This is a genomic window from Halobacteriovorax sp. XZX-3 (genome assembly GCF_043196495.1).
Lineage (GTDB): Bacteria > Bdellovibrionota > Bacteriovoracia > Bacteriovoracales > Bacteriovoracaceae > Halobacteriovorax_A.
Genome location: NZ_JBEBMO010000001.1, coordinates 519,043 through 566,472 on the forward strand (window position 1 = coordinate 519,043; position 47,430 = coordinate 566,472).

A 47,430-nucleotide genomic window follows, 5' to 3' on the forward strand; every position below is an offset into this window, starting at 1 on the left:
ATTAAGTACTAGAGATAATCTTTATTAATACCATATGCATTAAAAATATGATCATCAGGAGTTACACGATAAAGTTTTAATTTGTTTCTCTCTCGATGTTGTGAAATATATGTTTCATAACAATCTTCTACAGATAGAACTTCACTAGTGAAAACTCCTTGCTGGTCAAAAGCAAAGCGTTCAGCACGATAAGCATGTTGGGCGCGATTTTTCTCTTTTATTTCATAAATTTCATACATCTTAGTCGTTTCATATTCTGAAAGATCCTTCATAGGCTCAAGATCTAGACCGAATAACTTTTGAAAGTCTTTGAATGTATTATAATAAATCATATCGACTTCATACTCTTGTGGTATTAGCTCATCAAGAGCATGTGTTGCTTCATGAACAAAGAAGTGAGCAACAAGTCCTAATTCATCTTCAAGACCGATGAAGATTGTAGGTGTTTCCATTGTAAAGTCAAAAAGAGCTGAAGTTCTCTGTGTTAATCCTCTGCGCTCTCTTTCAAGTTTTGAAAGGTTTCTTATTTTTAATTTACCATCATCTAATAAGGGCCTGATTCTATTAACAACCTCCTGGCCTTTCTCAGTTGTTGATACTAATGAGAAAAGATCATCAATTGAGTAGTTACTTTTATTTAAGTGATAATCTTGCCCAGCTCGATTAATTACACATCTATCAACTTCGGCCCTTTGATCTTGCGTGCGGTGTCGATAAGTTGGGTTATGATCTATATCTGGACCAAAACCACCGAGACCACCTAGGCCGCCAAAAGATGCTAGAATATTTAGTTTTATGAATGTGAGAGCTAGGTATTTTTCCATAATGATCTTCCTTTAAGATGAAGATATCACTTAATAGATGCTACTTGTCATTAATTGAAGATACTTCATATTTGACTATTTTCTATACATATTTCAGCAACTTAACTTAATTAAATAGGCCCAGAACTAGACGATTTATGATGATTTGACTAAAACTATAGGATACTAATTTAACGTAAGAGAGATTTATGGGAAGAAAATCAGCAAAAATTGCGGCCAAAAAAGGCGCAGCAGACAAGGCCCGTGGGCAAGTATTTACGAGAGCTCTTAAAGATGTATTCTTAGCATCGAAAAGTGGTAGTGGAGATCCTGATACTAACTTTCTTTTGAAGGTTGCTATTGATCGTTGTAAGAAGTTTAACGTACCAAAAGACAATATCGACCGTGCGATAAAAAAAGGACAAGGTGGTGATGGTGCAGGTTACGTCGATATCAACTATGAAGGTTACGGACCTGGTGGTGTGGCCGTTTTCGTTGAGGCCTCAACAGATAATAATACAAGAACTGTAGCAAGTGTAAGAAGCTACTTTAATAAAGTTCAAGGATCACTTGGACAAACTGGTTCTCTTGAATTCGTATTTAAAAGAGAGGCAAACTTTCTCGTGAACGAAGAGAATGTTTCTGATAAAGACGAATTTGAACTTGAGATTATTGATGCAGGTGCTGAAGATATTACACTAGAAGACGGTGTTTTTGAAATCATCGCACCAGTTGAATCATTTGGAGATATTCAAAAGAAACTTCAAGAAATTGGGATTACACCTGAAGAAGCGAGACTTGAAAGAGTTCCTTTAAACTATAAAGCAATTAATGATGAAGATACATTGAAGCAATTCGAAAGATTAATCGATCTTCTTGAAGAAGACGACGATGTTGTTACTGTTTATCACAACCTTGAAGAATCAGAGGAGTAATTCATGAAAAAAATCATTATTGCTCTAATCACTCTTATTGCAACAGCTGGCGCTTCAGATTTAAAAGTAGAAAAAGATCTTGCGAAAAATCTATTTCTTTCTCTAGAGTCAACAGTAGAACCAGATTGCAACGGGTCTAAATGTATAATCGAATTAGACCAAATTTTTTGTACACAATTGTTTAAAAAGACAAAATGTACAGTAGGTGCTTTTTCAAATGGTGACATTCTTGTTAAGACAGTAAAGGGTGACGAGGCACAAGATATCTCGGACGCTTTATACGATATTAGCGAAGCGACTTGTTCATCAGACAAAGATGCCTGTGGAATTCATTTCTACAATGTAACTTGTGAAGAAAAATCAAAGTTAGTATTTAAATCATATAAATGCCATTTAAGTGACTTAAGAAAATAGTTTAAATAAAGGGATCCTTAGGATCCCTTTTTTTTTACTAACCAAGCTTACTCATATCAATGACAAAGCGATAACGGACATCGCTTTTAAGTACCCTTTCATAAGCTTCATTAACTTGTTTAGGCTCAATCATTTCTATCTCAGGGGAAATATTATGCTTCCCACAGAAATCTAACATTTCCTGTGTCTCTTTGATTCCTCCAATAACAGAACCTGCATAACTTCTACGTTTCATAATAAGTGGAAATGGATGTATTGCTAAAGGTTCTTCAGGAACTCCAACAGAGACCAATGTTCCATCTAGTTTTAAGAGATTAAAATAGTTTCCCATATCTATTTTATTACTAGAAACAGTATTAATAATAAGGTCAAACTTTTCGGCGTTCTCTTCAAAAACTTTCTCATCTCCCGTATAGAGGAATTTATGCGCTCCTAATTTTGAAGCATCCTCTTGCTTATTCTTTGTATGACTAAGAACTGTAACTTCAGCACCTTTTGCGGCCGCTATCTTAACTCCCATGTGCCCTAGTCCCCCAAGCCCCATAATAGCAACTTTTTTGCCAGGGCCAGCTTTCCAATGAGTTAAAGGAGAATACAGCGTTATACCTGCACACATAAGAGGGCCAGCTTTTTGTAAATCAATATTGTCAGGAATCTTTAAAACGAAGTCTTGGTCAACTACGATAACATCAGAATAGCCACCTTGAGTATGGCCAGTACCATCATCAACTTCCGAACCATATGTCTGTGTTGCCCCTTGCTCACAATATTGTTCAAGATGATTTTCACAAGGAGAACAACTACGACAAGAATCGACAAGACATCCAACTCCAACACGATCCCCTATTTTATATTTTTTTACATTTGCACCAACCTCTCGAACAACACCAGCAATCTCGTGCCCAGGAACAAGAGGAAAAGGTGTACCTAGTCCCCACTCATCTCTTACCATATGAATATCAGAGTGGCAGATACCACAATACTTAATATCGATCACAACATCATTAGGTCTAGCTTCTCTTCTTTCAAAATTATATGGTTCAAGTGGCGCTTTAGGACTCTTTGCCGCGATTCCTTTTGATCTAATCATTACAGTCTCCTTGTTTAAGATGATGGCATTTTACAAGGTAAGTGCTACCTAATAGATTAATAATTTTCTTAAATTTTATTCTTCGGATATAATTTAAACATGGCAAAGCTAAATGTATCAATTGAGGGTGTTAGGTATAATCTGTTTAATGATTTATACTATCGAATGATCAGAACATCCTGGTCTCGTTTTTTTCTAACTGCGAGTTTAATATACTTGATCATTAACTTTCTTTTTGCGTTACTTTACTTTTACTCTCCAGCAGAAATTTCAAATACTAATAGTAACTCGCTTTGGGATGCATTTGTCTTCAGTTTTCAAACAAGCTCAACTATCGGCTATGGTTACTATCTTCCTAAAAATGACCCTGCCCACTTCTTAGTGATAATCGATGCCATGACTGGTATCTTCTACGCTGCAATTATAACAGGTATGGCCTTTGCTAAATTTGCAAAACCTTCAGCTAAGATTATTTTTACAAATAATATTATCATCGCTACGTTTGATTCAGTACCGACTCTAATGTTTAGAATTGCCAATAGTAGGGATACACATATTATCGATGCATCAGTTAAGGTTGGGGCCTTAATTCCCTATGTTTCTAAGGAAGGCCATCAAATAAGACGTACATGTAACTTAAAATTGATGAACACAGAAAACCCGACATTTCTTCTAACATGGACAGTTATGCATCCCATCGATACAGAAAGTCCACTCTATGGCCTAACGTTAGATGAAATAAAAGAGAAAAGAATATCTTTTTCAACGTCATTTACTGGAATAGACAAAGTACTTACTCAAACTGTTCACTCTAACCACATCTACCTTGCAAAAGACTTACTTAAAGCAAAGAAGTTCAAGGACGTCCTCAAGCATGATCAAGAGGACTCCTATCAATTAAATTTAGATAATTTTCATTCGATAGAAGATTAGAATCTAATCCCAGCTCCAATGTAAAAATTGAATCCACTTTGATCAATTTGTTGTGAAACACCACTTTCATGCGCCATTGGTGCAAGCACGTAATCTCTTTGCTCTACACCTACTTGTACAAAGAAATTATCCCAAAAAATGGCCTTCGCCTCTAGCGAGACACCGTAAGAATAGCCACCAATATCGTTAAAATGATTTTCTTCATACTCTTTACCATTGTAGTATGTTTTAGTATCAGATTGGACATGAACTAAACCTGCACTTATACCTGGACTTAACTCAAATCTAAAACGGGGAGTATCAACAAGTCTAATGGCATATTTCATACCAATTTGGATATCATTCAATATCGTAACATTTTTAGCTTCATAGACATCATATTGATCATCCTCTAGAAAGCCTCCTTCAGTTACACCAACATGTCGACCAGACATATTATAGCGACGATACGTATCGGCCAATTCAATACTAAAAGTTTGAGTAACAAGATACTCAATTGTTACTTTATGACCTTCTTTAAATTTTAAATTTTCATCTAATATTCGATCGAATTCTTCATCATATAAATCGTAAAGAGAATCTCCATCATTTGAAACATTATAAGAGGTATCCATATCTGAACGATTTATCTTAGAATATGTTATAACAAATCTTTTTCTAATTCCGTCAAGGAGCGATTCCTCCTCTACTTCGAGCTCCTTTATCGCAATAGGCTCAAAGACAGCTTCGTTATCACCAGTTAATTCATTTAAGTGAGCGTGATTGATATTTAAGTTCTCACCAAAAACCTGAGGAATAAATAATAGAAATGATAAAAATATTTTTTTCATCTAATGCCTTGTTTTGAAATATTAATAGAATTCTGGTAGATCTAACTCTTCCTCAACGTATTCGTCATATTCTTTATCACCTTTTTTTGTATCAACTTCATATGACTTACCAAAGAAGAACTCTTCCATATCAAAACGATATTGATAAGTGAGCATAAACTGTGTTTCATCGAAGCTCTTTTGACCACGACCGAAATTCTCATTGAATTCGTTACGCTTTACTTTTAGACCAAAAGTATGCTTCGACTTTTCACTTGGCCGATATTCAATACCTGCTCCATATTCGTTTCTCTGATAAGAGTAATTAAATTTTTTATCTTCAGTTTCAAAATTTCTTTCATCACCTTGTTTGTAGTAGGCATAAGCTCGGGCATTACCATCACCAATTTTGAAATGGATTTCACCAGTTGCTTCGATATCTAAATTGACCGAGTCTTGATTATAGATTCTCTTATAGGAGCGACCGAGATTACGACTATCTTCTTCATTAAACTGATGAACACTCCAAGTATCACTTGCTTTTGCAACACCTGATAGAATTAATGTCGCACCATCATCTAAGACAAATGCTTTTCTAATTACTAAGTGCGCATATTGAATACTACCGTGCTGCCCGATAGATTCATGGATCTTTTCATATTTTGCACCAAGGGCCCTTAGAGCGATCTCAACACCACCAAATTCTTCTCTTTGATACCTTTTTTCAAATTGCATCCAGTCCAACTCTGCAAGCTCTAAATTACCGTTACTATCGGCCCTAAAAGTGAGTGTAACTGGCCCTTCATCAAGGCTTGAGTCTTTATACCAATTGCCAAGATTAGTCTTAACGCCAGCTTCGGCCCCATATAAATTATTGGCCGCCAAAGACGTTGAACTAGAACAAATTAAGAACGTACTTATAATAGATAAGCTTTTAAGTGATTTAATCATATGATTGATAAAGCAAGTAAAATGCCAATAAATCGCACAATAAATGTAGTATTTTAGCTTAGAATTGATCAAAAAATAGACGGCCGTCTGTTAATCTAAACAAAATAGGAGCAGATGATACGTAATAACTTCGAAAAAATGGCACCTTCTTTGCTGTGTATATGACATATGCATATGAAATATAAAATTCTATTTATCTATACTCTTGGCCTATCATTTTTTGTCAATGCAGATCCATATACAGATATATTGCTTGGTAAGAATGTCGATAGCTACAAGATAAACGAGTATTATAAGAAGCATTATATTGAAGATAAAGAATCTCTTGTCGTGATAGGTTCTCATTATAAAGAGAGTGAAATGCCGATTGCCGGAACAGGTTTCACCATAGAAAGTGATAATAGGAAGTTTATTATCACAAATTCACACCTGATCGACGGTGATAATAAATTCTATGTCTATCGTGGAGAGCTTTTTCCTGTACAAGAAGATAATACACTCTCATGTGCAAACGATGATGTTGCGGTCGTTGAAGTTAATAATAATATAAAAGAGATATTTGGAAGATATGATCGACATAAGAATTCTCTTTATACTCATGGAAAAAATAATTCGCCAAGAGGTCAACAAAAGTCTGAGTTTCATTTTGGAGAAAATAGAGAAATAAATTACAATAATAGACCACTCTTTGAAAATTCACTATCAGGAGAAACTCTCTCTTACGTACAGATCGGTAATATGTATGATCTTTCATGTAACTTCTATCCAAGCTCGCCTGAACACTACAAGGGCAATGCACTCTTTGTTCCTATTTCAGAAGCAATCAAGTCGATAACGACTGAAGCGATCCCATATAAGCAAAATCATCACAATCAAATTGGAATGATGAATTCAATTATGGATCTGGTAACACATAATGAATGTCGAATAAATTTAGATTCAAAAGTAAAAGAGCATGAAAAAAGCCGTCAATCATTTTTAAGTAAAGCAATAATCACTCCCTCAAGCATTGTTCCAGGAATGAGTGGGTCACCACTATTGCAAAATAATAACTTAACTCAAAGTAAGTATCAAATTGCAGGCATTGCCACTTCTTATGATCGAATCATGCAAAAATCGATCTTTACTTCGCATTCTAATATTAAAAGTTGTATTAAAAACTATTTAAATGGAAAAAGAGGACACTTAGATTCGGTAAGATTTAAGTATTCGACAAAGTATCAATCAACTTATCGTCAAAAGAATCAGGATAGACTAATTGAAGAAATCCCAAACACGCATGGTAAGGCCAATGGAGATCTAACTGATACAAAAATAAAAGAACTTTACGACCTATTCCTAGAGAAAAAACAGAAGGATTTAAATATTGATCAAGATAATAGGTCAAATATACAAACAATTGAAATGTTAAAAGAATTTAAAGGTAAATTCAAAGACAATACAATTATAAGAGGTGGTAATGGTTACGGAAATGGTGGCGGGCCACTTGTATACAATTCAATAGAGTTTAGAGAGAGAATAATTATTCCAACGGGATTATCAATTGCAGGAAATTTAGTAATTGGCTTCAGGTGCAAAAATTCACATGAAAAAAGTGATGACAATTATATCTTCGCAAATTGGGAAGGCCTTGCATACAGTGAAATAGCAAAGTGTAAGGAAATCTACAATAATGATAAAGTCGACTTAATAAAAATATTGAGAAAAAAGATTAGGAACTTTAAAAGTAATAAGGATCAAAACACAGAAGAAACCTTCTCAATTAGATCAGTCATTAAGCTTAAGAATGATAAGATAATACTAACGATATCTGGAAAGAATCATAACAAGAACTTTAAAGAATCAGTTGTCATTGATAATGATATTGAAAAATTTGTCCCAAGAATTGAAATCATATTAGATGAAGACAATACAATTATAGCTGATATAAAAGAACTCTTCTTTACGGATATGCTAAACGTCTCTAGGACAAGAAAGAATCAGAGCATTGAAGATGCTCTACTTAGGGATAACAAAGCTAGAGTTTTTTATAGCGTAAAAAAGAAAAACAGCAACAAAGGTAGTATACCTCTAATTAATAGCTGGAACTAATGAGTATAACTATTCACCCCTCACATTTAATCGATGCTGATATAGCACAATTAACGAAACTTTTTTTTGAACTAGAATATAAATCTGAGGATTCTTTATATACTCAAATCATGATGGCCTATTATCTAAACGATAAAACTAAGCTTCAGCGCTTACAAAACGAAGTAAAACCAAATTCTTTTTTACATGTTTTCTGCCTTTGCCGTATCGCTATTTTAGAAAATAAGTCTTATGAAATCGAGAATATTGAAATATATAAAAACTCTCCCTATATCGGTGATCTCTATTTTGCCCTGGCCCTAATAGCAGCTCAACAAGACAATCATATTCAGGTAAAGAACAACTTTCTAAATGCCTATAACTGCTACACAAAAATCGGAGCAAATAAAAAAGCACTAACGGCCCAGATGAATACAATAACAGCAGAAGGTAATATTGATCTAAGAAAAAGATTACTAGCAAATTATATCGAATCAGTTGATAAACTAATTGAACATGAATCCATAACAAGTGCAGCAAATATTTGTGTTAATATCGCTGATGAGTTTCATAAGATTGGTGCCCAACGTTCGGCCTATCGCTACAATGAAAAAGCATTAATGATTTTAACTGATCAAAAGAACACTCTTCAATATGCACAAGCATTAACTCATCTTTGTGAATCGATGTTTTGTCTTGGGCAAAATATTAATGCGAACAAGGTTCTTGATGAGCTACAATGTTACGACTTTATTGAAATCAAAGAAGCAATAAAGGCCATTGAAAATGTATATCTCAACAAGAATAATACAATTAACAAAGCTCAACTCACAATGGCGTGGAGAATCAGACTAGAGAAAAAGACTTCTCCTTACCTACTTGGAGAAATAAGTGACCAGTTAATTCACCTTTTAGCTTACGGCCCATGTGACTTTAAAGAGATTATAGAGGAAATTTATCCGAATACAGATGAGATTGATGCAAGAAATCGCTTAACGACCTTAGTATCTAGAATAAATAAAAAAATAGAAGGACTTATCATTTTCGATCAAAAGAATCAGCTGTTTTCTTTATCAAATAATGAGAAGATCATATTTGCTACACAGGAGTCTTTATCATGATCGATGCACTTCTTAGCAAAATTGATAAAGAAATATTAAATATTATCGATATAAAGTCTCTATCACATAAACAATTAGCTAATCTTCATTCGATAATTCGAAGCAAAGATAATAATTTATTAAACCGTACATTATTTTATCTTTTATCTGCTAAACTACATGGAGAAGATTTTTCAAAAGAAATTGAAGTCGATATAAACTCTTCATCAGATGATCCCAACCATGGACTAATCTCAAGTCTATTATTAAAAAACAAAGTCCCGCATGAAATTGAGATTAATGGAAAATTAAGTAAGAAAGAGAATGTTCTTTTAGACGCTTTAAAAGAAGCTAAGTCCAATAGACAGCAGCTAATAATAAAAATCTATGGACAAGATTGTGATTACCTTAAGGCCGAAACAAGCTTTAAATCATTATTATATCGTTTTAAAAAGAAACTCAATGGCGAGATCATCATATCAATAGATGGAACATACTCGATATCTATATAAGTACACTGAATATATAAAATTAATGTATCATTGTACTTGTAATGTCTTGAGCAATGTATTCATTATTTGTCGTTGCCACCAAAGAAGTCGGAATAATTACCTTAAAAGTAGTACCTTGATCAGAAGAAGTAAAATCAATAGTTCCACTTAAGTAATCAACAGATTTTTTAACAATATACATTCCTATACCAGTACCTATTGACTTATCCTCATTGAAACGAACAAATTGCTCATAGACTTGAGACTTACTTTCACATGGTATTCCAACCCCATTGTCTGCGACAGTGATATAGAGATTATCAATATCATCATGAATTTCAACATTTACAAATGGAACATCTTTTTTAACATCATAATACTTAACTGCATTGATAATGATATTACTTAAAATTTGAAATACTCTAACTCTTTGGGAAGAGTGCCCACGAGATAGGTCGACATCAGTTGAAAAACGAATATTATTCTTCTCTATTAAGTATTCATTTGAAATTACGATATCAGAAATCATTGTCTCAAAATCAAGTTCTTCATTAGGATGTGTTGATACGTCTAGGCGTGCCAGTTCTAAAAGACTTGATATCAACTCGGCCAAATGATTAACACGACTTCTAATCTTTTCAACCTTAAGTTTAACGTCTTTTTCGTTAAACCTGTTAGTTTCAATACTTCTTATAATCAAATCTGACAAAATACTTATTGTTGTCAAAGGTGATCTCAGGTCATGAGATGTACGGTAAGAGAACTGAAGAAGCTCTTCATTTGTTTGAGTAAGTTTCTTATTTGTTCGATCCAGTGCCAATAAATCGAAATAGTACATCGACGCCATTGCAAAAATAAGAAGTACAATCGCAATAACACTAAATCGAGAGATATCCTGTGAAATATTATTAAGCTGAACCTCTTTACTCTCCAATATGCGAATAACTTCCTTGGCCGCTAAATCGGCCTGTGTGTCATCAACACGTACCAGATAATCCCTTTCCTCGGCAGAAAGGTTCTTGTCACTATTTTTTAAAATTTCAAGATTGTTACGATATTCTTGTGCTGTTGAAAATAAATTTTCGAGAGACTCTCTTTCTGTATCGGATAGTTTATAATCTTTTGAACGAAGATAAGCTTCTTCGATTTCATTAAATTTTATGACAGCTTTTTTGTAATATGCTTCATTAGATCGATTTACATAGTTTTTAAAATTATGAATAAGGCCATTATATCCAAAATTGCCGACGACAGAAACGAAGAGGTCAATTCTCTGATTTAACTCAACTACGGCCTTACGGTTTTTACTAGAGAAGTAATAAGCACAGCTAATACCAAGAAGAATAAACATCAGAACTGACGCTAGAAATAACTTCTTTTTAAATATATTAGCGTTAATTAACAAATCCACTACCTTTATAAATTAATCATCTAAATGATAGATTAAGAATCAATCCATGTAAAATAATTCACTTAGATTTGAATCATCAAACAAATGGTTACTGCACAGAATTTTTGTTGCTAATAAAGGCATATTATTTATCGCTCTATCACTTACCTACTTGTGCAGTATTGTATGACTGAGCGCTTAAATGATACAATAGATGGAATCTAGAGTTAGGAATGATTTGAATGAAGAAGTACTTTTCCCTCCAAAATATCGCACTTGTCATTGCTTTGGGAGTGTTTATCGTAAAGCAGGCCCCGATAATTGCGAATAGTTTTAAAATTAAAGAAAGAAAGATCCAAACAAGAACTGTAAGGACAATTGAGCTTAATTCGAAGGCTTTAGAATTTCCTCCACAGAGTAAAGTAGTAGCGTTTTATTGGATGACAACATGTGCTCCATGTAAGCTTGAAATGCTACGATTAAAAAAATCTGTCGAAAATGGTAAAATTGCAAAGGATTCGATCTATGCTATCAACCCATTTGAAAGTACTGAAAAAATAAGAAAATACCTAAAGAAAAGTCCATATCCTTTCACTTTTATTGAAGATAATGATCTAGGTTATGATTTAGGAATACAGGTTACACCAACAACAGTTTTCTTAGATAAAGGAATAGTTAAGTCCTTCTCAACAGGAATAAGCTTTCTTGGAATCTATGAAGCAGAAAAATTTCTAACTAATTAAGCTTCTTTAAAGTGAATTCCTCTCCTTGTGTAAAGATAAGGATCTCTCCATTATCTTTGAATTCAAGTTTGATATGAGCACGCTGAAACTTAAATATCGTATTAGAAAATGCTTCAAAAGGGATCTCATTTTGAGCATCACTTGATGCTTCACCTAGAAGAACTCCATCTTCATTTCTAAAAGTAAGCTTAATTGGAAAATCATTACTTCCGTATGTTCCATTATACTGATCAAGTATTTCTTTCTTAACTAAGATTGACTCTTGAATGACAGGAATATCAAAATCGTCGCCATAAAATCCGGCCAAAAGAGCAAGAGACATATCGTTAAAGTTAAATGCCAGAGCGTTTGTAAGGCTTACTATAGCAATATCATCTTCAATATTATAGGCGGCGATAGATGCATAACCATCGACTCCACCTGTATGTCCAAAGAAGTATTTGTCAGCATATGGAAACTTCATTAAACCTAATCCATACTCTCCCTCGCCGATAAATTCTTTCATTTTCTTAAGAGAGCTTGAATTGATTATTTTTTCTTTAAATAATCCTCTAAGAAATGTTGCAACTTCTAGTGGTGTGGAAGCAATGGCACCAGCACCAAGAGGAACACTCTGATGAGTATTGGTTGCTTCTTCCCAGTTAGCTCTTTTGAAGTAACTAGTGACTTCATTAGATCGACGACTTTTAGCATCATAGACAAAGGTCTCCTGCAAAGAAAGAGGCTTAACAATATAACTAGTTAGTAAGTTTGCATAAGTATCATTTCCTGCCTTTTGAGCAATATAGCTTAAGATGACATAACCAGTATTTGAATACTCATACTTTTCACCAGGCATAAACTCCAACTGATAGCGATAGAAACGCTCCATCATCTGACTTTCAGATTGGGGAGTTTGAGAGTATTCCTTGTAATCAGCAAGATCTGTCATATTTGGAATACCGGTACGATGGCGAAGCAAGTCCTCAATAGTGATCTTATCTGCCTTATCTATCTTTGGATAATAGAGAGCAAGCTTATCTGAAAGCTTTAATTTCCCCTCTTCCTCTAACTTTAGAATAATTGTAGCAGTATATATTTTCGAAACAGAACCTATGCGATAAATAGGATTCTTATTATTTTTATCAAAATTATAATTTTTATTATAAATGGACTTACCATCTTTTACTAATATAGCACTTCCTGAAACTACTTTCTTATTTTCTAAAACAGCAAAAAACTTATCTAATTTTTCAGTAATAATATTAGACTCCTGACCAAATTGACATGATAGACAAAAAATAAAAGTGACAAAAAGAATTACTTTTATGAAGACCTCTATTGAAATTGAAATTGTAATGAAAACACTATATCGGTCTAAAATTATTGATCTTTAAATATAAAATTCTAATCTAAATATATATAATTATATAAAACGAAGATAATAAATAGCTTTCTTTCTCATTTTAAATTTGACAGACTGCTTAGAAATCCGTACTAAATAATTCTCCAAGCAAAACTTTTTTCTTGGAGAACCTAATGAAGAATTCCCTACTTCTACTTATTTCACTTGTATTTACTTCTAACACTTCATTCGCATCTTATGACGGATACGATGATTACTATGGCGAAGACATTAACACAGTTGTCGAAACGATAACTTCTTGTCACGACAGAAATTTCAACAAAAAACTTATCGTTAAAAAAGTGTACTCAGATGTATCTGGAGAATCTCTATTTAACGAAATTTCAATTGATGGTAAAGCACTTGAAAAAATTGACTACAAATTCGAAAGTAAGAACTTTGTCGATCCATTAACTAATCTAACAAAAACAGGATATCTTCTAGAACTAAGACATCAGTCGGTCGACAATTCTTCGACGCTGAGTCTAATTGCTTCAAGCTTAGATGCTCACCTCTACAACCCAACTTGGGAAAACTATGACCTAAGAGGAACGCTAAAAATTGCTTCAGTATACAATAACGAAACAAGCTACGATGTTCGTTGTAGTATTAAATCTGAAGTTCGTTACGGGACACCAGAAGAAATTGACGTACTTTTTGAAAACTTTGATTACGATTCTTACAATGACAGAAGATAGTAGTCACAATGCTTAAATATATCATTCTAACGATATTTATCACATCAATGTCGAGGGCCACGGTCCTCGACAAAGATGCTTTTCTCAACTGGGTCAAATCAAATGACTTTCAAACACTTACACAAGTTATTGAAAGTATCCCGGAGGAAGACTATCAAAATATGACATTGGCCTATAAGTCAGGAGCGCTTCTACCAGCAGCACCAAATAAGCTAAGGCCTGTGATTTGGAATGAGAAAAATTCATTTGTTATTACCTTTTCAACATTTGAAGCAGATCAACACGAAGAAGATTCAATTGAGGCCATCGCTTGGAATCAAGAAGAGCTCCGCTATGAGCTTCTTGTCTTAGACCTTAAAAACAAAAAGTGGCTCATAAATCAAGCCAAGTGCCTTGAGTGCCACGGGCAGCGTCCAAGGCCATTGTGGGGAGAATATCCAACATGGAACGGTTTTGTTGGCCAACGAAATGACTTAATGAATATCAGAGATCGTAAATATCTGAGTAACTTTTTAAAGAGTTCAGAGCCTCGCGGCGAGGCAGTAAGAAGAAAGATAAAGCGTGAAGGTGCACCATTTCCATATAGAGTTGCCACAAAAGAATACTTTGACCACAGAGAACACTCGCAGGCCGATCACAGGCCAAATATGCGCCTTGGACAATTATTTGCAAGGCACCATACTCTATCCATATACAATGATCTAAGAGATGCCTTAACACATACTGAATTGGATGCTCTCTTTAAAATAATTCAATCAAAAAGATACTGGCTCAAAGACAAAAAGCTAGAGTTCTACTTTAATAAAGCAGGCCTTACTCTATCTGATCTGGACATTGCTCAAGTTGCCAATCAAGAAATAAAGACGACATGGGAGCATATCTATTTTGATGGAGATGCAGAGATTCTAGAGTACCTTACATGGCAATATTTAAATGATTCAAAAATGACCCTAGGAAATGAAGTTTCATTAGAGAAAAAATATCCTTTTCACTTCCCAAATAATCTGGATGTAAAAGAGACAATCAGCCTATTCGATACAATTACTAAATGGATACAGCTTGATTTTGAAATGACAGACAGAAACAAGAAGAGAAAGCGCCATCGTGTTGAATGAGTTTATTGTAACAAATGTATTTCTAATAACTTAGCTCTTACCACCACCATTAAGTAAGAAATAAATTCATGATTTTTAAAAACGTCACCTCATGTAAATGAGATAAATTCTGATATCCATTACCTTGCCTCCATAACAAAAAAAATAAAAATGGAGACGAGAAATGAAAAAATTAGCACTTACTTTATCACTACTACTGGCAACTCAAACTTTTGCCTTTAACTGTAAAAATGAACTCGCAAGAGATATTCAAATTAGAACAAAGTCTACAAGCTATCTCCCATCAAAAATACCTGGAGAGATGATTAAAGAGTGCTTCTCAAAGCAGAAGAACTTAAAAGAGAATCTTATTTATTGTGGATTTGCTGCCTATATCCCGGGTTCAATTATTGGTGTAGCAATAGGTGCAGGATTACCAATTCTTGCTCCAATATTTGCGGGAATTGTACTCGTGATGGAAAATGGAAATAAAGATAAGAATGGGATTTCAGGTATTGATCACAAGCGCCAACTTAAATTAAGTAGTCGTCTCTACAGTGTACTTTCAGGTAACACAAGAGATCTATGGTTAATTAAGAATTATCTTCCGGCCTATAAGCATGTTTCAAATGAAGAATTAATGTCTATTCTTACTAAGATGGATGAAGATGGAAGTCTTTGTAATGAGCAAGGCTTTAGAGATAGAGTTCACAAAATATCAGAAGCAGGACTTAGAGAACTTGAAAGAAAAAGTGTCGAAGTAGGAGTTAAGCTTAATTGGATGGATCTTCTAACAATTGATGGTGTTGATTCAGTTTTAACACAAGAATATAAAGAATGGTTTTTATACCGTTACACTTACTTTGATTATACGACTTTTGGACAAGTAATCGATAAGAAGGAGCTCAAAAAAGCACTTAAAGAAGAATATAAGGCCCTAGGTTATCGCCCTAGACACCAAGCTCACTCAAATAGATAATTTCAATATTATATTGGCCCCTTTTAAACTGGGGCCTTTCTTATTTCTTTGCAAGCGAGTAAATATAATTCTCAAGGTCTTTAATTTCTTTTTCAGTTAGAACATTCTTCCAACCTGGCATCTTCTGTTTATAACTAGAAACCAATAAGTAGAAATTAAAGTTAGGGATTTCTTTAGATAATTTTTGAAGATCAACCTTATCAACACCCCTTCCATTTTCACCATGACACTGAGAACACTTATTCATGTAAATACGCCTGCCCCTAAGAACTGATTCGGCACTATAAATACGAGTCACAGGTGTTTTATTTTCACTCTCTGCCACTGGAACAACTCCATGCCTCATGCTCTTATCTTCATAATACTGACGTGATTCAGTGTTAACGCTTGAACATGATGAGTAAGCTAAAAATAGAATAAAAAGTAATATAAAATTCCTCACAATCACCTCTTATTTAACTTCACGTAAAATCATGAGACGACAAGGGGCATGGCCTACCATGTATTCCGCAAACGAGCTGGAAAATAGTGCTGAGATTCCGTGCTTCCCTCTAGTTTCAATGATCATTTCATCAATTTTATTATCTTCAGCATATTCCTTTAGTGCAACCTTTGCAGAACTAGCAAAGAGACATTTACCAAAGACCTTTCCCTTATAATCTTCAGAAACAATTTGATTAGAAAGACCCAGTAAGAGATCTGAAACAGACTTTTCAATATCACCCATCTGTCCTTCAAGCGGATAAGAAGCAAAATAGAAAGTATCTGCATAGACTAGTGTTTCAAAACCGTGCACGAGATGAACTTCATCCCAGCGATTCCAGTCGAAATCCTTTAATTGATTCTTATAGGCATTGATAGACTCATCAGTTATATCAACACAAATCATTAGCTTACTCATGGAACCTCCCTTTGTTCTGATATCGATATTATCTCTTTATACAATAGTACTCGAATATGACATACGTCACATTATAGATAAGAAGATCTTAATCTTTATTAATAAAACATAAACCTGAGTATTTAACTGATATTAATGCCCAAGTATCTTCTCTTCATTAGTAAATGAAGAAAAAATACCTGGACAATTAGATATCTAACATTTGTCTATCGAGATAGTGTATTTAGCACTTCTTTATAGACATAAGGATTAGACTTAAGCTCAGAAATAACTTTCTGTCTAAGATTTAATAGTTCACGACTCTGATTTGACCAGAAGAATTTATTATTAGAGACTTCATCAATTTCTGCAAGAGGTAGACGAATTTCTTGTTTATCTACACTCACGAATACAATTTCTCTTCCATCAATAATAAATGGGAAATCAAAATTTTTGATAAACTTAGACTTACAACTTGTTGGATATTTTTTCTCTTTGAAATCGTAAAGACAACTTTGAAATTCTTCTGAAATATATTCATTATAAACTTGGAGGTTCTCATTCAAAGTTTCACTATAACCAATTTCCTGTGAATCACCTCGCTTATACTTAAGTATTTCATGAAGGATATACACTGAAAGATTCTTAGAGGCATGTCCATTACTTGAAATGAACTTATCTATTGCAAGCCATGTTTCATCATTAGACACGTTATTACCATAAAGATAGTTCTTGATATAAGGGAGTAACTGAGTACCAGATAACAATGCCTGCTGTCTTAAGGCCGTATCAATAACCTCTAAAACATTTAGAAATATTGACTTCACATAATTATTTTCACGCTTCTTACTGCTCGTTAGAAGTTCCATAACCTTTTGCTTAGGATATGGTTTTTCATTGATTTGATCATAAATGTAGTAGTAATAATAAGTCTCTAAAAAGTAAGAGATATACTGATTGAGAGCTTTAGTATGATAGAGATTTAAAAGTTTTTCATTTAAAAAATTTCGACTCTTTGAAAAATCAAACTTTTTGTTTGTATCAAAAATGTTAATTTGTTTTGTTGGTAATGCGTTCTTAGCACCCACATCAGTTACATCTAATGAGTAGTATAGAGAACTAAATGCTCTATCCTCATCTTTTCCGTTCGTTGATGCCGAGCTAAAGAACTTATTATACAGTTGTAACAAAGGAATATACTCACTATTAATTACGGAATCATAAGCAGTTTTAAAGTCATCATTTCTATCAATATTTGTTTTAGAAAGAATGTATTTATTATTTGGAACGAGGATACTTCTTAGCCCAGCTAGACAAGGTGCCAGTTCTTCCTTTGCTCCACCATAGTAGAGGTTTTCAACAATCCCCTCATAACTGTCATAACTACCACCAATTACAACATCAAAGCTACCTACATCATTTGGCTTAAATGCTTCTTCATTTCTTCTAATATCATCAACACAGTTTTGAAGATTACTATGACGGTAGCGAAAATCATCAGCAAGACAAGAGCTTAGCCTTGAATTTAGAAAGTTTTGACATGAGATCATTTTTTGAACTTGAGGATTATTATCCCTAAGAATATCTAACGCTACAGCCTGATTTCCTAAAACCTTATCAAGCTTTGTATCAAAATTTTGATACCAACTCTCATGTTTCTTATAATACTTTGCCAAGTCATCTCGTATAGCAATAACTTGTTTGAATATTTTCTCTTGGTTTTCAATCATTAGTTTTTGGTTTTGAAATACTTTTCCAAATGCTTCCATTATCTCGGCATGTCTTTGAGCATCAGGATCCATTCCTCCCCCACCAAGTAGTCCAGTGATTGCAGCAGTAGCATTCATAATAGACATTGGATCACCTGAGAAGGCAGCAATAACACTAACTGTCGCTTGAGAATATTTTAAAACATTATTTGCTCTTTCGAGATCTTTTCCCTTAAGACCAAGGTTTGTAGCAATTGTTAATGATACCTCAGCATATTGATAAGCCTCTACTGCAATATTTTTCCATTTCTCAACTGACGCCTGATATGAAGATTGAGAAACAACGACAACAGCGCCACTATTATCACCATTAGATGATGACTTAAGATCCTCTTCAACGGAGGCGATTGATCTCGATTTTGTTTTACTTGCTAAATCAGATAGAGACTCAACTAATTCATCAATTTTCTTGTCTCTTTTATGTAGGGCCTTTGCAAAGCTTTTAAGATTACTTTCAATTTTTCCTACACGACCTTCCAAATTAGTGTATTTGTCTTTAAGATCGCCAATATCTGCTGCATTATTATTAATTTCAGAAGCAAGCTCAACTGTATAATCATGTAGCTTAACAATAGCTGGCTGTGCAATTTTTATGAATACTTCAGGCTCTAGATCCTGTTTTAAGGAGCTAAAAAGGTCATCATTTTTAATTAAATTCCAAAGCTCCTTTGTTCTCTTTTCATCATTTTCAATTAGAAAAACTTTACTTAAACGCTCTTCATTAACAACAGCAAGTTTAGATAAAGACAACTCAATTGCTTCAAACATCGTTTCAGAGTCGAGCCCCTTAATATGGTTATTTAATTTTCTAAGTTGGTTTGCACCATCGACAGCAAAACTCAAACCCGTAGCCGCTAAAGACAACGGTACAACTTGAACGAGGCCAAAGAAAGCACCTGCCTTAGATAAACCGCCACTAACTGTCTTAAAACCATTTTCAGCTTTACTATTTACTGAAATCTGATGATTAAATTTACCAATTAGATCTTTGAAAGATACAGTATCTTCACTTGCAACAACCTGCATAAGCTTTTGAGAAGCATGGATCTGTTGAAAGAATAATGCATAAGAAATGATAAATATAAGAGACTTCTTCATTTAGACTCCTCTTATTTGCAATTTTCTACATTATCGAAAGCATTACAACCAATAACTTTTACATAGAAATTAACTGCAATATTCTTAGGTCTAGTTTCAGTAGAAGTTCTTGCCACCAATGATGCATCAAACTTATAGTTTTGTGCTCTACCACCACCTTGTGCATTTCCTCGGTTTCCTTGACCAATATGTTGAAATACACCTGAACCAGAACTACCTACATCTCTACCGTGCGCAATCTGTATTAGAGTACCTGTAATATTTTGAAAAGCATCTTCTTGATATGAGCCAAGAACACGCCCCTCTTGAGCATCAAAAGAGCAAGCTTCATTTTCTTCAGTACACTTTGCTCCGTTATTATGCATTCTTAAAAATTTTCCTCTAGCATCAGGGATTCCATGTCCCAATAATTGATTTAGAGATAATTCCGGAAATGATTCTCTTAATCTTTGAAAGTCTTTTCCGCCGTCCATAAGTACCCATGCTGGCCCATGTATCGATCGGAATTCTTCTGGAGAAAAAATACTTGTTTTAATATCGCCGACAGAAAAAACTTCGACATTATTAGAAACTGAACTTAGAGAACGTCCATTAATAGAACTTCCGTTACATGAGATAAGTAAAGCACACAGACTTGTAATAGTTAACAGCGAATTAAACTTCATTAAGACCTCCTTAGTTTATAGCCACTTATCGACAAGTAACCAATAAACTTTATTAACAATTAAATTAATAGATGAGATAAAATTGATGAGCCTGTTACAATTTCATAGAAAAATAAAATGATCTTAATAAAATACTGAGACTCGATTGATATGCCTCTGAAATCACACTAGAAAGAAAATGGCACATAACTAATAATCTTTACAAAAGTTTTATAGCTGAGTGTTTGAACGAAAAAAATACAACGTTGGACAAGAAGGAAGTTTATTGAATATTTATATAGAATCAACGCGGTAAAATACTCTTCTTTATAAAATTCCTACTCCATCATTTCCTCTCACACATATTGATATAAAGAATCTAGCAATTTCTTTTCATCACAACTATCAATATGGCCCAATGGAAAATCATATTTTCGATTTGTATAAGTTTGAAATACTAAGACTTTATTACCATAAATACTTTTGATAAAAAAAGAGTCTAGATCCTCTAGTAAGAAAGTGTGCTTTTAAAAAAATGTTCCATTAAAAAATGTAATACGAAGATCACCCACTTCGATATAAATTTCTTTTTTTCCATATAAAAAGATATGAAAAGCTATTCCTAGCATTGTAGTTAAAGAAAGAAGCGCTAAGGCAATGACAGCAGTTTGTTGAATTCTACTTAAGCTCTCATCATCTACAATTAGAAAACAAAAGAGTAGCAATGTCATGCACATCGGTAACACAAAGACGAAGTATATGAGCCACTTTAACATTATAGATTTTTTATAATAAATTCTCATATAAATATCTTCCTAAAAAGTCTTCATCTATAGTTTTAAGGTGTCATCCGCACTACCTGTTCTTGCAAAACGAACTTTCAGTTCCAGGTGTCTTTACGCATGACCAATGAAGAAGCACTTGTTATCTTATTTATCTTTTATTTTTAATATGACCTCTTTGAGAATATACTCCCACTTATTTCTAATCATATAATTCTCTCTAAGGTTAACACCTTCATATCGACTCGATGGAAAAAGCCAAAATAACGAAGATGAGATTGCTCCGTAGTTTTCTGTATATTGAATTTTTTTAAAATTGATTTGATCTTTTTTAGAGTAGATTCGAATGTCGTAATCACCTTCATATGTCCAATATGATGGAATAATTCCGAGAGTTAAAGCGCTAAATACAAGACCATACATTCCAGTCCCACTGCCATGGTAATAAAATGGCGAGAGAACCCTGACATCTACATAATAATCTGTATCAAATTCTATAGGATGCTCTCTATCAAATTCCTCTATCGACGTATAGCTTGCAGCTACTTTATCAAAATTTTCCTCTATATCACATTTTACAATATTGAATAAATTGATCTTTTTAACTACATCACATTCGTAACTATTTTTTACAGTACTCTTAATAAACCAGTTCTTATTATCCCAGGAGCTTTGATCACTAACATCATGTAATTTAACAAAACGAAATGTTACTGAACTTTTAACTTGTTCGATGTCTGTTAAATCAACAGACTTATATTCATCACCAGTATAGATAGTCGCACAACTTAAAAGTATTTGAGAAAGTAAAGAGAGAATAATCAAACGCATTATTTAATTATAACGTAGAACTGAACTTGTTCACTAAATTTTTTTTTGACTAAAAGAAATAGGTTTGAGTTAGGTGGTATGCAATGGATTTGCCGCCTCAACAACCGTGCTTCGATGAAAATCAAGGTCGAATCCTCCAATATATCAATAAGTTAAGTATTCAATTAAGCACATCTAAGCACGAACTACGCCGCCATATCGCGTGCATTTTTGAGTTCCCACTTGGCCTGCATAGTAACCCAAAACTCAGCACTAATTCCAAATACTCTCTCAAGATCAAGGGCAAACATTGCGCTCATTCCGCGTTTATTGTTACAAATCTCTGAAATTTTTCTTTCAGCACAACCAATCTCTTGGGCAAGCCACTTTTGAGTAAGGCCACGCTCTTCAAGAATCATAACCTTTAGAAACTCTCCAGCTGAATATCTATGCTTAATTTCAATCATGATAATCTCCTATCTCAACATCGATGAACTCACCATTAGAATATTTAAAAATAATACACCAAGGTTTTTCAATCGTTATTGACCAAAATTCCTTCATGCTCCCCTTAAGCTTATGAAGCTTTAGGGAAGGTGGCTCACAGATCTTCTTTAAGTCCTCTATACCTGTAACATCACTTAAGGCCATTAATAAAAAGATTGCTCTCTTATTAAGTCGTTCAGGAAACTTCTTTGAACTTCCCTTATTAACTATGTCTTTTGTAATCTTACCATTGATAGACTTAATCATACTTTACAAATTACCACATTCTGTAAATATGTCAACATCCTGACAAGAAGGTTATAATAATTACAATAACTTAGTTAAATAGCTTCTTACCCCTTTAATGAATAATCGTTTTGACAAGTCTTATTAATAAAATGCCTTTTCTCAGTCGCCTGCTTAACTTGAGATTTTAATATCTCTTGAAGATCCTCTTTACTAACTGTTCCCTTATAGAGCTCGTTCGGCCTAGCTCCTTCAATTAAGCTTAGAGGCATCTCATTATATGAAAGAATGGAACGATTAATTAGATTGTAGAGTTTTGAAAATTTATATTTCCTATACTTGTTTATATATCTTTGTTTGAGAGTTCTAAAGAATATTTCAATCATTGAATTTGAATAATAAATATCTTTCTTTGCGATTAGAGCATTGATACCTTTTTCAACGAAGACCGATTTAACTTTATTCCCAGTATTTTCTCCTCCGCCATCTGATATTAAATTCTGGGGAGTGATATTCACTCCATCTAGTATCGTTCGCATCGTTAATGCCTCTCCTTTATTACGAGATAGTTTCCAATTGATAATCTTACGTGAGTAGTTATCCATTAGAACTTGAAGATATATCTTTCCACAATCAATACACTTAAACTCCGTTACATCAATATGCCAAACTTCATTGACTTGTTTTGCTCTAAGGCCAACTTTATTAATTCTTTTTCTTCTTTTATTTCCAACATTCGGACGAAACTCATTAGCATACTTTCTCCAGCTTCCGTAGCCGCAAGAAAGGATTCCATTGCGAAAGGCATACATTTGAAGTCCCTTAACACTTAAGTGGCCCAGTGATTTGTCGTGAACAAGGTCATATATCTTTTGTTGTTCAACAAGAGTGAGCTGATTTGGTGAAAGAATTTTACACTTTTTTAGACCGATCCTTATACAACCTTTTGTTTCAACTTTCTGCTGGTAGAAAGTTTTATCTTGAATTGCAAGTAGTCGACACAACTCCGACTTAGAAGTCCAATTTGAAAAATTTAGTACACACTCAACAAAAGCATTTCTATTCTCTTTAGATATTAGAAGTTCTCTAAAACCAGTAATTCTATTAAGTAGTGTTTTTAAAAATAGAACCTTAATCCTTTCCGTTTTCAACTCATCTTCAAGGCGCTTAATTTTACCAAGCAGTGCCTTATCATAATCAACCTGATTTAAGCGCACCTTTTTCTTCGAGCTTCGAATCCAATGCATCGCTGTTGTTCGAGGAATTTTTAAGTGTGGAAATAAGTTAGGGTTACCACTTTTAATAATCATTTCTTTGAGTGAATCATCATACTTTCTATACGTAATTTTAGACATAGGTCCTCCTTTGACGAAAATTCGTCACGCTGGTTAGATAATTCAAAGTATTTAAGGGTTTAAAGCTCTAGAAACGAATGATTTTGTAAAACTGAAGACCATATTTGGCTAATGAAAAGAGAAGATTATTATTTTACATGAGAATATTAAAGATGAAGTAGATCTCTGGTGAACATATCATAAGTTAACATCATCACCACTGAACCCAATCTGGGTTAGTTTCTATGCATAAGATTTGCCCGACTCCTCCCATCCTGGTCGTCGCTGGATAGTTCGGCATTAAATACCATCGTGGTATTTAACGCCTCCCAAACCGGGAGAATACATGTTTAAATCGAGCTTATCTTCAGGTTAAAAAAGAAAACCCAGGACAAGCCTGGGTTTTTCTTTTTGAATTTGGAGGACGAGACCGGATTTGAACCGGTGAAAAACAGTTTTGCAAACTGCCCTATTAGACCACTCTAGCACCCGTCCGCAGAATGATTTTAGATTTCCTATAATATGGATATTTTTTAATAAGTCAATTTAAATGCTTAAAAATATTGACCTGCCGCTGATGCGGCAGGCCTATACTTAAGTATTAAAAAAACAGGATGCGTGGCCGTTAAGCTTCGCGGATAACGTACTTGTCTTTACCCTCATCAACCATTTCTCTTAGCTCTTTACCAACTTTGAAAAATGGAACCTTTTTTGGTGGTACTTTTACTACCTTACCAGTCTTTGGGTTACGACCTTCGTACGCTTTATAATTACGATTGGCGAAAGATCCGAAACCTCTGATTTCGATTCTTTCATCATTGAATAAAGCATTGATCATGTCATCAAAACAAATATTAACAACAGTCTCGGCCTGCTTATGCGTTACATTTGCTTGCTTTTCGATTGCTGCAATTAAATCTGCTTTTGTCATTTTAATCTCCTCTCGATATGAGAACTCTTTCGAGCACAAACTCAATCCTATGATTTTTAGTTACCTCACTTATCGTCCAAGTCGCTAAAAACATTAGGAATATTTATTGTGCCACAAAAACTTTACTATCATTATACACTAGATTTTATTTCCTAACAGTATAACTACCTAAAATTACGTTTATTTTTACAGAATTTCAATGAAATGTAAGAAATTAACCTAAAATTAAAGAAGTCAACGAAAACTGGCGATTAAGTAAGTAGAAAATTAAGGAAATAGGCCAATGAAGGTAATATATTTAATTGTATTCTTATTTATCACATCTTCCTGTGTTCCACAGGTTGCGCGTCCAGATGGATTCTTTGACGACGTCAATAATATCGATACTTGTGAAGATCTATTCTTTCTTTTGAACGAAGGAAATGTATGTGCAAGTTCATGTGGTGAAGGAGAAGTCGTTGCAGACGAAGCGCAATTAGAAGAAATTCTGGCCGATGAGACCCTTGATGACTTTACTCGTGAAAATATTGAGGCCTCTGCAGGTGTTTGTATTACAGCACCAGAAGTGATTGCTCGTCCAAGTGACTCTGTATTCATTGATGACGACTTTTGTATTTGTAAGAATCAAAAAGTTGCCTCGGTAACAAGTGGTGCTTCATGTGCAGCTACTTGCCAGGAAAAGACGGCCACAGTTGCTACCCTATACGGAACAGTGACAGTTGGGCCAAAAATCAAAGACGACTCTAAACTACAAAACCTCTTTGGTTTTTGTAACAACTCAATTGAAAATGGTGCTCAAAATCCACCTTCATGTAAATTAGTTGCAACAGATATTGATGGACGCCGTTACACGGCCGATCTTAAGACTTATCAAGGAACAAATATTTTTGAAGCAAATCTTGAGGCCACAACAGTAAACTTTGGTGAAGCTTATACTTTCCATATTGAAGAAACTGGAAGTGGTGTTGAGAATGCAAAAAGTGATTACGAGCAGTTCAAATTATTTGAGCCAGGTGATGATGACGAATACGAAGGTAATCTTAAGATAAAACTTATCTCACAATACACTTGTATGATTCGTGCGACGGCCACAAGCTCTAACTACGATCCAAGAGATCAGATCTACTTAGATACTGTTAGAAAACACTTCTACATGCCTGTTGACTACCCGACTCCATATCTTCCACCAGGTGTTTCAGATACAATCTTTTGTCACGACTATATTAAGACAGGGCAAAACGATGATGCTCCACAATTTCCACGTTTAGAGCTAGTGCCTGATCACTTTTCTCTGTGGGATATAAATGATGTGCGCTTTATTGCAGATGGTGAAAACCGCAAGGTTGATTTCCTAATTAAAGATCGCATGATTGAAATGGGCGCCAACGTTAGCGGGACTAAATCATACTTTGCACCTCTTGAGACATGTGTGGCACCAAATGTTAGCGTTGAAGACGGAGGCTTCCCTGAAGCCTGTTCAGGAGCTGAGTCAGGGCTAATTCAATCTGGGCTTGCTATGATTCCATTCTTTACTGACAATAGTGGACGCGCAATTTGTCCAGGATATACTGAATACAATTCAACAAATATTGAATTTAAGGCCCTTGGTGAAATTATTGGAACGCCAACAGAAGGCCTCTACTTTGCCAAAGGCCCTCGTGAAGTAATAGATCTTGGTGATGGTAATAAGCAAGAGATTAAGCCAGCTGACGTAATGTTTATTAGAGAAGGACAACTGAAAAAAATCTGGTTTCATTTAACTAATGATGGAATTCACTATAAGCCTACAAGTGATACTCAGTCGCAACCAACTTACTTCTACTGGCCAGCGGATGAAGATGCACCATACGTTCAAAAACGTGGGTACCAGAAGCTTTATCAGGTAATGCACTCAAGTGAGTTAGCAAGTAGTGGTTACACGACATCAATTCCTACGACGATCAAACCACTTGATCGTAAGATGGGCTGTATTCCAGTAACAAGTAGTAATTAGAAACTAGAGAACTCTTTTAATGAATACATCAACACTTGGATCTAAGTAATCTTTATAAATAAAGTAAAGAACACCTGCTTTGAATCCAGTCGAAAAAACAAAGAAGATGAGCGACTTTACATAGCGAAAGACAAAGAATTCATCTTTTTTGATAAAGGCCCTCTTAAGAAAGAAGCTTAGAATGAAAAGAAAGATCACAGCGCCTAAAGCAAGCTTTAGCACATCCTTATCCTGAGTTAACTCAAATAAGTAAAGCAGTGCCTTATCATCTTTTACAAGACCAACAGCAAAGTTTACAAACCTATCGCTATTAGTAAAAAATTGCATCATTTGGTTTTGAGAGGCACTGTCACGAATCATTTGTGCCACTTGTGCATCAGGAACATTCTTAAATTGTGCATTAATCATCTTAATTGCACGTCTCATCATTTCGGGATCGGCCTTTCCATTTTTAAGAGTAAGGCCTTGTGTTGGCATCGAGACAATATTAACCCCTTGCCCGCCATTTTTTTCAATTTCTTGATTAAGAGTCTCAATTGACTCTTGAAGATTTTCGACGTCTTGAGATGAAGATGTTTTATCACGACTATCGTAATCTTCATCTCCATACGCAAAAACCCCATGTGTACTAAGAAGTACACACAGGGCAATTAAGTATTTAATAAAACTAAACTTTGAATTAAGCGTTTGCATCTGCAGTTTTCGCCTGCTCCCCTCTAAATTTATCAAATAGAAGTACAACTGGTGCTGCAACGAAGTTAGATGAGTAAGTACCAACAACAACACCAAGAGTGATTGCCATAAAGAAATCACGAATTGCAAGACCACCTACAAAGAACATCGTTGCCGATACGAAAAGTGTCGTACCAGAAGTAAGGATTGTTCTTGATAGTGTTTCGTTAATTGCATTATTGATGTGTTCTTTAATATCACGTCCAACAAACTTCTGCTCATGCTCACGTACACGGTCATAAACGATAACTGTATCGTTCACCGAGTAACCGATAACCGCAAGGATTGCAGCAACTGTCTGAAGAGTAAACTCTGTTCCAGTTAGAGCAAATACACCTAGAATGATAGTTACGTCGTGGAAAAGAGCAACAATTGCACCTGGTGAGTATTTGAAGTCAAAGCGTAGACCAACGTAGATCATGATTGCAAGAAGTGCCCAAAGCATTGCTAGGAAACCAGATTTTCTAAGTTCAGCACCGGCCTTTGGACCAACGATATCAACTTTTCTGATTTCAACACCATCTTTTTCGTACTTAGTTGTTAGAGTTTGAGAAACTTTTTCAGTAACTTCATTAAGGTTACCTTCGTTTGCACTAACTTTAAGTAGATATTCATTCATTTGAGGCTCACCAATCGTTTGGATTGTAACCCCGTTGAAACCAGCGGCTTTCATTTCACGACGAAGCTCGTCTAGGTTTTCAGTTTTTTGGAACTTAACTTGGATCTCAGCACCACCACGGAAGTCTACCCCGTATTTCATTTTAGTACCGATTAAAACAAGAGAACCAATAACTAGAAGTGCAGAAATAACCCCTGCAACTCCGAATTTATTAACAAAATTGAATTTTGTATTACTTTTTATAATTTCAAACATCTTAAACTCCAATCCTTAAATGCTTAAGTCCTGACCTTCAACTTTATTCATATAGAATTCAAAGAAAAGCTTTGAAACAAAGTAAGAAGTGTAAACAGTTGCAAAAATACCAATTAATAATGTAACAGCGAAACCTCTAATTGGACCTGTACCAAAGTTTAGTAGACAGATACCAGCAAGAGCTGTCGTGATGTTTGCATCAATAATTGTCCAGAAAGCAGAGTTAAATCCGTTTTCAACAGCTTTATAGAAACCAACGTTATTTCGAATTTCTTCTCGAATACGCTCGTAAATAATGATATTGGCGTCAATGGCCATACCAACAGTAAGAGCGATCCCTGCAATACCTGGAAGAGTCAGAGTTGCCCCAAGACCAACAAGCATAGCTAGAATAATAAGAACGTTTAGCGCAAGTGTTGTAACAGCGAAAACACCAGAGATTCTGTAGTAAACAAGAATGAAACCAAATACTAAAACACAACCAATGATTGCAGCAAATCTTGCTTTATCAATTGAGTCAGCACCAAGTGATGGACCAACAGTTCTTTGCTCAAGGAAGTCAAGCTGAACAGGAAGAGCACCAGCACGAAGAACAAGAGCTAAGTCTTTTGCTTCTTTAAGTTGCTCATTGTAACTCTTACCACCAAGAGAGATCGTTGCACGGCCACCAGCAATTTTACCATTGATACGTGGAGCAGAATAAACGTTACCATCTAGAGTAATCGCCATTAAACGTCCAACGTTTTCACCAGTAACATCTGCAAAGATTTTTGCACCACGAGACTTAAAGTTAAGTCCTACTTCTGGGTTGTTGTTATTTTGTGGGTTAAATTGAACTCTCGCATCTTCAAGGTCTTCACCTGTAAGACGAGCAACAGATTCGATTAAGTATGGAACAAGCTGAAGGATATCACCTTTAGCGTTTGTAACTCTTTCAAATGCTAGAACGTGACCTTTTGGAAGATCAGAAGCAACAATTTCGTTAACTTTTGAAACGTAGTCAGAGAACCTGTCACCTTTCTTATAATCAACACCTTGCTCTTTAGCTTTTGATACCCAACCTTGAATTGTAATAGGAGCAACTTCAGAGTTTACCATTTTAAATTCAAGCTTAGCTGTTTTACCGATTAGCTCTTTTGCTCTTTCGATATCTTTAACACCTGGAAGCTGAACAACGATACGGTCTTTACCTTGAGAGATAATCTCTGGCTCAGTAACACCGAATTCATCAATACGGTTACGAATAACTTCGATTGATCTTTTTACTGATTGATCTTCGATATCAGTCTTAACTTTTTTCGTTAAGGCAACAGAGATTGAATTTCCAGTATCCTTAGTTACTCTTAGGAATCCATTGTATTGCTCATGAATAATATCCTTTAGTGTCTCAACATCAGTAGCTGATCCTAGGATAATCTCTTGGCGTGGATCCAGTTCATCAGATGAATCTAGGTCACCAATCTCAAAACCGTTACCAGTTTTGTCTTTGAAGCTAAATTCTAAACGGCGCGCGTATCCTTTAACCTCGTCTTTGTAGACCTTTTTGAAGTCAATTCCTAAGATCATGTATAGACCACCTTGAAGGTCTAGTCCTAAGTTGATCTTAGACTTAACTGGAAAATTGTCCGTTTCTTTAAAATTGAATGCAGTAGGTACAATCGAAATACCTGAAATGATCGCTACGATAAGTAGAAATACGAAGCGATACCACCAGCCTCTTCTCATTAGATTCTCCTAATCCTTGGGTTTCTTTTGGTTTTCTCGAATAATTGAGTTAAATAAACTACAAAAATTATATGAGATTAACTACTTAAAAACAATATTAAGAGAATATTAATTTCAAAAACTTACGATTGCTTTGATTTTTCCGACTCAATTACTTGGTCTTTTTCTTCTTCAGAATTATTAGAATTCTTAATTTCGGCATCACCTTGCGCTGCAACGCTAGCTTCTGGTGACTCTGTGATTTGTGATGCCACAGATTCCTCTTTGTGAGAATTGGTCTCTGCAGCATCGTTGACGTGATCCATTAAATCATCTTTGGCCTTTTGAAATTCGCGTAGTCCCTTACCTAAACCTTTTGCAAGTTCAGGAAGTTTTTTAGGCCCGATAAAAATCAGGGCAAAAACTAAAATAATAAGTAACTCACCAGCTCCAAAGCCACCAAACATAATTACGCCTCTTTTTTATTAGAAAGGATACTTTCTTCAAGTCCACCAAGTTGTGAACGTAGGATTTTAATACGTGTACCTTCAGCAACTTCAAGGTCCACAACTTTTTCAGTCATCCCTACGATTGTACCAAAGATTCCTGATTTTGTGTAAACACGATTACCTTTTTCAAGTGTATCAAGCATTTTCTTTTCTTCTTCCATTTGTTTCTTTTGTGGTCTGAAAACAAGGAAATAAAAAATAGCAACAACAGCAATAATTGGAACAAAGTTCATCGCTGAGTTAGCTGGAGCAGCAGCTGCGCCACCTTGAGCATAAGCATTTGATATAAAAAGTTGTAACATTTGTTTCTCCTAACTTTTATTTTTTCTTTATTGGCCTGAAGCCCATTTTCGTGAAGTGTATCTGTTATAAAATTCTTTATAATAATCGTCAAACCTATCCGCTAGAATTGCTTCTCGTGCATCTTGAGTCATCTTAATCATGAAATAAAGATTGTGATAAGTGATCAGGTTACCAGAAAGAAACTCTCCAGTTGTGTATAGGTGTCTAATGTATGAACGTGAATACGTTTTACAAACTTTGCAATCACAACTTGGATCTGGCGGAAGTGTATCCTCTCTAAAACGAAGATTCTTAATATTAAGAGGTCCATCGTGTGTTAGAAATTGTCCGTTACGTGCATTCCTTGTTGGAAGAACACAGTCAAACATATCAATACCGGCGCGAATCCCATTAAGAATATCAAGAGGCTTTCCAACACCCATTAAGTATCTTGGTTTTTGATCAGGCATAGTGTGAACAAATCCATTTAGGAAATCAACCATCTCTTCGTTCTTTTCACCAACCGAAAGTCCACCTAGAGCAAGACCAGGAAAGTCCATTTCTTCAAGGCGCTGCATACACTCAGTACGAAGATCATGATGTAGGCCACCTTGAACAATACCAAAAAGTTTTTGGTAGTCGCGAAGCTTATAATCAATACAACGCTTGGCCCATCTAAGAGTTAACTCCATACTCTCGCGAAGAGTTTCTTTCGTTGCAGGAAGTTTAGGGCACTCATCAAATGCCATGACGATATCTGAGCCAAGGCCCTTTTGAATCTCCATACTTTTTTCTGGAGAGATTAGATGTTTTGACCCATCAATATGTGAAGAAAAAGTTACTCCTTCTTCTGTGATCTTATTAATGTCTGAAAGGGAAAATACTTGAAACCCACCTGAGTCTGTAAGAATTGGACGATCCCAATTCATAAAACCATGAAGGCCGCCACCTACTTTTTCAATTAGCTCATGCCCAGGTCTTAGGTATAAGTGATAAGTGTTACCAAGAATGATTTGAGCATTCATCTCGTAAAGATCTTCTTGCCACATACACTTAACAGATGCACGAGTTCCAACAGGCATAAAAATTGGTGTTTTAATCTCACCGTGCTCTGTTGTTATTGTTGTTGCGCGGGCCTTACCGCTATAACCTTCAACTTTAATCATATTCACTTACCTTAAAATTAACATCGCATCACCATATGAAAAGAAACGATATCCCTCTTTAACTGCAATATTATAAATCTCTAATGTTTTCTCTCGGCCAATTAGCGCACTCACAAGCATAAGTAGCGTTGATTTAGGAAGGTGAAAGTTAGTTACCAAACCATCAATACTCTTCACATCAACTCCAGGGTGTAAAAAGATTGAAGTATCCTTCATCTCTCCCGGAGTATAATTATCGACTCCATTTTGCCAAATTGTCTCAAGAGTTCTTAAACTCGTCGTCCCAACGGCAATGCGCTTATTAGCATTTTTTATTTTTTCAAAATTAACTTTATCAACAAAGTAATTTTCAGAGTGCATTTTGTGATCTTCTAAATTATCAACTTTAACTGGAGCAAAAGTACCAAGACCAACATGTAAAGTAACTTTGGCAATGTCATGGCCTTGACTTTTAATCTGCTCTAACAGCTCATCAGAAAAATGCAGTCCGGCCGTTGGAGCAGCAACACTTCCTAATTCATTGGCAAAGACCGTTTGATAATCTTTCTTATCTTGTTCGTCTGACTCTCCCCCACGAATATAAGGAGGAATTGGAACAAGTGCATTTGCATTTAAGTAGTCAATAAGATCATTGCCAACAATTGAAGGAGCGATCAAGAACTCACCTTCAATATTATCGACAATTGAAATCGTCAGACCGTTAGCGAAAATATACTTGTCATCGGCCTTCTTCTTGCCACGCGCTTTCACAAGTGCACGGTAGTGGCCATTATCATCGGCCTCAACAGTTAGAAAGAAAACTTCAGCGTTACCACCACTTTCCTTGTGACCTTTTAGACGACAAGGGAAAACCTTACTTTGATTTAAAACCAAAGTTGTTTCTTTCGGTAGAAAGTTAATTAATTCATTGAACTTATGATGAGAAATTGTATCTGTTTTACAATTGTAAACTAATAATCTTGAGTGATGACGTCCCTCAATTGGGCGCTCAGCAATCTGTTCTTTAGGCAGATCGTAGTCGTAAGATGACAGCTGCAAATCGTCTCTATTTACTTTATTTACTTGATTCATAGGTCCCGATAGTAGCGTGAAATTAGGTAATCGTCATCATGTAAGTTTTTCAAATCACAACTTTCTTATATTCAAATGTAAAGAAAACTGCAAAAACTTACAAAAAGCAAAAGAGAGGGAAATTTGAAGTTAAATCTTACGCAAATCGCATTATTTTCAGCGCTACTTTCAACAAATTCGATGGCCATTAATAAAGTTATTTATGGAAACGATAACAGAGTTGATGTTCACGAATCAAATAAAGAATTCCTAGTTGATAGTGTTGCAGCAATGGTTCCAAGCTATGCTTTTTTGAAAGATGAAAAAGGAAAGGTTGCAGATACAAAACTTCTTAGATTTCCTACATTAAAATACCATAGAGGTTACCCTACTTGTGGTGACATGAGATTTAGAGATCAGCCTACGATTGCAAGTTGTAGTGGATTCTTAATAGGAAAGAATCTTCTTATGACGGCCGGACACTGTATGATCTCAGGTGGAACAGAAGTTTCTGACCAAGTAACATCAAAGTGTAGAGATAATAAATGGGTATTCAATTATAACTCAACATCAGTAAATAAAGATGGGCAATTAGAAATTAAAAAGAATGACGTTTATGGTTGTAAGCGCGTTGTAGCGGCATCTTACACAGGTACACTAGATTATGCAGTTGTTGAACTTGAACGAGAAGCGACAGATAAGAAGCCACTAACTCTAAACATGTCAACGAATGCAACAGCAAAAGGTACAGATATTTATGTGGCCGGCTACCCTACGGGACTCCCTCTTAAAGTTGCAGACGGAGCCAAGGTTATCTCAAACCCAATTTACAGCAAAGAGATCATCACAGACCTCGATACATTTGCAGGTAACTCAGGATCTCCTGTTTTAAATAAGAAAGATGAGGTTATTGGTATATTAGTAGCTGGTGAAATCGATTATGCCTTTGATTTTGACAAAGGTTGCTATAAAGTAAACGTATGTAAGAAGCAAGGTGGAAAGTGTGAACGTCAATCATCTCCACTTGGAGGCAGTGGCGAAACTGTTACAAAAGTTGTCTCTGCTTACACTGATTACAAATTAAAAGAAGCTTTAGGGCCTTATATCTTTGAAGAAGGCGCTAAGAGCGAAGAAGAAGTGGAAGAAGTCATTGAAGAATACGAAGAAGAATACGAATAATATTAAAGCTAGAATTACTAAAGAAGAAATCAACTCTTTCGAGATGATTGATTACACGGGCCAGATTCATTTAATTGATAATGAACAAAAGGCCCAAGATATTTCTAAAAGATTTCAAGAATTAAATCAAAAATACAATTGCACGGGCCTTGATACTGAATCAAGGCCTTCTTTTAAAAAGACCGACAATTTTCGCATAAGTCTTATTCAAGTTTCATTTGAAGATGAATGCTTCCTTTTTCGTTTAAATAAGATTCAATGCCCTGACTATCTAGTCGAATATTTAGAAGACGAGAATCTAATTAAAACAGGGGTTGCGGTTAAAGACGATTGTCGTGATCTTAAGAAGCAATACCATATCAACGCAAAAGGCGTTGTCGATGTTCAAGACCTTGCAAAAGCGCAAGGCTATATTACTCTTGGTCTACAGTCCTTAACGGGAATTCTCTTAGAGAAGAAAATCTCTAAGAAGGCAAAGCTAACAAATTGGGAAAATAACAAATTAACAGATGCCCAAATTCGCTACGCTGCAACTGATGCTTGGATTTCATTAAAGCTCTATCAGGCCCTTGATAAGAAAGACTAAAATAAATAAGAATTTCTATTCACAGTCTTTCATTAAAGATTCATCTTCTTTGGTAATGATAGACTGTATGAAACTTCTAAGGATATTGATTATATCACTATTATTCTCTGGTGCTTATGCACAAGAAGACTCAGACAATCAAAGCGGCCCATACCGTATGGATAGCTTTGGAACAACAAACCCTTATGAAGAAGCGGCCAATCAAGATGAACGAAAAATTCGAAGGCCATCATCTGAAGAGATCTATAAATATAAGTACGAACTAGAGCAAAATCCCAAATGGCAGGACATCGAAGAACATTGTGGAGACCGTTGCATCTATCCGGACTCTCGTGGTAAGTAATTTCAACAACTTAAACTAGGTAAATTATTTCCTAAATTAATTAAAGATCATTCATTCTATAATTTATTTAGAATGAAACTTGTTAAGTCCGCAATAATATTAACATCTCTTGGCCTCATCCTAACTTCTTGCTCAGGTGGAGCAGAAGGTGCAGATGGTATCCAGGCAGCTCCTGTTGGTCAGGCGGCTCCCAGCACAATTTCAACGGCCCAGGCCGTGATTACGGGCGCCTTACCGCAAAATGCTCCAGCAGTCTCATGGACTAATCCAGCAAGTTTCGATCATATCGACTACACTCTAGGAACAACATCGGCTGGCTCCGAGCATATGGCCTGGACAAATATTGGCACAGTAACAAATTACACGCACACAGGTCTTGTTGGACTAACAGAGTGCCAAGCTTACTACCCTTCGGTGCGTGCAGTAAGTGCAACAGCACAAACCTCGACGACTCTAGCAAGCACTAGCTTCTATTGGGACAACACGGCACCAAGTGCTGTTGGTACACCAGACGTTTCAGCAGATGACGCCACGGCCGCATCGTCTACGACAACAACTTGGGTAGCAGCAACAGATAACTGCCAAATCGATCATTATGAAATTGCAATCGGAACCAATCCGGGCTTCACAAATATTCAGAGCTGGATCAACATCGGCAATGTTACAAGTTATAAGCTAGTTAGTGGTGTTGATGGCGCTAGCTTCTCACTTAATGAAGCAACTAATTACTATATCTCATTAAGGGCTGTTGATGGTGCAGGTCTAAGTATCACACAAAACTCAGTGGCCTTTCAGGTTTTCAATCCAGCAACATCCCTCCCTAATATGGTTGCAAGACTAGATGCTAGCGACTTAAGCTCCATCCTAGACAACACGGGAAAAATTGCGAGCAATGGTGCATTCAATGGAGTTGTCGAAGATTGGCTTGATATTTCCGGTAGTGCCAATACACATAATTTTTATCAAAATGGAGGCGCTCCAACTTTTGATGGCGTCGATAATCATGTTGTTTTTAATGGAACTAATCAGTATCTAACTGTTGCAAACCATGCAGAGCTAAATACGGCCACGACTAATCAAAGAAATATCACAGCGTCTATTGAGACCTCTGCCGATATCACAAGTCTGCAAATTATCTACGAGGAAGGCGGGGCCAGTCGTGGAATGAATATCTATATTCAAGGCGGAAATCTGTACTGTGGATTCTGGAATATAAACGATGACGGAGACGGTAGCCAGCCATTCATTTCTGTCAGCGCGCCGATAGCAATAAATACCATTTATCATATTACTTGGGTTTTTGATTACACGAATTATACGGGAGCGGCCGGGCCTGATGGTGATCTCACTTGTTATATAAATGGAAGCTCAATCGGCTCTACAACTTCAACTTCACTCCTATATGCTCACTCGGGGGCAATCTCTTTAGGTTCATACCTTAGTGATAGCTACACCCATACAGGATCTCTTAGTGGAAATGGTGGCTATTTTAACGGTGATGTTATGGAATTTATGCTCTTTAATGATCCACCTGATGCAGCAACAGTGAACACAATTCATACATATCTTGAAGATAAGTGGAACTAGGCTAGCTCAAATCATAATCATCTGATATAAATTCCTCATGAATTTAAGTGTTTTTGATATCTACTCAATCGGAATTGGGCCTAGTAGCTCGCATACAGTAGGGCCTATGAGGGCCGCTAAAGAATTTATGGATAAACTCGTTTCAATGGGTTTATTTGATGAGACGCAAGTCGTTTCGACAGCACTCTATGGATCTCTTGCCTTAACAGGTAAAGGACATGGCACAGACAAGGCCGTCATTCTAGGACTTAGTGGTTACACTCCTGAAGATATCTGCCCAGATCAAATTGATCGCATCTTAAATCTAGCTCACGACCAAGAAAAGCTTACTTTCTTTGAAGGTAGAGATAACGCAAAAGTGATCTCTTATATTCCACGTGAACATATCTTATTCCATCGCAAACAAACTCTCGACTTCCACTCGAATGGAATGTGCTTCCAGGCCATCGATAAAGATGGACGTGAGTTATATAAGAAAGTCTACTTCTCAATTGGTGGTGGCTTCATCGTAGCTGAAGGCGAAAATAACGAAGGCGATATTTTCTCTCAACACACAAGCAAGGTTAAATACCCATTCACATGTGGAGATGAACTTCTAGCAATCGCTAATGAAAATGATATTTCAATTTGTGATTTAATTAAGACAAACGAAACATCATGGCGAAGTGAAGAAGAGATTAATAAAGGCCTTTTAGAAATTTGGCAGGCAATGGATAATTGCATAAGTAGGGGCCTTAAAGCAGAAGGACAACTTCCAGGTGGCCTTAAAGTAAATAAACGAGCAAAGAAGTTATACGAAGCTCTTTCGAAAAAAGACTGTGAGAAGAACCTTGATCCCCTAACGATTATGGATTGGGTAAATCTCTTTGCTATTTCTGTTAACGAAGAAAATGCTTCTGGTGGAAAAGTTGTGACAGCACCAACAAATGGAGCGGCCGGAATTATTCCAGCAGTTATTAAATACTATCTTAAATTTGTTAAGGACGCTTCAATTGATAAAGTTGTGGACTTCCTTTTAGTCGCCGGTTGTGTCGGGATTCTCTATAAAAAGAATGCTTCGATTTCAGGTGCAGAAGTTGGTTGTCAGGGCGAAGTTGGTGTTGCTTGCTCAATGGCGGCAGCAGGGCTTGCACAAGTACTTGGTGGAACAAACGAACAAATCGAAAACGCCGCAGAAATTGCAATGGAACATAACCTAGGACTAACTTGCGATCCAATCGGTGGCCTTGTGCAAATTCCATGTATTGAGCGAAATGCGATGGGTGCAGTAAAAGCAATTAATGCGGCCAGAATGGCCATGCGTGGGGACGGAAGTCATTTTGTGAGTCTTGATAAAGTTATCAAAACCATGAAAGAAACTGGTGCTGATATGCAAACGAAGTATAAAGAAACAAGCCGTGGAGGCCTTGCTGTTAACGTCACTGAGTGTTAATTCAGCTAGTTAGACAGGTTACTTCTTTCACACGTCAAGATAAACACTTTCATTTTAGTGACCCTCATCATACAAAGACCTACTTTTATATAGAAAATTAGGGAGAGAGTCATGAAAAAATTCTTAATTCCTCTTATGCTACTTACACTGTTTACAGGTTGTAAGGAAGTTAAAGAGGCCATCAAAATGCCAGAAAAAATGGATAAGCTTGGTGAGACGACTGACGGTATGAGTGATACAACATCACAACTATACTCACAGCTTCGTTCGGCACAGTCTTCAGTTGAAAGACGTGATGCTTTCGCACTTATCTTAAATGACAATATTGAAATGGGTCAAAAGCTTACAAATGCTGCAAAATTCTTTATGGCATTTGAATATAACCTTTATACAGGAATTAAGCCTTACGATAATTTAGAAATTCGTGACATGCTTTTCTATGATGCAGTAGAAGAGTTTTACAAGAATATGGCCTCTGTTTATGAAACAGATATTAAAGGCGAATTCAACGTTAAAAAAGCAATGAAGAAAGGTAAGATGACTCCTATCCATACAGGAAAGTGGTCACTTAAAAAACGTAACTACGAGCAGTCATTCTATGCTGTAGCTGCGGCCCTTCACAAGGTTCACCACCGTCAAACTTTCAATGCAAAAAATAATGGTTTTGCTGAAATGTCGATGTACACACTTATGAAAGATGCACTTATTAAAGACTCTCAAGGTGCAACACTAAGTAAGTCAGAAGAATATATCGTAGCAGGTCACAACCGTGAAATTTCAATCGCGCTTTTAAAAGCACGTATTGATATCATTCTTGCTCTTGCAATCAATGATTCTATGGATGCTGACGAAGCATCTTTTTGGCCAGGACTTCTTCACGTTATCTCAGGTGGAAAACTTGGTAAGTTAGAACTTCCTTCAACTTTTGAAACTTCAAATGCAGCAACGATGCACGAAGCGAATAAGAAGATCGAAGAAGCACTTAAGTGTTATGACTTCCTTCTATCAATTGGTGTTAAGCACGAGATCGATAAGAAAGTTAAAAATATCTTCGATAACGTTGAACTTCCAGAGCTAGATAATATCCAAGCTCAAAATGATAATATTCAAGAGTACAGAGAATATATTCAACAAATTCAAAAAATTGATTAATTCTAATAAAAGAGAAGGCCTCGTTTGAGGCCTTTTTTATTTTTTAAGATATGCTCTACTTAATATATCTTTCATCACTTTCTTACACTCAGGCTCACTTGACTCTCCTAAGGTATTAAAAAGCTCACTCTTATCCTTATCATTTTTTATTAAGTCTGAATCTAGAATAGATGCAATAGACCTTCCCTTACAATCCTTTGCGGCCATTAAAAGATTATGACTAAGAGTGTGATCTTCAATTTTATACTCATTATTCTTTAAGAGATAAGTTAGAAACTTCTGGCTATTCATAACCACCATAAAGTTTAATAAACTTCCTGGGTGACATTTTTTGTCTTCATTTAATTTACAGATATAACTATCATATTCAGAAATCTTACTAGGAAGAAGATGAAGGATAATATCCTTTCGATCAAACCTTGTCGCAAAATCAAAAACGACCTTTTCATTCAGCCATGCGTACTGCTTATCATCAGGCATTCCACTATCGTAATATTTAATAAACTTACTCGAATCTTTATCTCTTAAAAGTGTTATGAATTTTGCTTCTTTAATAAATCCAAATCCAGAATAAACGATATATGAATTATAATTTATGTGATTAAAGCTTGAGATAAAATAGAAAAGTAAAACAGTACCTATCCCAAGACTTGATGAGAGCTTTAAGTTAAGGATCAGCTGCTTCTTTAAACTTGTTTGTAATAAGCGAAACTTCTTATGCTCGTTATATGGCCTATCATCTTTATAAACTCTTACAAATGTATGAATGATAAAAAAGCTTAGAAATAGTGGTAAAATCCAAACTGCACTATCTTCAGAAATAAAAACACCTAGGAGAAGCATTGAAGTACCAATAAATATAATATTTAGAAATAAAAAAGGAATATTAGTTAAAGAAATAAGAGGATTTCTAAAAAGTCGATTAAATTGATGACGCTCTTGAAAGGCAAAAGTTCTTACAATAAATGAATTAGCAAAAAATATAAATAATAGGATAGTAGATAATATAACCTTTTCATCCTTCATATCGTTTTGAGAAGAATTTAATAAAAGGTAATTGGCCATATAAAGACCTGCTATGATGCTATAAAAATAAGAGAAGATAAATCCAAAAGCTTGAAGCAACATTTTGTGAAACAGACTAATTGGTAGAGTTAAATTGTATAGACTCCCAGTCAACTTATGCGGCGACCTAATGGTCTGAGAACGACTCTTATTTAAAACAATCGAAATAAAAATAACTGAAAATGCAGCAATTGGTAGAATATTTAGTTCAAATTTTAAATAAACAATCCAAGATGAAAATAGACAAAGAAGAAAGAATAGAGTTTTAAGAAAAAAGACATTCTTATTCTCTTTGATATTATTAATAACAAGATTTCCAAGAACACTATGCTGCTTCATAATCGACAATCCCATGAGACCTAATTGTAAGAACTCTATTACTGTTTAATGTCGTATCTTCAGGTATATTTGTTGCCATCACAACACTTCGCCCAGATGCACACTCTTTTGATAAAAGCTCCCCTAACATCTTACGTGCCTTTCGATCAAGAACGGCAGTAATCTCATCAATTAGGATAAGAGGTGTTCCAGATGCGATGGCCGCAATGATTTGAACACGAACCTTCATTCCAGTAGAAAGCTCATGAATGCACTTATCTCGATCTAACTCAAAATCAGCTAATAGTCTTTTTTCTTTATCGATATCATAATCAGGATAAAGAATTCGATAATTATCTAAGATGAAACCAACACGAGAGTTTTCATCAAAATCAAAATCATGTGAGTTAAAGAACATTTTCTTGAAGATCTTTGAACGATTGTGTGTTGGGGCCATATTAAAAACATTCACATGACCATTTAGTGGATTGTAGGCACCTAGAACAAGATTGATAAATGTACTTTTACCGGAACCATTCTTTCCCAGTAAAATAACAAACTCACCGGCACCAACTTTTAAGGAAACATTCTTAAAGATAACTTCGCCATCAGGGAAAGTATAATCTAAGTTCTTAATCTCAACTAATGGACTATTTAAATAAGCGTCCATATGCCCTCCATTCAATTATAAATAATAATTGTACTGGTGGTTCAAGTAGATACAAAAATCAACTAATTAGCGTGGTATGACTTCCTCAAATTATAGGCAGCCTATTTCTTAAAGTGGTCAAGAAAACCCTGTGGGGCCTTGGCAAGCTTGCGCTCTTCATAGTCAAAGAAGACTAGGCCATTTTTAGCATAAGCGATAAGACGATCACCGCATGTGAATTTATAAAGAAGGTCAAAGCCGTACTCACTAATATCTTCGACAAACATTTCAACCTCTAAAACGTCCCCATGGAAAGCCTCTCCACGGTACATATAAGCAGCATCAGCTTGAATGAGTGACTTACCAAAGCAATTTAGTTCATCATGACCAAGGGATTTAAGAAAGCGCAGACGCCCTTCATGACAAAGTGTTGCCACAGCATCATTTCCCATATGATTTCCATAATTGACGAAGTTAATTGTTAGCTCAATTTTAGTTTTAAAATCAGCTTCTCTTTGAGGTGTCGATAATTTTATACGTGCCATGGATAAATTTTAACTAATTAAACTTACTCACACAAGATATAAGAATTCACTATTGGGCCGAAGAAATATTATATCCTTCTTTCTTAGAGAGAAATTTTGCCAAAAGCTCATGCCTATTATTAACGACCATTGCCTTAATAAGCACTTGGTCATTAAGCCAACGGAAGTCTCTATCCAGAGGCATTCCTTTATCATAATAAGCTAAAAAATCATTTGGACGATGCTTGATAAAAACAAAAGCATAGACAGGTTTTGCCATATGAAAATACGAAAGGAGCTGCTGTGTATTCATTGATGAATAACGAAAGTACCTGAGCATAGAAAGACAGAAGAAGGAAATAATGAGTGAAAGACAGCAGATCATAAAGCTTCTTTCAAACCACTTTTTTAGTGCTTTAGTAGGAAAAAGAAAATCACCAAAGAGCTCTCGCGAATCGCCAGTAAATCGAAGCTGATATACTAATAGTGAAACAACAAGCACAATGCTTACATTTGGTGAGTAAGGAATATAATCAAGTAAGACGATAGTAATTAGAAGCGCAAGACTAATAAAAAAGAAAAGAGAAATTAACGTAACCAACATAAGCAGGCCCTCGAAAGAAACCAACTCTCCTAATGCTAAGTGACGTCTGTAGAAACCCAATTGAGCTTTCATAAAATCCTCTCTAATAAGAGTTTATCGCTACTCAACAAATGTTCTAAATACACCTATTTATCGTGCTTTTGAATCCTTATAAGTCAAAATTATGGCCATTAAAGTGGCCATCTCGATAGAGCTTATTTGAGAAAGATTAGATAATTCAGGAATCTACGAACCTTTAATTTCAGTGAAGATTTTTGCTTTTGCATAATTTAGAAGTTCTTCATTCTCAAGGATATGATTCGACCAAGCATGAAATCCATGTGAGAACTCCTTGAAAGTTACATCAACTCCTTCTCTCAATAACTTCTCATAAAACATTAAACTGTCATCGTAGAGAACATCATACTTAGCGGCATAGATAATTGTTTTAGGAAGGGCCTCAAGCTCATCACTATAAAGAGGAAAAATCGCAGGGTCTTTCATATGCACTTCACGATTTGAGATTGCATAATCCAATAGCTTTAAAAGCATAGATTTAGATAAACCACTTTCTTCGCCACTCTCATATCGATTTGCCGACGTCGTTTCAAAATCACTTTGATAATGACCTGTTAAGAGATGTAAATCAGAGATTTTAAATGCTTTACTACCTAAATGATTGTTTGCCAATGTAACTAATGTCGCAAGATTTGCACCAGCAGAAGTACCAGTTAACGTAAAACTCTTTATACCTTTAAGATGAAGATCATTTAAAAGAGCGAGGCACCAATTTGTGATTTCAGGAATACTTGATTCTGGAGATAAAGGGTAATCAGGACAAACGATATAGGAAGAGTGTTCGTGGAAATCGAAAAGGGCCTGACAAAATTGAGCACTAGTATACTCATGGCCAGTAACATAGCCTCCTGAGTGTAGATGAATAATACAATGAGCTTTAGGCTCGCCCCAAACTAAGCAAGTATGGTCATTGAGCTTTTGAATAGAGCAATTGACAAGATTCTTATACTCGCCTTCAATAAGATCCATGGCCCGACGAAGCTCATCCAGCGTAATGCGAGAGAAGCGTTTAATTCCCACATCAAAGAATGATTGCATTGATGAGAGTCGTTTTTGATGAATGAATTCAGCTATTGATTTGGACAAGGTCTAACCCATTACATTTACAAGGAAAAGTATTTATTAAATAAAGTATATAAATAAAATTCCGATAGTTAAAATTAGTAAAACTATGATCAGCATTTTAATCAAAGAAAGGTAACAAGGCCAATGAAAGCAATATCCTTACTCATTTTGTTCTCTATATTAATGGCCGTAAAAGTAAGTGCCTACGACACCTTAGCTATAGAGGGACAGTCGCCTAATAAGACTCAGACACAGGATTTGAAGGCAAAAATCTTTGAAATTGATGATGACGGAATGGGCCCAATAATCCCAAAAGAATATGAACGCAGTCGCTATCCAGCAAGCATTCCAAGCGATGATGAAAATGGTCATACTCATGATAGTGATGGAAAATATAAGCGTCCATTCAAGTAAAAAAAATATCAAACAATCTCCACAATAATTACATAAAAAAACCAAAGTACAGTTTCATAATCAACCAAAGAGCTTAGAAAAGCCTAAACACAAACAAGAGGTATGATATGAAATTGATTCCTATGACTTTAATCGTTCTACTGCTTAGCACGTCTACATTTGCAGCGAGAGATAAGGGCGAGAGAAAGTCAAAAAAGACAGAAAGTCATCAAATGAGTAAAGAAATGAAAAAGGATAAGAAATCCAAAATGAAGCATCGTATGGAGCGTACACCTGCCTCAAGCGATGCAAAAGCAGATGCTTCTCTAAACAACATGCACTACTTAATCTACGAGTAAGAGCAAGGTTAAAAGAGAGGCAAAAAGAGTTATAAGATGAAGACACTCACATACATTATAATCACACTTGCAATTCTTGCTTTCGGCTTTGAAGTTTATGGAGAGCGCTATACTGCCATTGTTGATGAAAATGATCCTTCAGTTCAGCGATTGATTCACGGAGAGGAGCAAAATGCAACTCAGGACCGAAAACAATCTCGTGAAGAGAAGAAACAGAGAAATCCAGCGTCTGAGCAAGAAATACAAGAAATGAATGATGATGATTACAGAGGAAATGAATACATGGAGCGCCATGCCAGACCTCCTCTATATGATCGTCAATATAAATAAGATATTGAAATCTTTTCAATATCTTATTTTTTACAATTAGATTGTGCACAATATAGTTTTGTGATACATATTACTTATCAAATAAATCAAAGGAGATTGAAATGAGTATTTATGATTACAAAGCTATTGATATTAGAGGTAATGAAAGATCACTATCTGAATTTAAGGGAAAAAGCTTATTGATCGTAAATACAGCAAGTAAGTGTGGCTTTACTCCTCAGTATGAAGGACTTCAAAAGCTATACGATAAGTATCAAGGAAAACTGGAGATCTTGGCCTTCCCATGTAATCAATTTGGCAAACAAGAGCCAGGAAACTCAGAGGATATTCAATCATTTTGTGACTTAACTTTCAAAACTTCATTTCCGCTTTTTGAAAAAATTGATGTTAATGGAGATAACACACACCCACTATATCAATATCTTAAAGATGAATTACCAGGACTACTTGGTAGCAAGAAAATAAAATGGAATTTCACAAAATTCTTAGTAGATAGTGAAGGCCATCCTGTTAAGAGATATGCACCAATTGATAAACCAGAAAGTTTAGAAAAAGATATCGAAAAGAGCTTTAAATAATGAATGATGAAGTTCTATTAATCGACAATCAGATTTGTTTCAGCCTCTATCGACTAAGTAAACTCATTACTAGTCAGTATAGGCCATATCTTGATGAGATCAATCTTACATATCCACAGTACCTTGTCATGCTTGCCTTATGGGAAACTGACAAAGTGAATATGTCTCAGCTTGGAGAAAAGCTTTCTCTTGATAACGGGACTCTAACTCCCCTGATTAAGCGCCTCATTGAAAAGGGCCTAGTTGAGAAAAAGAGATGTATTGAAGATGAAAGGATTGTCTATATCACAACAACGACAAGTGGAAAGAAACTAAAGAAAAAAGCAAAATCAATTCCGCAAAAGCTTCTTTGTTCAAATAATGTTGATCTAAAAGAAATACAGAAGCTAAAGGCTGAAGCAGATAAAATATATAACCAGTGGAGTACACATGAAAAATGAAGAAATTATAAAAGCACTTAATTGGCGTTATGCCACAAAAGTTTTTGATAAAACAAAAAAAATTTCAGATGAGGACTTACACGTTTTAAATGAATCTTTAAGACTTGCGGCCAGTTCATTTGGACTACAACCTTGGAAGTTCATTTTAGTAAATGATGAGGCTACACGCCAAAAGCTTAGAGAGCACTCTTGGGGCCAATCTCAAGTAACTGATGCCTCTCACTACGTTGTTCTTGCTTACCTTACAGAGCTAGATGAAGAATATGTTGAAAAGTTTGTGCAATCAATTGCTGAGCAAAGAAATGTAGAACGTGAAAGTCTACAAGGATATTTTGATGTTATGAAGGCGGCATTAATTGATGGGCCACGTTCAAAAACGATTCCAGAGTGGTCACAACGCCAAACATATATTGCTATGGGACAGCTTCTAATGACAGCGGCCATTCAAGGTATTGATACATGTGCAATCGAAGGGATCGTTCCAGAAGAATACGATAAGATCTTAGGGCTTGAAGGGACAAAGTATAAAACTCTTGGAACAGTAGCGCTTGGTTATAGATCAGATGAAGACAAGTACAAGGATCTTGAAAAAGTACGTTTCTCTTTTGATGAAGTATTCAAAGTAATCTAATTAATAAAAATCAGCATCATTTGAGCTATACGGGTGGATTCTCTTATAGTTTTCACCCTGCTCAATATGCGCCTTAATATTTTCAAGATTCCATTTAAAAGTATTCGTTACACTTCGCTTAGTGATGAAGTGAAAGATTTGTTCCCATAAAAAGAACTCAAATTTTGACGGAGCACTTGCAAGTTCATGGCGACGAATATAGCCAGAGCGAAAAGTTAATGACGTCTTATTGTCACCAAGCTTCTTGTAAAATTGTTCAACAAGAAACTCTCCCTTCTCGTTGTAATTCATAAAATCCATAAATTCGTTGAAGTTATAGGCCCTGATCTGCTTGTAGTATTCGTTTTCACTTTTTGAAACCATTGTTGTCGTTTCGTCCCAAAAAGTCCCCTGCTCACTCTCTCTTCGATAACAGCGTCGAGTGAAACCAATATCACTTTGCTTTAACTTCTCATTCCACGGACACTGCGAATTTGGGCAAGAGACAATCTTATAGAAGTAAGTCGACCACTGACGTGCGTGTTCATTTTTTGAGTTATAGTCCCACACAGCTTCAATTGGAGCGTTAATCTCAACTGTATACTCAGCGTAATCAATAGGCCTCGTATACTCTTTAGCATTCAGGGTAAATGATAGTGCAAAGAGCACAAATATTAGAATAATCCTCACTGAACTAGTTTACTGGACGATGCCACAGCGGGTCAATATCGAGCAAGATTTTTCATTGCCAATCAAATTCTAAGTGATTAATATATCTAAAGAATTCAAGTGATTTCAATGTGCCTAGGTGGTGAAATTGGTAAACACGCACGGTTGAGGGCCGTGTGCTTTCGAGCTTGCTGGTTCAAGTCCAGTTCTAGGCACCATTCATTCAAACTCCCATACATTTTTCGAAGTATATTACTGCTTAATTAAAAGCAAGCGTAGCTTGATGGTTTTGGAGGCGTCAATTGCCACGATGGCA

The 47,430-nt window shown here is 35.5% G+C and carries 52 protein-coding genes and 2 tRNA genes; 24 read left to right on the forward strand and 30 right to left on the reverse strand.

Annotated elements, in window-relative coordinates; all coding sequences use genetic code 11:
• Positions 1 to 8 precede the first annotated feature (8 nt).
• Positions 9 to 824 carry a hypothetical protein gene (locus ABMA70_RS02365; RefSeq protein ID WP_392991768.1) on the reverse strand — a complete coding sequence of 272 codons (816 nt, stop codon included), beginning with the start codon at positions 822 to 824 and terminating at the stop codon, positions 9 to 11.
• A gap of 188 nt (positions 825 to 1,012) precedes the next feature.
• Between ABMA70_RS02365 and ABMA70_RS02370 the strand changes: the two genes are divergently transcribed.
• Together ABMA70_RS02370 and ABMA70_RS02375 are read left to right on the forward strand one after the other, a co-directional pair.
• Entirely contained in the window at positions 1,013 to 1,738 is a 726-nt protein-coding gene (locus tag ABMA70_RS02370; protein WP_392991766.1) for a YebC/PmpR family DNA-binding transcriptional regulator, read from the forward strand.
• 3 nt (positions 1,739 to 1,741) lie between these two features.
• Entirely contained in the window at positions 1,742 to 2,152 is a 411-nt protein-coding gene (locus ABMA70_RS02375; protein ID WP_392991764.1) for a hypothetical protein, read from the forward strand.
• Positions 2,153 to 2,189: 37 nt separating this feature from the next.
• On the opposite strand, the gene ABMA70_RS02380 is transcribed toward ABMA70_RS02375, so the two are convergent.
• Positions 2,190 to 3,242, reverse strand: a complete 1,053-nt coding sequence (locus ABMA70_RS02380; protein WP_392991762.1) for an NAD(P)-dependent alcohol dehydrogenase — start codon at positions 3,240 to 3,242, stop codon at positions 2,190 to 2,192.
• 99 nt (positions 3,243 to 3,341) lie between these two features.
• On the opposite strand from ABMA70_RS02380, the gene ABMA70_RS02385 reads away from it, so the two are divergent.
• Positions 3,342 to 4,175: an ion channel gene (locus ABMA70_RS02385; RefSeq protein WP_392991760.1), complete on the forward strand. Its 834-nt coding sequence runs from the start codon at positions 3,342 to 3,344 to the stop codon at positions 4,173 to 4,175.
• Here ABMA70_RS02385 and ABMA70_RS02390 read toward each other — a convergent pair.
• Positions 4,172 to 5,005 (reverse strand): hypothetical protein, encoded by an 834-nt coding sequence (locus ABMA70_RS02390; protein ID WP_392991758.1) that lies wholly within the window; start codon positions 5,003 to 5,005, stop codon positions 4,172 to 4,174. The genes ABMA70_RS02385 and ABMA70_RS02390 overlap by 4 nt on opposite strands.
• Positions 5,006 to 5,026: 21 nt before the next feature.
• Positions 5,027 to 5,935: a hypothetical protein gene (locus tag ABMA70_RS02395; protein WP_392991756.1), complete on the reverse strand. Its 909-nt coding sequence runs from the start codon at positions 5,933 to 5,935 to the stop codon at positions 5,027 to 5,029.
• Between the two features lie 174 nt (positions 5,936 to 6,109).
• Between ABMA70_RS02395 and ABMA70_RS02400 the strand changes: the two genes are divergently transcribed.
• From ABMA70_RS02400 to ABMA70_RS02410, 3 genes are read left to right on the forward strand one after another with little or no spacing between them, the layout of a single operon-like run.
• Positions 6,110 to 8,026, forward strand: a complete 1,917-nt coding sequence (locus ABMA70_RS02400; RefSeq protein WP_392991755.1) for a hypothetical protein — start codon at positions 6,110 to 6,112, stop codon at positions 8,024 to 8,026.
• Complete coding sequence (locus tag ABMA70_RS02405; protein WP_392991753.1) at positions 8,026 to 9,126, forward strand: hypothetical protein; 1,101 nt, start codon at positions 8,026 to 8,028, stop codon at positions 9,124 to 9,126. Before ABMA70_RS02400 ends, ABMA70_RS02405 begins: the two co-directional genes overlap by 1 nt.
• The gene (locus ABMA70_RS02410; RefSeq protein WP_392991751.1) at positions 9,123 to 9,617 is read left to right on the forward strand and encodes a hypothetical protein; all 495 of its coding nucleotides are present in this window, start codon (positions 9,123 to 9,125) and stop codon (positions 9,615 to 9,617) included. The genes ABMA70_RS02405 and ABMA70_RS02410 overlap by 4 nt, the downstream gene beginning before the upstream one ends.
• A gap of 19 nt (positions 9,618 to 9,636) precedes the next feature.
• Here the strand turns inward: ABMA70_RS02410 and ABMA70_RS02415 are convergent, their stop codons facing one another.
• Complete coding sequence (locus ABMA70_RS02415; protein WP_392991749.1) at positions 9,637 to 11,001, reverse strand: sensor histidine kinase; 1,365 nt, start codon at positions 10,999 to 11,001, stop codon at positions 9,637 to 9,639.
• Between the two features lie 227 nt (positions 11,002 to 11,228).
• On the opposite strand from ABMA70_RS02415, the gene ABMA70_RS02420 reads away from it, so the two are divergent.
• Positions 11,229 to 11,729, forward strand: coding sequence for a TlpA disulfide reductase family protein (locus ABMA70_RS02420; protein WP_392991748.1), 501 nt, complete (start codon positions 11,229 to 11,231; stop codon positions 11,727 to 11,729).
• Here the strand turns inward: ABMA70_RS02420 and ABMA70_RS02425 are convergent.
• Positions 11,722 to 13,095 carry a serine hydrolase domain-containing protein gene (locus ABMA70_RS02425; protein ID WP_393022201.1) on the reverse strand — a complete coding sequence of 458 codons (1,374 nt, stop codon included), beginning with the start codon at positions 13,093 to 13,095 and terminating at the stop codon, positions 11,722 to 11,724. The genes ABMA70_RS02420 and ABMA70_RS02425 overlap by 8 nt on opposite strands.
• Before the next feature lie 152 nt (positions 13,096 to 13,247).
• Here ABMA70_RS02425 and ABMA70_RS02430 point away from each other — a divergent pair, with 152 nt between their 5' ends.
• The 3 genes from ABMA70_RS02430 to ABMA70_RS02440 all read left to right on the forward strand — a co-directional run bounded on the left by ABMA70_RS02430 (position 13,248) and on the right by ABMA70_RS02440 (position 15,884).
• A complete protein-coding gene (locus ABMA70_RS02430) occupies positions 13,248 to 13,811 on the forward strand; it encodes a hypothetical protein (RefSeq protein ID WP_392991746.1) in 564 nt (187 codons plus the stop codon).
• Between the two features lie 8 nt (positions 13,812 to 13,819).
• Positions 13,820 to 14,926 carry a hypothetical protein gene (locus tag ABMA70_RS02435; RefSeq protein WP_392991744.1) on the forward strand — a complete coding sequence of 369 codons (1,107 nt, stop codon included), beginning with the start codon at positions 13,820 to 13,822 and terminating at the stop codon, positions 14,924 to 14,926.
• 163 nt (positions 14,927 to 15,089) lie between these two features.
• Positions 15,090 to 15,884: a hypothetical protein gene (locus ABMA70_RS02440; RefSeq protein ID WP_392991742.1), complete on the forward strand. Its 795-nt coding sequence runs from the start codon at positions 15,090 to 15,092 to the stop codon at positions 15,882 to 15,884.
• A 40-nt stretch (positions 15,885 to 15,924) separates the two neighbouring features.
• Here the strand turns inward: ABMA70_RS02440 and ABMA70_RS02445 are convergent, their stop codons facing one another.
• The 11 genes from ABMA70_RS02445 to ABMA70_RS02495 all read right to left on the reverse strand — a co-directional run bounded on the left by ABMA70_RS02445 (position 15,925) and on the right by ABMA70_RS02495 (position 24,864).
• Positions 15,925 to 16,326, reverse strand: coding sequence for a cytochrome c (locus ABMA70_RS02445; RefSeq protein WP_146037812.1), 402 nt, complete (start codon positions 16,324 to 16,326; stop codon positions 15,925 to 15,927).
• A gap of 9 nt (positions 16,327 to 16,335) precedes the next feature.
• Entirely contained in the window at positions 16,336 to 16,785 is a 450-nt protein-coding gene (locus tag ABMA70_RS02450; RefSeq protein ID WP_103217396.1) for a universal stress protein, read from the reverse strand.
• Between the two features lie 206 nt (positions 16,786 to 16,991).
• Positions 16,992 to 19,631, reverse strand: coding sequence for a hypothetical protein (locus ABMA70_RS02455; protein ID WP_392991740.1), 2,640 nt, complete (start codon positions 19,629 to 19,631; stop codon positions 16,992 to 16,994).
• Positions 19,632 to 19,642: 11 nt separating this feature from the next.
• Positions 19,643 to 20,296, reverse strand: a complete 654-nt coding sequence (locus ABMA70_RS02460; RefSeq protein ID WP_392991738.1) for a hypothetical protein — start codon at positions 20,294 to 20,296, stop codon at positions 19,643 to 19,645.
• A 506-nt stretch (positions 20,297 to 20,802) separates the two neighbouring features.
• Positions 20,803 to 21,006, reverse strand: coding sequence for a hypothetical protein (locus tag ABMA70_RS02465; RefSeq protein WP_392991736.1), 204 nt, complete (start codon positions 21,004 to 21,006; stop codon positions 20,803 to 20,805).
• A 198-nt stretch (positions 21,007 to 21,204) separates the two neighbouring features.
• Positions 21,205 to 21,888 (reverse strand): hypothetical protein, encoded by a 684-nt coding sequence (locus tag ABMA70_RS02470; protein WP_392991734.1) that lies wholly within the window; start codon positions 21,886 to 21,888, stop codon positions 21,205 to 21,207.
• A gap of 185 nt (positions 21,889 to 22,073) precedes the next feature.
• Positions 22,074 to 22,334: a HigA family addiction module antitoxin gene (locus ABMA70_RS02475; RefSeq protein ID WP_392991732.1), complete on the reverse strand. Its 261-nt coding sequence runs from the start codon at positions 22,332 to 22,334 to the stop codon at positions 22,074 to 22,076.
• Positions 22,327 to 22,620, reverse strand: a complete 294-nt coding sequence (locus ABMA70_RS02480; RefSeq protein ID WP_392991731.1) for a type II toxin-antitoxin system RelE/ParE family toxin — start codon at positions 22,618 to 22,620, stop codon at positions 22,327 to 22,329. The genes ABMA70_RS02475 and ABMA70_RS02480 overlap by 8 nt, the downstream gene beginning before the upstream one ends.
• A gap of 86 nt (positions 22,621 to 22,706) precedes the next feature.
• Entirely contained in the window at positions 22,707 to 23,954 is a 1,248-nt protein-coding gene (locus ABMA70_RS02485) for a DDE-type integrase/transposase/recombinase (RefSeq protein ID WP_392991729.1), read from the reverse strand.
• Positions 23,955 to 24,351: 397 nt separating this feature from the next.
• Positions 24,352 to 24,428 (reverse strand) — tRNA-Cys (locus ABMA70_RS02490).
• Between the two features lie 130 nt (positions 24,429 to 24,558).
• Positions 24,559 to 24,864: an HU family DNA-binding protein gene (locus ABMA70_RS02495; RefSeq protein WP_021266755.1), complete on the reverse strand. Its 306-nt coding sequence runs from the start codon at positions 24,862 to 24,864 to the stop codon at positions 24,559 to 24,561.
• A gap of 283 nt (positions 24,865 to 25,147) precedes the next feature.
• Here ABMA70_RS02495 and ABMA70_RS02500 point away from each other — a divergent pair, with 283 nt between their 5' ends.
• Positions 25,148 to 26,857, forward strand: coding sequence for a hypothetical protein (locus tag ABMA70_RS02500; RefSeq protein ID WP_103217401.1), 1,710 nt, complete (start codon positions 25,148 to 25,150; stop codon positions 26,855 to 26,857).
• Positions 26,858 to 26,860: 3 nt separating this feature from the next.
• Here ABMA70_RS02500 and ABMA70_RS02505 read toward each other — a convergent pair whose 3' ends face one another.
• The 7 genes from ABMA70_RS02505 to queA form a co-directional block, all read right to left on the reverse strand.
• Positions 26,861 to 27,550 (reverse strand): hypothetical protein, encoded by a 690-nt coding sequence (locus tag ABMA70_RS02505; RefSeq protein WP_103217402.1) that lies wholly within the window; start codon positions 27,548 to 27,550, stop codon positions 26,861 to 26,863.
• On the reverse strand, positions 27,537 to 28,463 hold the full coding sequence (gene secF / locus ABMA70_RS02510; protein WP_103217403.1) for a protein translocase subunit SecF: 927 nt from the start codon (positions 28,461 to 28,463) through the stop codon (positions 27,537 to 27,539). The genes ABMA70_RS02505 and secF overlap by 14 nt, the downstream gene beginning before the upstream one ends.
• 15 nt (positions 28,464 to 28,478) lie before the next feature.
• Positions 28,479 to 30,188: a protein translocase subunit SecD gene (secD, locus tag ABMA70_RS02515; RefSeq protein ID WP_103217404.1), complete on the reverse strand. Its 1,710-nt coding sequence runs from the start codon at positions 30,186 to 30,188 to the stop codon at positions 28,479 to 28,481.
• Positions 30,189 to 30,310: 122 nt separating this feature from the next.
• Positions 30,311 to 30,634 carry a twin-arginine translocase TatA/TatE family subunit gene (locus ABMA70_RS02520; RefSeq protein ID WP_103217405.1) on the reverse strand — a complete coding sequence of 108 codons (324 nt, stop codon included), beginning with the start codon at positions 30,632 to 30,634 and terminating at the stop codon, positions 30,311 to 30,313.
• A 2-nt stretch (positions 30,635 to 30,636) separates the two neighbouring features.
• Positions 30,637 to 30,978, reverse strand: coding sequence for a preprotein translocase subunit YajC (yajC, locus tag ABMA70_RS02525; protein WP_103217406.1), 342 nt, complete (start codon positions 30,976 to 30,978; stop codon positions 30,637 to 30,639).
• Positions 30,979 to 31,005: 27 nt separating this feature from the next.
• Positions 31,006 to 32,124, reverse strand: a complete 1,119-nt coding sequence (gene tgt, locus ABMA70_RS02530; RefSeq protein ID WP_103217407.1) for a tRNA guanosine(34) transglycosylase Tgt — start codon at positions 32,122 to 32,124, stop codon at positions 31,006 to 31,008.
• Between the two features lie 6 nt (positions 32,125 to 32,130).
• Positions 32,131 to 33,195 carry a tRNA preQ1(34) S-adenosylmethionine ribosyltransferase-isomerase QueA gene (queA, locus tag ABMA70_RS02535; protein ID WP_392991726.1) on the reverse strand — a complete coding sequence of 355 codons (1,065 nt, stop codon included), beginning with the start codon at positions 33,193 to 33,195 and terminating at the stop codon, positions 32,131 to 32,133.
• Between the two features lie 123 nt (positions 33,196 to 33,318).
• Between queA and ABMA70_RS02540 the strand changes: the two genes are divergently transcribed.
• The 6 genes from ABMA70_RS02540 to ABMA70_RS02565 all read left to right on the forward strand — a co-directional run bounded on the left by ABMA70_RS02540 (position 33,319) and on the right by ABMA70_RS02565 (position 39,453).
• A complete protein-coding gene (locus ABMA70_RS02540; RefSeq protein WP_103217408.1) occupies positions 33,319 to 34,353 on the forward strand; it encodes a serine protease in 1,035 nt (344 codons plus the stop codon).
• A complete protein-coding gene (locus tag ABMA70_RS02545) occupies positions 34,325 to 34,939 on the forward strand; it encodes a 3'-5' exonuclease (protein WP_392991724.1) in 615 nt (204 codons plus the stop codon). The genes ABMA70_RS02540 and ABMA70_RS02545 overlap by 29 nt, the downstream gene beginning before the upstream one ends.
• Positions 34,940 to 35,024: 85 nt before the next feature.
• Positions 35,025 to 35,282, forward strand: coding sequence for a hypothetical protein (locus ABMA70_RS02550; RefSeq protein WP_392991722.1), 258 nt, complete (start codon positions 35,025 to 35,027; stop codon positions 35,280 to 35,282).
• 72 nt (positions 35,283 to 35,354) lie between these two features.
• The gene (locus ABMA70_RS02555) at positions 35,355 to 36,869 is read left to right on the forward strand and encodes a hypothetical protein (protein WP_392991720.1); all 1,515 of its coding nucleotides are present in this window, start codon (positions 35,355 to 35,357) and stop codon (positions 36,867 to 36,869) included.
• Positions 36,870 to 36,906: 37 nt separating this feature from the next.
• Positions 36,907 to 38,301 carry an L-serine ammonia-lyase gene (locus ABMA70_RS02560; RefSeq protein ID WP_392991718.1) on the forward strand — a complete coding sequence of 465 codons (1,395 nt, stop codon included), beginning with the start codon at positions 36,907 to 36,909 and terminating at the stop codon, positions 38,299 to 38,301.
• A 111-nt stretch (positions 38,302 to 38,412) separates the two neighbouring features.
• Complete coding sequence (locus ABMA70_RS02565) at positions 38,413 to 39,453, forward strand: hypothetical protein (protein ID WP_103217413.1); 1,041 nt, start codon at positions 38,413 to 38,415, stop codon at positions 39,451 to 39,453.
• A gap of 36 nt (positions 39,454 to 39,489) precedes the next feature.
• On the opposite strand, the gene ABMA70_RS02570 is transcribed toward ABMA70_RS02565, so the two are convergent.
• From ABMA70_RS02570 to ABMA70_RS02590, 5 genes are all read right to left on the reverse strand, one after another.
• A complete protein-coding gene (locus tag ABMA70_RS02570; RefSeq protein ID WP_392991716.1) occupies positions 39,490 to 40,857 on the reverse strand; it encodes a hypothetical protein in 1,368 nt (455 codons plus the stop codon).
• Complete coding sequence (locus tag ABMA70_RS02575) at positions 40,844 to 41,506, reverse strand: ATP-binding cassette domain-containing protein (RefSeq protein WP_392991714.1); 663 nt, start codon at positions 41,504 to 41,506, stop codon at positions 40,844 to 40,846. Before ABMA70_RS02575 ends, ABMA70_RS02570 begins: the two co-directional genes overlap by 14 nt.
• Before the next feature lie 101 nt (positions 41,507 to 41,607).
• A complete protein-coding gene (locus tag ABMA70_RS02580) occupies positions 41,608 to 42,030 on the reverse strand; it encodes a thioesterase family protein (protein WP_392991712.1) in 423 nt (140 codons plus the stop codon).
• Positions 42,031 to 42,079: 49 nt separating this feature from the next.
• Entirely contained in the window at positions 42,080 to 42,685 is a 606-nt protein-coding gene (locus ABMA70_RS02585) for a hypothetical protein (RefSeq protein ID WP_103217415.1), read from the reverse strand.
• Between the two features lie 153 nt (positions 42,686 to 42,838).
• Positions 42,839 to 43,756, reverse strand: a complete 918-nt coding sequence (locus tag ABMA70_RS02590) for an alpha/beta hydrolase fold domain-containing protein (RefSeq protein WP_392991710.1) — start codon at positions 43,754 to 43,756, stop codon at positions 42,839 to 42,841.
• Between the two features lie 123 nt (positions 43,757 to 43,879).
• Between ABMA70_RS02590 and ABMA70_RS02595 the strand changes: the two genes are divergently transcribed.
• The 6 genes from ABMA70_RS02595 (at position 43,880) to ABMA70_RS02620 (ending at position 46,466) form a co-directional block, all read left to right on the forward strand.
• Positions 43,880 to 44,149, forward strand: a complete 270-nt coding sequence (locus tag ABMA70_RS02595) for a hypothetical protein (protein WP_392991708.1) — start codon at positions 43,880 to 43,882, stop codon at positions 44,147 to 44,149.
• 107 nt (positions 44,150 to 44,256) lie between these two features.
• A complete protein-coding gene (locus ABMA70_RS02600; RefSeq protein WP_103217418.1) occupies positions 44,257 to 44,487 on the forward strand; it encodes a hypothetical protein in 231 nt (76 codons plus the stop codon).
• Between the two features lie 36 nt (positions 44,488 to 44,523).
• Positions 44,524 to 44,817, forward strand: a complete 294-nt coding sequence (locus ABMA70_RS02605) for a hypothetical protein (RefSeq protein ID WP_103217419.1) — start codon at positions 44,524 to 44,526, stop codon at positions 44,815 to 44,817.
• Positions 44,818 to 44,918: 101 nt separating this feature from the next.
• Positions 44,919 to 45,395 carry a glutathione peroxidase gene (locus ABMA70_RS02610; RefSeq protein ID WP_103217420.1) on the forward strand — a complete coding sequence of 159 codons (477 nt, stop codon included), beginning with the start codon at positions 44,919 to 44,921 and terminating at the stop codon, positions 45,393 to 45,395.
• A complete protein-coding gene (locus tag ABMA70_RS02615; RefSeq protein ID WP_199177524.1) occupies positions 45,395 to 45,835 on the forward strand; it encodes a MarR family winged helix-turn-helix transcriptional regulator in 441 nt (146 codons plus the stop codon). Before ABMA70_RS02610 ends, ABMA70_RS02615 begins: the two co-directional genes overlap by 1 nt.
• The gene (locus tag ABMA70_RS02620) at positions 45,825 to 46,466 is read left to right on the forward strand and encodes an NAD(P)H-dependent oxidoreductase (protein ID WP_392991706.1); all 642 of its coding nucleotides are present in this window, start codon (positions 45,825 to 45,827) and stop codon (positions 46,464 to 46,466) included. The genes ABMA70_RS02615 and ABMA70_RS02620 overlap by 11 nt, the downstream gene beginning before the upstream one ends.
• Here the strand turns inward: ABMA70_RS02620 and ABMA70_RS02625 are convergent, their stop codons facing one another.
• Positions 46,467 to 47,135 carry a hypothetical protein gene (locus ABMA70_RS02625; protein ID WP_146037815.1) on the reverse strand — a complete coding sequence of 223 codons (669 nt, stop codon included), beginning with the start codon at positions 47,133 to 47,135 and terminating at the stop codon, positions 46,467 to 46,469.
• Between the two features lie 112 nt (positions 47,136 to 47,247).
• Here ABMA70_RS02625 and ABMA70_RS02630 point away from each other — a divergent pair.
• Positions 47,248 to 47,332: transfer RNA gene (locus ABMA70_RS02630), tRNA-Leu, on the forward strand.
• Positions 47,333 to 47,430 lie beyond the last annotated feature (98 nt).

What these genes read in the sequence shown, in the direction of transcription:
- ABMA70_RS02365 (WP_392991768.1), bottom strand. Translation starts at nt 824, where the DNA reads ATGGAAAAATACCTAGCTCTCACATTCATAAAACTAAATATTCTAGCA.
- ABMA70_RS02370 (WP_392991766.1), top strand. Translation starts at nt 1,013, where the DNA reads ATGGGAAGAAAATCAGCAAAAATTGCGGCCAAAAAAGGCGCAGCAGAC.
- ABMA70_RS02375 (WP_392991764.1), top strand. Translation starts at nt 1,742, where the DNA reads ATGAAAAAAATCATTATTGCTCTAATCACTCTTATTGCAACAGCTGGC.
- ABMA70_RS02380 (WP_392991762.1), bottom strand. Translation starts at nt 3,242, where the DNA reads ATGATTAGATCAAAAGGAATCGCGGCAAAGAGTCCTAAAGCGCCACTT.
- ABMA70_RS02385 (WP_392991760.1), top strand. Translation starts at nt 3,342, where the DNA reads ATGGCAAAGCTAAATGTATCAATTGAGGGTGTTAGGTATAATCTGTTT.
- ABMA70_RS02390 (WP_392991758.1), bottom strand. Translation starts at nt 5,005, where the DNA reads ATGAAAAAAATATTTTTATCATTTCTATTATTTATTCCTCAGGTTTTT.
- ABMA70_RS02395 (WP_392991756.1), bottom strand. Translation starts at nt 5,935, where the DNA reads ATGATTAAATCACTTAAAAGCTTATCTATTATAAGTACGTTCTTAATT.
- ABMA70_RS02400 (WP_392991755.1), top strand. Translation starts at nt 6,110, where the DNA reads ATGAAATATAAAATTCTATTTATCTATACTCTTGGCCTATCATTTTTT.
- ABMA70_RS02405 (WP_392991753.1), top strand. Translation starts at nt 8,026, where the DNA reads ATGAGTATAACTATTCACCCCTCACATTTAATCGATGCTGATATAGCA.
- ABMA70_RS02410 (WP_392991751.1), top strand. Translation starts at nt 9,123, where the DNA reads ATGATCGATGCACTTCTTAGCAAAATTGATAAAGAAATATTAAATATT.
- ABMA70_RS02420 (WP_392991748.1), top strand. Translation starts at nt 11,229, where the DNA reads ATGAAGAAGTACTTTTCCCTCCAAAATATCGCACTTGTCATTGCTTTG.
- ABMA70_RS02430 (WP_392991746.1), top strand. Translation starts at nt 13,248, where the DNA reads ATGAAGAATTCCCTACTTCTACTTATTTCACTTGTATTTACTTCTAAC.
- ABMA70_RS02435 (WP_392991744.1), top strand. Translation starts at nt 13,820, where the DNA reads ATGCTTAAATATATCATTCTAACGATATTTATCACATCAATGTCGAGG.
- ABMA70_RS02440 (WP_392991742.1), top strand. Translation starts at nt 15,090, where the DNA reads ATGAAAAAATTAGCACTTACTTTATCACTACTACTGGCAACTCAAACT.
- ABMA70_RS02450 (WP_103217396.1), bottom strand. Translation starts at nt 16,785, where the DNA reads ATGAGTAAGCTAATGATTTGTGTTGATATAACTGATGAGTCTATCAAT.
- ABMA70_RS02455 (WP_392991740.1), bottom strand. Translation starts at nt 19,631, where the DNA reads ATGAAGAAGTCTCTTATATTTATCATTTCTTATGCATTATTCTTTCAA.
- ABMA70_RS02460 (WP_392991738.1), bottom strand. Translation starts at nt 20,296, where the DNA reads ATGAAGTTTAATTCGCTGTTAACTATTACAAGTCTGTGTGCTTTACTT.
- ABMA70_RS02465 (WP_392991736.1), bottom strand. Translation starts at nt 21,006, where the DNA reads ATGACATTGCTACTCTTTTGTTTTCTAATTGTAGATGATGAGAGCTTA.
- ABMA70_RS02470 (WP_392991734.1), bottom strand. Translation starts at nt 21,888, where the DNA reads ATGCGTTTGATTATTCTCTCTTTACTTTCTCAAATACTTTTAAGTTGT.
- ABMA70_RS02475 (WP_392991732.1), bottom strand. Translation starts at nt 22,334, where the DNA reads ATGATTGAAATTAAGCATAGATATTCAGCTGGAGAGTTTCTAAAGGTT.
- ABMA70_RS02480 (WP_392991731.1), bottom strand. Translation starts at nt 22,620, where the DNA reads ATGATTAAGTCTATCAATGGTAAGATTACAAAAGACATAGTTAATAAG.
- ABMA70_RS02485 (WP_392991729.1), bottom strand. Translation starts at nt 23,954, where the DNA reads ATGTCTAAAATTACGTATAGAAAGTATGATGATTCACTCAAAGAAATG.
- ABMA70_RS02495 (WP_021266755.1), bottom strand. Translation starts at nt 24,864, where the DNA reads ATGACAAAAGCAGATTTAATTGCAGCAATCGAAAAGCAAGCAAATGTA.
- ABMA70_RS02500 (WP_103217401.1), top strand. Translation starts at nt 25,148, where the DNA reads ATGAAGGTAATATATTTAATTGTATTCTTATTTATCACATCTTCCTGT.
- ABMA70_RS02505 (WP_103217402.1), bottom strand. Translation starts at nt 27,550, where the DNA reads ATGCAAACGCTTAATTCAAAGTTTAGTTTTATTAAATACTTAATTGCC.
- secF (WP_103217403.1), bottom strand. Translation starts at nt 28,463, where the DNA reads ATGTTTGAAATTATAAAAAGTAATACAAAATTCAATTTTGTTAATAAA.
- secD (WP_103217404.1), bottom strand. Translation starts at nt 30,188, where the DNA reads ATGAGAAGAGGCTGGTGGTATCGCTTCGTATTTCTACTTATCGTAGCG.
- ABMA70_RS02520 (WP_103217405.1), bottom strand. Translation starts at nt 30,634, where the DNA reads ATGTTTGGTGGCTTTGGAGCTGGTGAGTTACTTATTATTTTAGTTTTT.
- yajC (WP_103217406.1), bottom strand. Translation starts at nt 30,978, where the DNA reads ATGTTACAACTTTTTATATCAAATGCTTATGCTCAAGGTGGCGCAGCT.
- tgt (WP_103217407.1), bottom strand. Translation starts at nt 32,124, where the DNA reads ATGATTAAAGTTGAAGGTTATAGCGGTAAGGCCCGCGCAACAACAATA.
- queA (WP_392991726.1), bottom strand. Translation starts at nt 33,195, where the DNA reads ATGAATCAAGTAAATAAAGTAAATAGAGACGATTTGCAGCTGTCATCT.
- ABMA70_RS02555 (WP_392991720.1), top strand. Translation starts at nt 35,355, where the DNA reads ATGAAACTTGTTAAGTCCGCAATAATATTAACATCTCTTGGCCTCATC.
- ABMA70_RS02560 (WP_392991718.1), top strand. Translation starts at nt 36,907, where the DNA reads ATGAATTTAAGTGTTTTTGATATCTACTCAATCGGAATTGGGCCTAGT.
- ABMA70_RS02565 (WP_103217413.1), top strand. Translation starts at nt 38,413, where the DNA reads ATGAAAAAATTCTTAATTCCTCTTATGCTACTTACACTGTTTACAGGT.
- ABMA70_RS02570 (WP_392991716.1), bottom strand. Translation starts at nt 40,857, where the DNA reads ATGAAGCAGCATAGTGTTCTTGGAAATCTTGTTATTAATAATATCAAA.
- ABMA70_RS02575 (WP_392991714.1), bottom strand. Translation starts at nt 41,506, where the DNA reads ATGGACGCTTATTTAAATAGTCCATTAGTTGAGATTAAGAACTTAGAT.
- ABMA70_RS02580 (WP_392991712.1), bottom strand. Translation starts at nt 42,030, where the DNA reads ATGGCACGTATAAAATTATCGACACCTCAAAGAGAAGCTGATTTTAAA.
- ABMA70_RS02585 (WP_103217415.1), bottom strand. Translation starts at nt 42,685, where the DNA reads ATGAAAGCTCAATTGGGTTTCTACAGACGTCACTTAGCATTAGGAGAG.
- ABMA70_RS02595 (WP_392991708.1), top strand. Translation starts at nt 43,880, where the DNA reads ATGAAAGCAATATCCTTACTCATTTTGTTCTCTATATTAATGGCCGTA.
- ABMA70_RS02600 (WP_103217418.1), top strand. Translation starts at nt 44,257, where the DNA reads ATGAAATTGATTCCTATGACTTTAATCGTTCTACTGCTTAGCACGTCT.
- ABMA70_RS02605 (WP_103217419.1), top strand. Translation starts at nt 44,524, where the DNA reads ATGAAGACACTCACATACATTATAATCACACTTGCAATTCTTGCTTTC.
- ABMA70_RS02610 (WP_103217420.1), top strand. Translation starts at nt 44,919, where the DNA reads ATGAGTATTTATGATTACAAAGCTATTGATATTAGAGGTAATGAAAGA.
- ABMA70_RS02615 (WP_199177524.1), top strand. Translation starts at nt 45,395, where the DNA reads ATGAATGATGAAGTTCTATTAATCGACAATCAGATTTGTTTCAGCCTC.
- ABMA70_RS02620 (WP_392991706.1), top strand. Translation starts at nt 45,825, where the DNA reads ATGAAAAATGAAGAAATTATAAAAGCACTTAATTGGCGTTATGCCACA.